The sequence below is a fragment of the Mesorhizobium neociceri genome (assembly GCF_013520985.1).
Classification (GTDB): Bacteria; Pseudomonadota; Alphaproteobacteria; order Rhizobiales; family Rhizobiaceae; genus Mesorhizobium; species Mesorhizobium neociceri.
In genome coordinates this window covers 57,672-108,140 of the sequence record NZ_JACDTY010000007.1, presented here as the reverse complement: position 1 = coordinate 108,140, position 50,469 = coordinate 57,672, and the positions used below count along the sequence as shown (strand labels likewise).

Sequence of the window (50,469 nt, the reverse complement as noted above, 5' to 3'; positions counted from 1 at the left end):
TCGTCTTGTAGATGGTGGCGGCATCGGTCAGCGAATTGTACATGACGTCGGCCACCTTGGCGGCGTCGTCGTCAGTCAGTACCTGAGCGGTGGAAAACTCCAGCGTGCGCTTGCGCCGCACCTTGATCGGCGCCCCGGTCTCGTCGGCCTGCGATGGCTCATCGCTGAATTTCTGATCCTCATCGGTGGTGCCCGCCTGGGCGCCGATGCGATACACGGCGTCGTAGCTCGGATAGGTGATGATCACCTGCTCCGGCATATCCAGTGCTGAAGGGTATTCCTCGATGATCGAGATCGGATCTGGTTCCGCATTTAGAGCGACCCCGACCTCATCAATCGACAGCGTCCGGAAAGAAGCGGTCTCGCGCGGGAAGAAGGTCTGCACGCCGTCGATCTGGGCGAAATCGATGAAATTGACCCTGGTGATGTCCTCGATGACGCCGCGCGGCGGTGTCCCTGCACGATCGCCATAGCCGTACATCATCGCCGTGACGGCAGAGACATCGGCGGTGACCCCGGCAAATCTGCATTCCGCTGCGATTGCGTCGGCGACAGGGATCGGTTCGATGGCGGCGCGCGGCAGATACCAGAGGCGCAACGTGATGCCAGCGAGACCGTCAGCAACGAACATGACCTGCCAGCGTTCATTGAAGCCGGCATAGTAATAGTCGGTAGCCGTTTTGTTGTCCCATGCCGTGGTGCTGGCGACGATGTGCTGGGCTTCGGAAAGATCGGAGACGCGGTAGATGAAGACGTCATTCTTGCCGCTGTCCGACTGTTGCTTTATCGCGATCTGGTCTGAGCTGACCTTCATGCGTTTCGACAGCATCGGATCGGAGTACGAAAGACTCAGGCTATTCACCTTCGAGCGCAGCAGCGATACCAGATCGGGCGTGTAGACGTAGACGCTGCCGTTGAAGTCTTCGATAATGACGGAATCACTTTCTTCATCGTAGAAGCATGCTCGCGCATTGGCAGAGAGCGCTGACAAAGTGACAGTAGAAAGCACCGGCGCGGCGGTGTCCCAATCGATCACCGTTATAATTTTGGAGCCGCCGGTAAATACCCAGTCGTCAACCGCGTAGAGGCGAGAAGGTGAGGCACTCAGCGTCCTGGTCGAGCGGGCGCCGGCAAGCGGCTGTTGCCAGACCGCGGAATAGCCCAGGCCTGCGTTCGACAGGCAGCTGATAGTATTGAATGCCTGGTTGTAGACGAACAGATAGTTGACGCCACCGAAGCTGATGTCGTCCATGCAGCAATTGGTATCTGGAGATGATGGCCCGACCCCAGCGATGTCAGCCTCAAAGGCGCCTGTCGCGGCATCGAATATGCGGACACCCGAGAAATTGAGATAACTCACCACCACCTTGTTGAGGTCGGTGATGTGAACGCAAAACGCGTCGTGCGGCAGCGTGTTGGTGGCGATGGGTGTCGCCGCCGGTAGCTTTTCGATGTAGAGCGTGGTGCCCGCCGCGTTCGCGTAGTATTCGCCTGAGCAGTCCGTGTTCCATGGATTGTTGCCAGCACCTGTCGGCGTCACGCTCGCCGTCGCCATATTCTGCGACTTCGTGATCTCGGCCTCGATGTTCGGCACACGGATGCCGAACTCATCAAGCGGCAGGTTCTTGATGACTGCGTAGACGATGCCGGGCCATGCCGGCACCTGGCCGGCGCCACGGTCGGCCTCGATATCGGGATCGGGCTCCTGCGTGTCGGTGCCGAGATAGAGAGTGATCGAAGCACCCTTGGCGACACCGATACCCTTGCCTCCATGGGCGATCGCATCCTGCAGCGCCTCGAATGAGACGTTGAAGATCAGCTTGTCATCGGCCCAGATGCGGGTGATGCCGCTGGCCGGACCATTCCACGCAAGGGCGACGGCGAAGGTAGCGGTATAGCTGTACGTGGTGACCTCGGGGCCAAGCGCTTTGCCCTGCCGTTCCTTCTTGACGTGCTCGTCGACCTTGTCGCCCTTGAGCCAGATCACAGCGCCGGCGGTTCGGATGGCGCCGTGCCAGCGGGTGAGCTGCTCGCCGTACCGCGAGGTCTGCGCCTTGAGGCTTTCCGCCCGTGGCCCCTTGATCTTCTGCGGGAAGAAATAGGCGATCGCCAGGTTGATGCCGACGCCGACTGCGGTCGACACGATCGAGCCGAGCAGGCCGCCGCCCACCGCGGCGCCGGCGAGTGGAGCTATGAAGGCCATTTGGGCCTCCACAGCATCAGCGGCGGGAAGTGCAGCCCGATCTCGACGACCTTGGAGCCGGGACCAAGTGCCTGGATGACCCGCTTCGGCCGCAGTTCGTCGACCTCGGTGACGATCGCCATGTGCAGCGTCTGTGTCGTCTTGAACAGCACGATGTCGCCGATCTCTGGGGCGCCGACACGGTCGCAGAACTGCTCGAGGTATCGGCGCGCCTGCCGATAGTCCTGCAGCCGGCCGTAATCGGCCGCCAGCGGGGCGTCGATGCCCGTGGCGCGCATCGCCAGCACGATGAGACCGACGCAGTCGACACCACGCTCCGTGCGGCCCTGGTGAACCCAGGAGACGTCAAGGAAGCCGCGAGCGGCGGCGACGAATTCGGCAGCGCTCATCGAATTTCGGTTTTCACCGGGGCCGTGTTGTCGGCGATCGTGCGCAGGCAGAGCAGCGCTTCGACCAGCAGACTGAAAGCGATCGCCTTTGCCTTTGCTTCATCCTGGCCCTCGATGCATTCCGTGAGCTCGCTGGCGGCTTGCAAGATTTCGTTGCGTGTCATGGGTCAGCCCTTCGGTGCGGTCGCGGTGACGTTTTCACCGGCGAGGAAATCGAAGCCGCGGTAGCGCAGCGTGCCGGTCCGCGAGTTGTTCTTGTTGTCGTGCTTGGTGATGCAGTCCTCGACGCGCCGGTGCCGGCAACCGACGAGCGCTTCGAAGGTGTCGCCGATGGCGATATCGTCATAGGCTCCGAGATGCAGGATCAGCGTTCCAGTGCCATTATCGGAGCGGACTCGGCGGGTATCGCCGGCGTTGTCGCCGGTCAGGAAGGTGATGAAGCCTTCGCCGAAATAGTCGGCCACCACCGAGATGCCCGTAGAGGTGAACGTCCTGCGATCGGTGACCGCGCTGACGGTCCCGATGATCCGGCGGGCTCGAACTGCTTTCCATGTCACGGTGCCGTCAACCACGGTGTTGCCGAGAACTGTCGGCCAAACCGGCTCGGTGAGACCGCTGGTGCCGGCGACGGTCGCTCTAAACCAAAGGATACCGGCGCTGCCGGTCAGCCGTTTTACGATGCCACGCAGCGCGTAATCGGTCTCCGCCGCCCAGGCATTGGTGCGCGTCGGGATCCCGCAATCGAGGTCGCCGTAGTTGTTCGGGCAATTCGCGCCCAGCGTAAGCCCGACCGGCTGCTCAAAGCGTTTCTCCGTGCCCATCATCTCGATGCGCGACACCAGCCCCTTGATGTCGGATTGCCCGAAATCATAGGTGCAATAGAGCCACGGGTTCGCGAGATCTGTCGGGAGCACGTAGCCGATGATCGCCATCGCGTTGTCGAGGCGGCCGCGGCGGACGTCGCTGGCAGTCAGAGAGGCACCGCCGAGAATGATCATGAGCTCGCGGTCATCGATCGGCGCGTTGATCTGGGCGGAGAAAGCGGAGAGCTGCTGGAAATCGACGGGCGAGAAGGTCTCGACGCCTTCACCATCGAGATCGGTGTCGAGCGGTTCATCCCATTCAGTTAGGCCAATCCTGGTGCCGTTGGCGAGGATGATCAGCACGATTACTGGCAGCGCGAAGGCTTCCGAGTTGATCGCGGCAAGCACGACCGCCGGCGTCGTCCTGCCGACCATCAGCGCACCTCGACGAGCGGGATCGAGGGGACGGAACCGACACGGAAGAATTCCATCACGTGACCGAGGTCGTTTGTGTCGAAGCGGACCTTTTCATTGAACCTGCCGCCCCATGTAACGGCTTTCAGGTTCGCCGGCTCATGGCCGGCTATGAACGTGAGGGCACCAGTCTCATAGTTGACGACATAGTCGACGGCTTCAGTCTTCAGGACGCCGTCTACCGCGACAAGCACCGTGCCTGACACAGGCAGGTAGATGGACCGGTCGATCGCGATGATGGAGGCATCAACCTTGGTGACCTTGTATTGCTTCTTCAATTGGAAGGCGAGATTGACGCCATCACCGACACCGACGGTGGCGTCCAGCGCCGTCGGCGTGCCGGACGGCTTGCAGGTCCTGTGATCGATGAGGTTCTGGATGGCGAAGGAATGCTCCGGTCCATTCATCACCTCGAAAAACGACAGGATGTCGTAGACGTCGTCGACGGTGCGGATGTTCTTGCCGATGTTGCAACGACGCAGCCTGCGCGAACGCCTCGATCGGCGCTGCTCGAAACCAGTCGGCCCCCTGGCGAAGTCGACCAGGCTGACCGGAGCGAACTCACTGCCTTGCGAGATCGAGCCCGGCAGAACGGCATTGTAGAACGTCATGCCGTCCTCTGCAGCTTCTCAAGGGCGCGCGCGCTCTTCGTCGCGATCTGGTTCTGGCTGGCGGGCGTCGCCGGGTTCTCACGGAAGATGAAGTTGACGGTTTGATGGATGTTCTGCGAGGGACGGCTGTCATTGGCGGCCGGGGCGCCGCCTTGGTTCCCCGCCATCTGCATCGAACGCGGATTGCTGCGGATGACGTCGCCGGCGCGCAGCTTGCGCAGTTCCGGACCGCGCTCGCCGACCCATGACCAGCCGGCTGGAGCGTTCTCGGTTCCGTCGGCGAAAAGGCCTAGTCCCAGCGCGCCGGACGCAAAGTCAGCCTGCACTCCAGGTGAGAATGAGCCAATACCGCCGCCACCGCCACCGAACAATCCGCCTAGCCAGCCAAACAGACCGCCACCTCCACCGCCGGGAGCCGCTGGCGCGGACGGGAACTGGCTCAGCGCGCTGCTGAAGGTGCCGAGGCCCTTGGTGGCGTCGTTCGCGGCGCCCCCGATCGAACTCAGCAAGGACGTCGTGCCGCTGCCAAGGCTGCCAATCGAGCTCGTCGTATGATCGGTAACGCCGCCCAGCTTCGACAGCGCGGCGTTGAACTTGTCGACATACTGCGATCCGGTGGTTCCCAGGATATCGCTGGCACCACCATTCTTTGCCAGCGGCCCACCGGTGAACCATGCCGAGGCGGCATCGTTCGAATTGCCGTATTTCGACAGCAGCTTTCCGAACTGCTGTTCAAACACTGCATCCTGTGCTGACGGATTGCCGAGAAACGCTTTAGGCGACATCGGCGATCCGAAGGCTTCGGTCGACCAGGACGGAAGATTGCTCTTCATCACCTGATAGGCGCCGAGTGCCTGGTTGCCGTTCTTGAGCATCGGGCCAAGCGCGGAATAGCCGCCGCTGCCGGCGCTCTCGATCATCTTGATGGCGCTGGCGTAGGACGACATGCTACCGGTCAGGCCGCCGCCGCCGGAGAAGCCACCGGACGGTGAGAAAATGCCACCGAGACCGCCGCCGCCGAAAGCCTGATCAATCCTGCTCTGGATGAGATCCTGTGCGGATCCGCCGGTGCCAAACGCCTGGTCGATGCGCGTCTGGATATAGTTCTGGTTCGCCGCCCCGGGACGGCCAAGCACGTCCATCAAATCCGAGTCGGCTTGGAACGGTGTCCCCGACTGACCATCCAGAAGCGAGCCGATGGCGCCGAGCCCACCGACCGGCGATCCATTGATGAAGACGCTGGCGGCTTGCACCTGCATGCTGCCGACCGATTGGCCGCCGGCGCCACCGAACAGCTTGCCGAGGAAGGATGAGGCGCCGCCGGCCGATTGCGACTGCGACTCGCTGTTGCCGGAAAGCAGATCGCCGAGCAGCCCGCCGCCTGCGGACTGTCCGCCGAACAGCGAATTGAAGATGCCGTCGAGGCCTCTGTCGATCAGCTTGTCAGCGAGCTTGGAAAGCGCATTGATGCCCGCGTCCTTGAAGCTCTCCCACAGAGATTTGCCTTCCTTGAGGCCCTGCGCCATGTCGGTGAAGAAGCCCTTGAAATTGTCCTTCGCCTCCGACAGCGCCATATTGTAGCGCATCATGCCGGCTTCCACCGAGTTGAGGTCGACCGGCAGGCCGGCGCTCTGCAGCCTGGAGGCGATCTGCTGATCCTGCTCGTTGCGCAGGATCTGTGAGCGCTCGAACAGGAGATCGGTCTGCAACGATGCCTTGGCCATCGCCTCGGCTTGGTCCGACAATGCAGCCGTGTTGGCGCGGATCTGGTTGGCTTCCTCGCCATAGAGCGGGATGCCAAGCTTGCGGATATCCTGCTCCGCTTTCAGGGCTGCCGCGGCGCGCTGACGCGCCAGTGTGTTCTCTCCAATGGTGGAGACCTCGGCGCGCTGTGTCTCGAGGTCGATCTCCTGAACGTGGATGGTGTCGCGGGCCTCTTGCAAAGCCTTTAGCTTGCCATATTCAGCGGCCTTGGCCCTGATGCGCGCGATTTCGGCTTCATCGACCTTGGTGTTGCTCTGCGCTGCGGCCTCACGCACCTCCTGTTCGAGTTGGAAGGCGAGACGCAGCCCTTCAGTTGCAGCCGTGGTCTTGCCGATGAGTTCGACGTCGAGCTTGGCCGAATCGAGCGTCTGTTCCAGTGAGCGGCGGCGCTGATCCTGCGCTTCGGTCAGCTGGTGCAGCGCCTCTTTGTAGGCCATCGCTCCAGCGCTGGCGATTTTAAACTGGCGGACGTCGGCGCTTTCGCCTTCCGCGCTCGGCTTGGCCGCCTCGGAAGCCATGGCAGCTTGCCGGCGCTCTTCCGGCGATTTGGCCCCGATACCGGCAAAAGCGGCGCTTTGCTGGCGCTCAAGCCAGGTCAATTGCGCGTCGTTCTGGTCGCGATAGTCCTGCCCTAGTCGCGCGTCGGCGAGGCTCGGAGCACGGGCGTTGATCCTTGCCAACGCGTCGGCACCTTCCTTGAAGGCCGCTGCCGCCTCATGCCCGGCCTTTGCGATATTGAGTATCTTGTCGCCGGTTTCCTGCAGGGCGGGATTCTGCGCAGTGATGTCACGCACGCCCTTGGCGAGTTCGTCATAATCGAAGTTCTTTGAGAACGCGCTGATGGGATCATTGAACGCGGAATACTGTGAGCGAGCCTGATAAAACCCGGCCTTATGGTAGCCAGGCACGACGAAGCGCGCGAGATCATCAAGGACGTCGATGTCTTCGGACCGTGCCGCCGTGCCAAGATCGGTTTGGCCTTTCCGGGCTGCCGCCCCTGCATAGATACCGCGTGATTTGTTGTAATTGTCGGCGCTTACCTTGGCCAAATCATAGGCGCTTGCGACCTCAAGGATGTCCTGTTTCTGGTCCTTCAGAGCATCGTTGAGCGATTTCGCCCTATCCCTTGTCAGGAGGTAAAAAGCACCGGCGGCCACGGCGGCGACGCCGAAGCCTGTTGCAATCAGTCCAACAGTACCGAGGGTGCCGACGAGCGCCGTTCCCGCCGCAGCCGCACTGCCCTTTATCGCACTGAGCGAGCCCGCGATGCCACCTTCGCCCATCTGCAGGGTCTGCAGGATCTGGCCACCCTGAGAGGCGGCGATCTGCCCCACCGGGGCGCCGAGCAACGCCATGGTGACGACGTCGTTTGCCTGATAGCCGAGGCCCTGGACCTGAAAGCTGGAAAGCCTGTTGCCGGCGCCGTTCTGATTGGCGGCGACACGGCTGCGCGCCAGGGTCTGCGCCGCCACCAACTCTTCGGCCGATATCGCCCCCTTGGCCGCCAGCGCCGAATACTCCGACAACTCGTCGTTGAGGCGGTTCTGTGCGGCGGCGGCGGGGTCCAGTTCGGCACGCAGCGCAGCGACACGCGACGCCATCTGATCGGATTCGCGGCCGGCGTCCTCGAAAACGGAGGCCGATGCCCGGGCAGAACCGCCACTGGAGCCAATGCCGAACGAGGCGTTGAGATCGCTCTGGAATGTCGAGCCGATCTGTTCGGCCTTTAGCTTGGCGATGGTATCGAGGCGGTCCATTTCGGCTGTGAAGACCGAGGCGGCATCGCGAGCCGATTTCGCGATGCCAGCCACTAGGCTGCTATCCAACTCGGTTCCAAAGGCCTGCCCTGCTTGTTGCGCCTTGAGACTTGCGATTTCTTCAATCTGAGCGAAATCCGCAGAAAAGACGGCCGCCGCGTCACGAGCGGATTTCGCCGTACCGGCCACAAGAGAGTTTTCAAGGTTGGTGGCGAACGCTTGGCCGGCCTGCTGCGCCTTCTGGCGAGAAACCTCTTCCATTTGGGCGAAGTCGGCTTCGAAGACCGATGCGGAGGCTCGCGCACCAGAGGTCGGTGCGGCCACACCGAGCACAGAATTGAAGCTGCCCTGATTGGCTGCCGCGACCTGCCGGCTGTTCTCGGCGGCCTGATCGGCGCGGGCGGCGGCAATAAACTGTTTGTGGGCGGTTGCGGCGGTGGCTGCTGCGGCAGCGGTCTGATCGTATTTGAGCACAAGATTATCGAGGGCGCTTGCATACCCGCCGGTGATCTGCGCGCCGCTCCGTTCGAGTTCGGCCAGTTCGGCCAGTTCGGAACTCATCCGCTGACCAGATGCATAAGTCTGGTCATATTTCTGCCGGATGGTCTCGAGGCGCTCCGCCTGCGCCGCCGCGGTCGCCGCCGCTTGCGCCAGGGAGACGGCTTGCCCATCGATTTGAGCATTCGCCATGCCGACCGCCGCCGCCAGTTGGGTCTGACCTTTCGCAGCCAGTTCCGAAGCATCGGCACTCAGACCGAGCTTCTGGTTCATGCCGACAAGAATGCGGGTCGCGCCTTCCATGTCGGTTTTGCCGCTGTCGATCTGCCGACCAAGTTGGCGCAGACCCTGCTCGAATCGCTCTTGGTTCTTGAAGCCATCGATGTACTGGCGCGACAGCTTGGCAAGGCTGTCGCCGGCCGAGCTAATCTTAGTGTCGGCTTGGCTGAACGCGGCAGCTGTCGCCTGAGACGAGGCAATCATCGCCTTGTCCGATGCAACCTTCTGTGCGGCGCCGGCGGCGTACCGTGATGCATCGAAATCGGCGCCGACGCGGAGGCTGGATAGCGCGATGTCGCTCATGGTGCAGCCTCCTTTCGTTTTTCAGCGAGATAGATCAGCCATTCGTCGTCGATGGCGGAGACAAAGGCGACGAAGCGATCAAAGGCTTCGCCCTCGATGCTGTAGCGGCGGCCGTAGGCGTCATAGGCGAGGAAGTGGATCGGGGTTTCGCCGCCGCCTTCGGTGTAGTGACGGTCGTAGCGCAAGGTCTGCCAAGCGCGACGATAGAAGTCGTGCCAGCGCTCATACCTGGCTTCGTCCGGCCTAGTCGGAAGCGATTCCTCTGGTACCTCGTCCGGGTACTCCCGGTTTAGGTCAGCCAGCCATTCGTGATGGCCTCTCCGCTCCAGGTCGTAGCGGAAGGCCGCCTTCAGTTTCCCGAGGCGGTTTCCTCAAACTCGACCTTGCGCTTGCCGACGAGACCGGCGCACCAACGCACCATATTGCGGACAACGCGATGTTCCTCCGCCATGAGAACGGAGCCGACAATTTCAGGGGAATACGGGATGTCGAGACCACGCCAGCCGAGCAAGAGATGTTCCATGGCGAGCTTGCCCTCCGCTTTTGCTTGAGCTTCGGCCGGGATGGTGCCGCTCGGGAAGGCCTGCCGCAACTTCTCCAGCTCCTGCTGATAGGCGGCGGCATAAGGCGGATAGTTGGTCGATCGCGTGAGAAATGCGAGGCCGGGCAGCGGGATTTGCTCATGCGGCTTTTCGGGGTTGAGCCCCGGCCACTCCTTCGGCTCGATCCAATCGCCTTCCCGTTCCTTCACGAGGTCGGCAGCAAGGCTGCCCAGCTTGATGGTCATGTCGGCTATCCTTTGTCGGAAGGGTGGCGACGGGCCCGACAGCCCGCCGCCTTCTGCGCAGAACCGGTCCCGCTGTCGGGCGGGGTCTGGATTAGACTTCGAAATATTCCAGGCGATCCAGCAGGGCGTGCGCGTTCGTGAGCGTGTCGAGTGACGCCATGCCGGTCAGCGGCAGCTTGGTGTCGGTGTTCTTCGCCGTCGCGTTGGTCTGTCCATCGGTGTAGGTCAGACGGGGTACCGCCCAGATCATCGCCTGGCTGTTTTTCGCGATGCGCAGGTTGATGTTTGTTGCCGTACCGGCGAACAGCTTGGCCATCAGAGCGTTGGACCCGAAGTAGGTCCCCATCGCTGCGGTGACGTCGAACGATCCCTTGCCGATGTCCTCGGCGCCGACGAGACCGTCGGAGCGGATACCGCCGATCATGCGCAGGTTGTTTTTGATGGTGAGTGTCACCGATTCGATGAAGTTGGGGCCACCGACAATGGTGCCATTCTCCGCGATGCGGCCGACATTGACCGCGGCCGCCATGATGGCATTCGTGGTGGCGGCGTCAGGCGAGGCGTCCAGGGAGGTGGTATCCTGCGTGCCCGTCAGACCAGCGAAGGTCAGCGTCCAGGTCGCGATCTGCTCTTTGACGAAGTTGAAGACGCCCTGGTCGACGGTCATGCCGCGCTGCGCGATGTACGTCGGCACGCCCTGATCCATGAAGCCACGCTCGATGGTCTGGCTGATCGTGAGGAGGCCGTTCTTCAGCGTGTCGCCGAAGAACACCTTCAGCGTCTTGCCGGTGCCGGCATCCGTGGTCCAGCCGGTGGGCAGGTTGTCGAGCGTCAGCTTGGCTGCCGCAATCGCGATGACGCGCGCCCAGCCATTGCAGGCTGCTGTGGCAAGCCTGTCGCCGCTGGCGGTGCCTCCGATCTTGATCCACTGGCCGACGGTGAGGCCGAGTGTGGTGAAGTCGAGCAACGTCGAGGTGATGCCATCGGCGACGGCGACAAGATCACCCGAGGCACCTTGGAAGCCGACGACCTTGATGCGCGCCGCGGCCGCGGGGGCGGCTTCAGTTACGAAGCCGGCGCCGAGGAACACCGGTGACGTCGCATGGCCGGTCGTGCACTTGAAGATGCCATTGTTGGCCCCCGTGGCGAACCCGGAGAACTGGGCGATCTGGCCGGCAACAAAGGCGGCGCCAGTCAGGCAGGTGACCACGTCGGTCGTGCCTGTCATCGCCGTGATGACGCTGTCGGCGACGCCGTCGTTATCACGATAGGGCGTGTTCACCCAGGTGTTGGCAAACAGCGATTCAAGCCAGTCCGAGAACGGGGAACCATGAGGCGGCCAGGAGAGCTCGCCGTTGATCGGCCCATCATTCATCTCGTTGACCTTGATGGGGTCCGAATTCATGCGGTCGTCGCGGATCTCTTCCGAGCTGACGAATACCGGCGCAAAACGAAGGGTTTCGCCCTTCAGGCGCGCCTTGCGCATCCGGGGTGTAACCGGCGTGGTGCCGAGGGTGACCTCTCGGACGTGGGACAAGCGCAACCTGTTGGAATCGCTCAAAGGAGCCTCCTATCAAAGCGGGCTTTCGGCCCCGGGGTTGAGTGTTGGATGGGACTATAGATGCGTCCAGCGGCGGCCCGATTTGATGCCGCTGATGTGCGATGCATCGACATTGAACCGCCGCGCAATGAGCGAGGCCTTCATTCCTGATGCGAGAAGCGCTCTGATCTCGCCGATGTCTGCTGCAGTCAGTTTCACGGCGTGCGCTTCCGCCGTTTTCTTCCGGTAGGCCGGCGTACGCCAAAGGCGGCGCTTGCCTACACTCTGTTTGCGACGCCACTCATCGCCCTTGCCCGCGTTCTGAGCGGCGATGATGTCGTCGCGTTTTTCTGCCCATTGCCGTGCTGATTGCGCGCCAACTCGGCTTCGTGACGCGTCCGTCTGCGCGGCGGCACGCCGCCCCGCATTGCCGTGAGACCGCTTCTCAGGATCGATGAGCGCGGCGATTGATCGCGCCTTGCCTTCTTCCGTCATCCCGGCGATTCGTCGTTGGTCGGCCCACGCCTTCCATTCGGGGTCGGCTTCCTTGATCGCCCGCGCCTTGCGAAGAGCGTCCTTGGTCTCAGCTGACATCGGGCGGCCACGATTCGGACTATCTGGTCCAGAAAAGAACTGTCGGACGCGCTCCCGCTGCTCCAAGCTCTGCCTATGCCCAGGCACACCTTCGCCGCCGATGGTCCGATTGCAGAGATCGGCGCCGACGAAGCGCCAATATCCGATCCAGAACTGCTCGGCCTCGACCCAGCATTCGCCGGCCTGGACGATTTCAAGCTCGAAGATTTCCGGGGCGCGACCAGCCAGCAACAGCCCGGCGATCCAGGCGAGGCAATGTCGCTTGTTCTTGGTTCGCTTCGCCGCGCAGATGTGGTCGACCAAACGTTGAGGCAGACGCTTGACCGTCTTGCCTACATACCGAAGTTCATTTGTCAGCGGATCGACCAGCCCATAGATGGTTGTGGGCTTGTCAACGATGCCAGTCGCGGCCACTCTGGGCTCAGCCATTCTCGCTCCTAACAGCGGGCTTTGGTCAGGGCCGACGCGGTGTTACCAGCACCAAATCGGCCCGCTCAAATTACTCCTTTTATTCAGCAGCGCGAGCGGAATCGGCCTTGGATTTGGACGGCTTCGGCGGCGCCTCGAGGAAGCCCTGCGAGGTCAGACCTTCGAGGGTGTGCGGCGACAGATCGGTGTCGGCCGGGACGTCGGCGCCGGCGGCGAACCGCTGCACGCGCGTGGTGAACGGCTTCAAAACCTTGGTCATTGGTCGCGTCTCCAATTTACGGTTGCGGTCATGCGGAAATAATTTCCATCGTTCTTGCCGGGCTCGCCGGCGCCGATCGAGGCCTCGCGGAACGTCAAGGTGCCGACATCGAGACCTTGGAACAGGCCCACAAGCTGCGTCGCATATTTCCGGGCAAGCCCTGTCCCGATGCCGTTCCTGGTCATGACATTCAGGTAGAGCTGGCCCCATTCACGGAAGAGGTTGCCGGTGCGGGGTTCGGCGCCGATCGATTCCTGATCGTAGGTATCGCCGAAGATCTCGGCGAAGACGAAATGCGCAGGATCGTCGGGCAGATCGAATGACATATTCTCATAGACGAGCGGCGTGGCTTCGAGCGACGCCGCCGCACACGCGATCGGCCACTGCGCGTTGAGATACTGCTCGATGGTGTCGTAGGTGATGAAGCTGGACATCAGAGCGCGTTGATCACAAGTGCGGGATAGGTCAGCGGCGAGCCGGCTGCGCGCCGCCGGGTGGTACGCTTGAGGTGGTATGGCGCCAGCGGGTTGATGCCGCCCGGCACATCCACGAACTTCATCTCGAACTGGAAAACGCTTCCGAAACGTCTGTTGAGTGCAGCCTTGGAGAGATCGAAATGGCGCGCACCATATCCGTTGTAGCCGGTCTCGATCTTGCGTGTGGATGGATAGGCGTTGAAAATGGTGATCTCGGCATCCGGTCGGATCCGCGAGAAATCGGTGACGACGACACGGCCGGCCACAACCACCACGAAGGATCTCGCATATCGTCCTGATCTTCGCGGCGCACGGCGCTCGAGCTCGGCCAGTGCGGCGTTGATAACAAGCGGCCAGTTCGAAAACACGTACAGGATCGAGCCAGGCGCAACGACGGCCTCCTCGGCGAGGCCAGGGACGCCGTTGACATAACGGTCGTATTGCGGCGACGCCCCGGCGGCGATCGCCTTGGCGAGCTCAGACCGCGCATACTTTGCCAGCGCTGCGTTGATCGCGGCGGGCTCCATGCCGGCTGTCGCCAGCTTGAGATCGCGTTCGAAGGTGTCGAAGCGCGCCATCAGCCGCCAACCACCAGCTCGACGCGGACGAGCGTGTTCTGCACCCTGATATGTTTCGGGAACTCGACGTTCCTAACCTTGCCGTCTTGCACGATCTTGTCGTTCTTTCGGATCGGCAGCTGGAACTGCGCCCGGTTGATATCGGTCGGGCTCAAAACGACGCGCGACCAGGTCTGATCGATGTTGCCGACGAGTTCCTCCGGCTTCAGTGGCCGGATCGAGGCGCGGACGTCGCAATCGAACGGGATCTGGATTGCGCCCGGGCCCAGTGTCAGTCTGCGCAACACCGCATCCTCGCCGGCGTCGAGCAGCGCGGCGTCGAGGTCGGCTATCAGTTCGGCTGGCGTCGTCACCGCGCGTGGATCCTCGCGGAGAGCAGCGTGTTGCCGGCATAGGTGCCGGTCGACACCAGCTTCAGGCGGAAGCGGTCACCAAGCACAATACCGGTGGCGACGGTGTCATCGGCAAGGGCGCCATCGGTGGGCGTCTGCTCGACACCATCCGGCTTTAGCCGACGCGCGCGCGTCTTGCTCGCGGTGGCGCCGGCCATGCACCAGAGATCGAACCAGGTGGTGCCCTGATCGAGGGTGGACTGCACAAAGGCCTTGATGGTGGTGCCGCCGCTGCCGTAGGCGAACCGCAGCTGAACGTCGATCTCTGAGACGCCGGCGAGGCCGGTGATCGGTTCGCTGGTGAACGTATCGGCCGCGGTGACGCCGATATCGCCGAGGCTGTAGATGCCGGGGTTGTCCATCATGCCACCGTGGGGTTGTAGAAACGGGTGAGTTTGCCGGCAACGATCTCAGGTACAGCGCTTTCGGTGGCCTGGCCCGGGATTGCGCCAACCCAGAAGTCGCGTTCGACGCGCCGGACGTCTGGGATGTCGATGACCTCGGATTTCAAGGAGGGGTCGCGACCTCTTTCAGCCAGGGTCAGGCGCATGAAATCCATCGCGGCTTCCGCAAGATCTCCGGGGACCTCGGCGAAGCCGGCCTTGTAGACCGCGACGATCTTGGTTGCGCACCACCGGATCGGCCGATCGTTCACCAGCCGCGCGACAAGGCCTGATTCCGGATCGACGACAAAATCGTCTTCGACCGCCAAGGTCTCGCCATCCTGGATAAGGCTGGTGATCTCGATATTGAAGTGCCGCGCCAACAGCAGGTCCTGCACATCGACGCCGCGGAAGGTTTCCGTCAGGGTTTCCTGCCTCAGCGTCGGTTCGGCACCGGCGCCAACGGCGACATCGCACTCCGTCATGATTGCTGCGCTGTTTCTGAGATCCAGCGCGGCGAGCTTCGTGTCCTGGCTGCCGTCTTCCACGCCGGCGGCCTCGCGGCGCTCCGCCACGGTCAGCAGCGAGCGGTCGGTCGCCGCCACCGTGACAACCAGGATCGAATGCATCGATTATGCCTGGGCGGCGATACGGGCGTCGGCGATCTTGCCGAGGACGGCGTCACGGCTGTCCGCGGCGTCGACGGTGATCTTCTCCGCCTTGATAATCCCAGCGAGCTCGTCATCGGAAAGCGCGCCGAGATCGGCAATCATTGCCTCGCGCGCCTCGTCGGCGCTCGGCTTCGTTTTCTTACCTTTCTTTCCGCTGGCGATCGCCTCGACGTAGCCGGCTTTCGCCAGGCTTTCGAACATCTCTTCCGGGATCTCGTCGTCGGTGCCCTTGATGATTTCGCGGCCGTGCACGTTGCCCTCTTGGGCGACACGCACGGAAATGAGGACGGAAACTGCCTTCATTGCGGACATCGGACTTCCTTCCATGGTTCAGCTCTTCACGAGCGGATTGGGGTGTTTCGCATGATCGTAGCGGGCCTCGATCTCGTCCGCGGTGGGCAGCGCTTCGCGCGGCGTCATCGTCACCTTGATAGGTTCGTCACCTCCGCCGTCGAAGCTGAGCGTCAAGGTGTCGTAGCCATAGATGCGCTCCTCGATCGGCGCCGCGGCATCCATCAGGGATGTGTTGCTCGGAAAACCGATCTCGATTGCTCGAGCCTTGGCGATGCCGAGATGGAACTCGACGCAGCCGCGGCCCTTCTCAGCGTCATGGGCCTTGGCATAGGTGAAGTCGCAGCCGAACAGGCTGATCTGCTTCACGCCGATGTGCACCGCGTAGGCGACCGCATAGGCCGCCGTCGAATTAAAGTAGGCGATCCCGCAGGAATTGATGACCGCCTCGAGCGGGAACGCCACGGTGCCCGGGTAGTCGGGATGTGGCCGGCTCGTATAGATCGGGCCGGGATGCCGGCGCATCCAGTCCAGCATGCGGGCAATGTTGCTTTCCGGGCGAGCCGCGGCGCGGATCTCCTGGATGCGGACGTCGTCCATATGGAAGACGCGATCGCACTGGACGACACCGGCGACGGCATTGATGCCCCAGACCTCGTCGCAAAACGCGTGACGGCCGCCCAGCCGCTTCGCCATATCGACATAGCCCTCGAGCGAGGGCCCCAGCCCAAGAATGAGGACGTGGTCGGGCACGGGTCCGGCGTGTTCTGCCGTGGCGGCCGCCGCCTTTGGGGCGATACTCTTGCGCTTCCCTTCGCGGGCCGCGGTGACAACAATAGTGCGGCCTTCGATGTCGGGTTCAACCTCCGATTCCGGGCCGGCCTGGCCGAACCAGCCGGTGATGCGCCAGCCCGCGCTTTCGAGCAGCTCGGCGAATTCCGCCCGGGTGTAGTGGCGATGATGATGCAGGATCCTGCCACGATGTGGGAACACCGCCTCATTGGGCACGCTGGCGATCAGTTTTGGCGCCACGGCATGAAGCGCCTTCAGCATCGGTAGCGGATCGGCGAGATGCTCGATGGTCTCGAAGCAGACCGCGGCTGCAAAGGCGTTGTCGGTATAACCGGCCACATCCATGACGTCGGCGGCGAGCAGCGCGACCTTCCCGCGACGGAAATGGGCCTTACCATAGTCGATGGCGGCTTGGCTGCGATCGATGCCGACGACCGAATGGCCGGCATCAGCCAGGATCGCGCAGCCGTAGCCGACTCCGCAGGCGAGATCGACGATGCTGCCGCGCTTGCTGACCTGCTTCGCCGCGAATTCGTAGCGCGCCACATGGTCTCGCCGGATGCCTTCGAGCGTCGATGCGACCTGGCGCTCACCGTTGGCGAGTTCGACCGGGGCGGTATGGATGTTCATTGTCGGATTTCCTGTTGTCGGACAGGGAAGCGCGCGCCGGTCACGCCGGCGCGCGGAGGGGGAATCAGGCAGCCGGCATACTGTGCGGCCGCTGAACCGCGTTGGCGGAAATCGGCGGGCCGGCGGTGACGGTCGACTTGATGTTGCACTGCACGTAGCGTTTCGCGCCCTTGTAGGCGATCTTCTTCGCCACGTTCTTCGAGGTGCCGGAGGTGCGGGTGCCGGTGGCGCCGATTCCAGCTAGGGCTTCTGTTCCGATCAGATCGATGTCGGCCACCGAGGTCAAGGTGCCGGTGACGTCGCCTTCCTTCACGGTCACGGTCAGCGTCGCGTTGGTGGCTGTGATGGTGCCGTAGCTGATGTCGAACAGCACGGGGCCGATGTAGCCCTTGCGGTCGATGATCTTGCCGGTCTTTCCGGTACCTGTGGTGCCGACGGCGACCGCAGCGATGGCGGTCTGCGTCTTGTAAGAGCTGTAAAGGTCGTCCATTTTTCTCTCCGTTGAGGAGGGTTAAGGGGAGGGTGGCGGGATCCGGCAAGCGGATCCCGGATGCTTCCTCAGAAGCGGCGTGCTGCCGTCAGGTCGAGCACTTCAGCTTGCGGATCGCCTCGGCGAGAACCACCTTGCCGCCGGTCCGCCGGCGGAAGATGAACCGGATGTTGCCGCTGGTCGCCTGGGTGTAGGGATCGCGCAGCATTTCCATCGAGATGCGGTCGACGATGGTGTAAGCCCGGCGGTAGTCGCCATAGGCGATCGGGTAGAGGTTGGCGCCCTCGGACGGCATGTCCGGGAACTCCGCGTAGGGGTCACCGTCGATCGAGTTCGGCTTGCCTTGCGCGATACCAGGCATCCAGATGTAGTTCTTCTGGGCGTCCTTCAGCTTGCGGACCGAACCGATGGTGGTGCGGTTCATGATCCAGGTCGCGTTGGCCGCATAGGCGGTCTTGATGGCATGCTTCAGGGTGAGCAAGCCGTTGGCCTGGCCATCGGAGTCCGCGATTGTCGCCGCGGTGCCAGAAACAGTTTCCGCAACGGAGCCGTTGGTCAGGATGCCTTCGTATTCGCCGATGCCGGTGCCGGAGACGAACTCGGCGCCTTCCTTGACGGCGAACTGTTCCGCGGATTCCTGACGGATCTCGGCTTCCATATCGAAGGCTGCGTCCTCGAGCATCTGGTTGGAGATGTCGATGAGGGCGTACATCTCGGGAGCGGTGAGCTCCTCGAGACCGTAGGTCAGACCGGTCGTCTCGGTCTTGGTGCCCTGTTCCGTGGTGCGCCGCGCCGCGAACTGGCCGGTGCGCTTCGGGATCTGGATCGCCTTGTTGGCGGTGTTACGGACGCGGACGAGACCGCGGGCCGGGCTGGAGAGCGTCACCGCCTTGATGATCTCGGCGACATATTCGGTCGGCGCGAGATAGCCGCCGGCGGTGTCGGTGCCCACATTCAGTGCCTTGGCTTCCGCCATGACATCGGCGAGCACCTTCTGCTCATCGGCGCCGAGATTGACGACGCCGACGGCATGGGCGCGAACAACGGCGCGTGCCCAGCTGTTGAACATCGCTTTGGCTTCGCCCGGATCCTTGCGGGAACGGTCGTTGGCCGGAAGACGTGCAAGCGCGACTTCGATGCGCTCCGCGGCATCCTTGGCGGCCTTGGCCTGCTGTTCAGCCATGGTCAGCTTCTGGTTGAGGCCCTCATATTGCTGAAGGGTGGTCTCGATCTTGGTGAGCTTTTCGGTCGTGATGACGTCGGCCGACCCCTTCTTCTCGATCTCCTTCAGACGGTTGTCGTTGGTGATCTTGAATTCCTCGAAGGCGGTCATGACGGGGCTGATCGCCTTCTTCAGCTCCTCAGGGTCGATCGCAGCTGCAGCAGCAGACGCAATCATCATCCCATGACCGCCGTCAGACGTCGGGTGGGTGAAGGCGAGAATGGCGGCGATGGCCTCAGGGGCGAACACCGCGGTGGCGGCAAGCGCGAGCCCGCACGCCACCATGAACATGGTGGAGATCTTCATTTTGATATCCTCGGTTGAATGAGAGGGCTAGAGAGCCCGGATGCGGTTTGCGGCCTCGGAAATGATGGCCGTGACGACGCTTTCCCTGTCCTCATCCCGAGGGTCCAGTTGAGCCTTGAAGCCGCTGGCGGCGATCGCCTTGGCGGCAGCATGCGAGTAACTCCCTTGTTCACGCCCTGGTTCTTGGCATCCTCAAGAATCGTTTTTTGATCGTCGTCGACGTCCTTTTGGATGGCACGTTTCTTAGCTTTGAACTCGGCGTCGAGAACGCGAAGTCGCTCCTCGCGGCCCTGCTCAAGGCGATCAAATTCGTCGACGAATGAACTGGCCTCAGACGGTGTCGCCATGTTCGGGCGCTGATGCACTTTCGTCATGCTGGTTTCCTTTGCTGGTGTCAGACGCCTTTAGGGACGCTCAATCGATAGGTCGGTGGCGCATATGAAAGCTGGCGGTGCGCATCGCAGTAGGAGCGCTCCGGCTCCTTCGCGGCACCGCAGGCGAGAAGGCCGATGCCGTTCACGCCATCGACTGGCCACCGGCATCCCGGGGAACCGAAAGCCACGGGGGGGGTGTCGGGGATCGGATCGAAGGCGTTCTCGCGCTTGACGATGATGCCCGGCGATGCCGCGCGCTGCAGGGCGCGGGCTTTGAAGTCAACTGCGACGGGGTTGTTTGGCCCGCGCCATGAACTGGTCTGCTGGACGAGCTTCGTAGGTCGGTGCGCTGGTTTGGCCTTCGCGGCCGGCGTCTTGGTTGTCGCGGCCTTTCCAATGTGGCGCTGACTTCCACGCCTAGATGGCGGGTTCTGACCGGTAACCTTCATCCGGTTGACGGCGCCAGCGATGTGACAGCGACCGCAATTCAGAAACCGGGATGCGATCCTACCGTTGCTTTCCCCCGCCGCCAGATGGGGGAGGATCGCTTCGGCCTTCTCGCGACTTGTCAGCTTCGTCCAGTCTGGGAGCTCGCTCATCCGGCGTCTCCCGAGGTCTCTTCCCCCTCTCGGCCAGCCACAAAATCAGCCAGCCTAACCAGCGCCGGATGGGCATTAGTTGCCTTCCTTTTTTCCTCGTACGCGGTTTCCGCCTTGGCACCAAACTCAGCCCAGTACACCATGAATACAGACATCCACCGAGAGACTTTCATCTCCCTGGCCGGCCTGTTCCAGCACTGGATTATAACAGAGGCATCGACATGGTGCCGGATATGAAGCCGGTTCGCCGCCGCCTCGATGGTGTCACCGGGCCCGCGATGCTCCTTCCGCAGGATCTCCTTGGACATCCGCTTTGCTTCCTGGCCGAGCCAGATCGGATCGTCGATACGCGCTACATGCATCTTGCTACCCACGACACAACTCTTGTCACGCATGACATGCTTCCTTCGCTATCTCTGCTGCCGGGTACTGCAGCGGAGCTCGAAAAGAGCGACTTGAACGCGGAGCTCCCGGCGCACTGCAATGCGCCGGCGGAGCGAGGAGTTTGGAAAGATGAACGGACGATCGAAAAAAAGTGGTGGCCCATGTCAAACAGGACAGACAGGGCCACCACGCCGGCGCAGGGCCGCCGACGATCGCGCGGGGTTGGGGTGGCGCGCGAAACCGAGAATAGGGATCTGAAAAAATGAACACCGATGGTCACGACGCGGAACCGATACTGACCGAGCCCGAGCCGCTTCCCAGTCTCTTCGTGACCGGCTACGCCGTGCAGGTAGTCGAGGAAAGTATCGTGCGACTGCTCTTCTGGACCGAGCTGCCGCCTATAGCCGGCCAAGAGCACCAGGTCCGCCTTCAGGCCCGTCTTGCAATGCCGGAGAAGACGTTTCGACGGCTCGTCTCTGAGGGCAGAAAGATCGGTCGTAATAAAAATTGAAAGGCGTTGGAAACCATTTCTGTGGAAAGCAGTGGAAACGGCCTTTCGTATTATTTCGAACAGTTGCCTTCCGTGATGAATTGGTGACGCGCCCTTTTGGCGTTCTGCCGGGAGGGCATTTCCATGACGCAGCCAACGCTGTTCGTCGACGAAGTTCGTGTGGTCGTCGACAAGAATTTTGTGCACCTCGTCGGGTTGACGACAGCAGACGGTGGCAGCCAGTCCGAGCAGAGCCACGTCGTGATGAGCAACGAGGCGTTCCGAAAGCTGCTCGCCGACGGACGCAGTCGTCTGGCCAGGGGTGGGCACTGAGGCCGCGTTCATTCCGCCGCTTCCTTAACGGGGCGGACCACGTCGGCCGGCCATTCGGCGCCCTCCGGCCAGTTCTCCGAAAACCAGCCGACGACCAGGTCGTACTTGCGTGCGGTCAGCGTCTTTCCTTCGCGAAGGCGTGAAAAGAACGCACCATCGGCGGCGCAGTGTCGCCCGATAGTCGATTCCTCGCGGTCCCGGTGGGCCCGGAACCGATCGAGAAGTGTCAACAGATGGCGGATGAGTTCGGCTTCCATGTCCAGAACGATAGTAGGAACAATCCCACTTCGTCAATAGGAAACTTCCCCCTCGCGTGTCAGGAGCGTGGGTTGGATAATTCCTACATGCAAAATGACCTGCAAAAAATCGTTGTGCGACGGCTAGATGAGCTGGGTCTCGGGCCCGTTGAGGCGGCCACAAAAGCTGGCCTCGAGCGCACCTACATCCGCGATATCGTCCAGGGTAAGAAGCTGTCGGTGCGGACCGACAAGCTCGAATCGCTGGCGCGAGCGCTGCAGCTCGACCCTGGTGACCTCAGCTTATCGAAGGCGACGGCGTCGCCGTTGACTGCGCTGCGAAATGTGCCTGTCACCGGGTTCGTACAGGCAGGACACTGGGCAGAGACCTGGGAGTGGAGCGACGACGACGTCTACACCGAAGGCGTTCCTGATGACCCGGCCTGGCGGTCGTTTACCCTTCACGCCGCCGAGGTGCGTGGCCCGTCAATGAACCGGCGGTATCCGGAAAATACTGTTCTGGTATTCACCGATTTGATCGAGACCGGCGCTGCGCTCGAGCCCGGCCGGCGCTACATCGTGGAACGAGAGCGCGCCGACGGCTTGCGTGAGGCAACCGTCAAGAAGCTATGGCGGGATGACGCCGGCAAGATCTGGCTGCTTCCCGAATCGGATGACCCTCGCTTCCAGGAGCCGATCCCGATCGACGGCGGCGAGGATGACACCGTCCGCATCGTCGGCCGAGTGGTTTACGCGGTGAGCAGGGAGTAGGCGACGATGAGGCGCGTCATCACCATCGTTTTGGCAGCAGCCCCAAGCCTTTGCGGGCCGGCGATGGCGGACTGGCAATTCACGAAATGGGGACAATCTCCTGCCGAAGTGATGAGCTTGAGCAAGATCGCACTGAAGCAGTCCACCGCCCAAGAGCAAGCCGATTATGCGCTGCCGGCGATCCGCGGTGTCCCGATGTTGAACGGCATCTACACGACCGAGGAATTCAAGGCGCCGGTCTGGCTCTACTTCGATCACGACAAGCTGAGCGGCGTTTATCTCCGGATCCCCGACGGGGAAACCGCAAATCTGATCGGTGGCCGTCTGTCCAACCAGTATGGCGCGCCGACCGACAAGGAGCACCGCGCCGCCGATGGATGCGAGCGTGATGCGAAGTCCTGGAACGATTCGAAGCGCGGGAATCGGGTGCGCTTCTACTGGCAGGTTTGCGATACCGGCTTTCAGAATTACGTGTTGCTCTACGTTCCGCTCGAGCAGTCTGGCGTCGACAGCGGCCTTTAATTTTTCACAGGGCGTTGACCAGGCGAAGCGCGCGGTCTAACCGCGCGCGCCTTCGCGCTCGGTTGGAGATTAACTCTAACCTTAGATCATAGAACTCTACGATTCACCGTTGAAGGTAGAGCTCGACGATTCTGTGTCCTGCAACCTTTCAACGATCCCGTGTCCCGCTGCGATTCTGTGTGATTGCTTGGCGCAATCACTGTGTCGGCGCCTTACGAATCAGGACTTGACGCTGCGCGCGCGAGATCCGCCCGGTCTCCACAAAAGTAGGAACTATCCTATTTTTCCCCTTGACGAGTGGGATTAAACCCACTTATCGTTGAAGGCAGTAGGAGAGAACCAATGCCTTCGAGGCCTTTTCACGATCCCGACATCGACCAGTTGCGAGCTGATATCCGCCGCAGCCACGCCCGCCTCAACACTGCCCTGAGCGCCGTCCTGGTGATTGCCATCCTGGTCGTCGTCGTCACTTTCGCGGCTTGGGGGCTCTGATGTCGGAACTCCCAGCCCCACCAATCGCGCCATCGCTCGATGACCTCCGCAGCGCGCTGAGCCGCGCTGAACGCGACCTCGTCTGCGCCGACATGATCGACAACGGGCAGCGCCGGCAGATCGAGATGGGCGCCGCTCAACGGCGCGTCGATGACCTCAAGGCGCAGATCTCGCGGCTGGAAGAATCGTTCTGATGACCGACATCAAGGATACCCCAGAGAACATGCTGCGCGCCTGGGCCGATGCTGGCGTCATTTCGTCGGCGCGGTTCGTCGAGGAGATGGATCGGCGCGCCGGCCGCATCACGATTGTGGCACCGCCGCTCGATTACGCGCTCGACGACGAGCTTTCCATCCAGGGCGTCAAGCTCACGATGGCCGACTTCGCCGAAGACGACGCCGCGCCCATGCCACCCCCAGCGGTGAAGTGGATCGCGTTGATCGCTGCCGTGCTGATCATCGTCTGCCTCGCGATGGTGCTTCCATGGAAAGGCTGACCGACGCCCAGCTTGCCGATCTCGCCGACACCGCGTTCCAGACGATCAACTGGGCGAAGCGCGAAGGCATGCGGAAACCGCAGCAGGTCGAGCAGGTCGTCAGGGCCTTCGAGATCGCGCTCGGCTATCGCGAGGCCAAGATCATCTATGGAGCAGCTTCAAAGGGTACGAACCTGTCGGCACTCGAAATGGCCCAGCGGGTTGCGAAAGGTGAACAGCTATGACCGGCGATTTCATCGGCGTTCCCGACAAGAGCCTTGTCTACGTCGGCATGGCCGATCGTGAGGCTTTCGACAGGATCGGCGTCGCCTGCGACGACAGCACAAACAAGAGAGTGCTGACCAAGACGGTCGGGAACTTCAGATCCGATGAGGTCACCGTCGTATTCCAGTTTTGGCTCGCAGCATCGGAGCCGAAGCCGTGATCGTCGTCACAATCCTGGCTCTGACCATGCCGCCGGAGCCGATGTTCCGCCGTGAATTCGCGCGACCAGTCGATGCCGACGACTACATCGCGTTCTGGAAGCGGCTTGGCTGCTGCCATATCCGGAGGACACGGAGATGACGAACAAAATCGTGGCCTGGGTGTGCTTCGCAGGCTGGGCGGTCAATGCGTGGAAAGCATTTGAAATTATATGGCCGACCAACGGCTTTGTGGCCGCATCCGCCAGCGGGGCCTGCCTCTTCTTCGGCATCTGGCTTGCAATCGAATGGTTGGAGGGGCGTGTTTTATGATCGACCTCCCTCCCGAAAACGAGACAGAGGCGAAGAATCGCGATCTGGCGATCGCCGCCGCCTCTCAGGCTACCGAGGCCTGCGCCGAACTTCTGCGGTTCGCTCGCGAAGGCGACGGCGTGATGACGGGTCCATTCGCCACCGAAGTTGTAGAGCAGTTGCTCGACGCCGCCAAGATGGCGATGGAAGTCGAGGGCTGTCAGACCGAAGAGCGCACCCAGGTCTACGGCGCGATCGAGAAATACCTTGAGGGGTGGGCGTAATGGACAGCCCGTTCAGCTGCTTCACCGACAGGGAAGTCCGCGACATGCTGCATGGCGCCGGGCTGCCGGCCATCCTCGACGACGCCAATGTTGCCAAGCTTGGCCTCGCCCGCATCATGACGCAGCGCCAGCGCGTGCTGGCGGCATACCGCGACAATCCGGACGTCGACGCGATCTTCGTCGTGCTCGGTCGTCAAGTGCCGAAGTCCAGCATCCGGTCCTATCTCTGCCGCGCCGTCCCAGATGGCGAATGGCGCCAGCGCAACAAGCGCGGGTCGGGGAGGGCAGCATGACGATCCAGATCATCAGACCAGCCGACCGGCAAGCCTGGCTCGCCGCGCGCCAGCAAGACGTCACCGCCTCAGTCGCGGCGGCTGTCATCGGCGCGCATCCCTACACGACGCCCTACGCGCTCTTCATGGAGAAGACCGGCCGTCTTTCACCCGACGACGAGGAAACCGAAGCGATGGAGCGCGGCAACCTGATGGAGCCGGTCGTCGTCGCATTGATCCGCAAGCGATTCCCGGAATGGACCGTCATCTACGAGAACGACCGCGCCTATTATCGCGATCCCGCCCGCCGCATCGGCGCCACCCCCGACGCCTTCGTCGACAGGCCTGATCGCGCAGGCACCGGCAACTGCCAGATCAAGACGGCCTCCGAAGACGCCTTCAAGGAATTTTGGCTCGACCCGGACACCGGCGAGGTGGTGCCACCAACCTGGATCGCCGTCCAGGCGATCACCGAGGCGCAGCTTACGGGCTGCGCATGGGCATGCGTCGCGCTGGTGGTGATCACCTGGCGCGGCACCTTCCAGCTGCACATCGTCGATATCCCGATCCACCTTCGCCTCTGGAACCGACTGATCGCGAAGGTCGGCGACTTCTGGACCATGGTGGCGAGCGGCGAAGAGCCCGAGCCGGATTGGCAGCGTGATGGCGAAGTCGTCATGGACGTCTACCGCGACAGCATGCCGGGGAGGCGGGATCTCACTGGCGACGACTTCGTTGACGCGACTGTGGCCGACTACCGCGCCTGTAAGGAAGCCGCCGGCGCGGCGACGAAACGAGCCGACATCCTTCGACCAATCATCATCCGCGCCCTCGGCAACGCCGAGATCGGCCTGACCGCCAACTGGGAGGTCTCGGCCAGAACGACGCACCGGTCGGGATCACAATCGCGCGTGCTGCGCATCAAACCACGGAGAGACCTCGATGCAGCAAGTTTCTGACGCCCCATCCGTTGTTGGGCCCGGCCACAACCTTGCGACGACCGCCGACATCCTGCGTGACCGCTTCAAGCCGGAACTCGATGAAGTCGAGGATCTCGCGAAGCGCGCCACAGCCGCCAAGAATGCGCTAACCGACGGCGCGATCGCCAACGACAACGAGCGCGACACCTTTGTTTCGCTTGGCATCGAGGCGCGGAAGCTTGCGAAGCGGCTCGGCGAAACCAAGCTGGCGACGACAAAGCCGCTGCGCGATGAAGTCACGGAAACAAACCGATTCTTCGATACCGTTACGGTACGGCCGGAGACGATCCAGAGCGCGTTCGAGACCATCGTCGGAAAGTACGACATCAAGAAGCGCGAGGACGCCCGCATCGCTGCAGCCGCCGAGGCGCAGCGCGCCCAGGAAGAGGCGAAGCGCAAGCTCGATGAGGCGGCGTCATCAAGCCACAGCGTGCTTGGCGACGTCCTGATGCGCGAAGCCGCTGACGCCGAGCATCGCGCCCAGGTCCTCGTCAACGAGGCGATCACCGCGGGCAGCGGGCCGACGCGCACCGAGGTCGGCACCGTGTCGTCGCGGGTAACATGGACGCACCGCATCACCGAGCCCGGCAAGATCCCGCTGGAGAAGCTGCGGCCGTACATGTCGATCGACGACATCGACAAATTCGTCCGCGCCTATGTCCGCGCCAACAAGAACACGGCGCCGCTGCCTGGCGTCGAAATCTTCCACGACCAGAAGACCTCATTCCGCGGCTGATCGCCGGCGGCCAACAGGACTTTGCGATGAATGTTGAATGGCGCCCCATACCTTTCGCCCAACACTACGAGGTTTCCAGCCTCGGCAGTGTGCGGCGGCGCACGACGGGCACCAGCACGTTCCCTGGCCGGGAACTTCAGCCCTGGCTGGAATCGAACGGTTACTTGCGCGTGACGCTTCGCATCAACGGCGAGAGCGTCAAGCACTGGGTTCAACGGCTCGTCGCCTTCGCCTTCCGCGGCGATCCGCCGACCCCTGAGCATGAGGCGGCGCATGGCGACGGCGTCAAGACGAACAATCGGTCTGACAACATCGAGTGGAAGACGCCGACCGAGAACAGCGCCGACATGGATGCCCATGGAACTCGTACTCGCGGAGATCGGCATCCCGGCTCTAAGCTGACGGCGGAGGCCGTCGCCGATATCCGCGCCCGCTACACCGGCCGATACGGCGAGCAGACTGCGCTCGCCCGTGAATATGGCGTGACCCAGCCGGTCATCTTCGCAGTGGTCAATCGAAAAACTTGGGTCGACGCGGATGGACCGCGCTCGACAGCACCGGAGACATGCTCATGAACGACCAATCCACCAAAGGCACCAGCGAGATCATGGTTGTTCGCAACCAGATCGACGACATGGCGACGCAGTTCCAGGCCGCACTGCCGGCACATATCCCGGTGGAGCGCTTCGCCCGAGTGGTGATGACGGCGATCCAGAACAACGGCGATCTGCTCAAGTGCTCCCGCCGCTCGCTGTTTAACGCCGCGATGAAGGCGGCCCAGGATGGCCTTCTTCCTGATGGTCGCGAAGGCGCGATGGTGCCCTACAAGGGCGAGGTCACATGGATGCCGATGGTTGGCGGTATCCGCAAGAAGGCGCGAAACTCCGGCGAGATAGCGACCTGGGATGTTCACGCCGTCTTCGAGAATGACGCCTTCGAATACGAGCTCGGCGACAATCCGTTCATCCGCCACAAACCGACCCTGGCTAACCGCGGCGCCCTGATCGCGGTTTATTCCGTGGCGACACTGAAGACCGGCGAGAAGTCCCGGGACGTCATGTCGGTCGAGGACGTCGAGAAGATCAGGTCTAAGTCGCGCGCCCAGAACGGGCCATGGAAGGATCCGGTCTTCTATCCAGAAATGGCGAAGAAGACCGTGGCGCGCCGTCATTCCAAGGTGTTGCCGATGTCGAGCGACCTCGACGACCTCATCAGGCGCGACGACGATCTCTACAACCTGAAGGGCGCCCAGGAAGAAGCCGCGGCCGCGAAACCGAAGTCGCTCGCCGGCCGGCTCGATCAGCTAGCCGACTTCAGCGACGAGAAGGATATCGTCGACAACGAGACCGGCGAGGTCATCGAAGAAGGCAAGAACAAGAAATCCACTGCCGACAAGGCGGCCCCGAAATCGGATGCCGGCACCACCCCCGCCGGCGCCGAGCAGTCCGGCAAGCAGGCCTCGCCCAAGGCAGCGGCTACCGGAAACCAGCCGTCGTCCGGCAACCCCAAGCCCTCCCAAGCCAAGCCGGACGACGGCGATCCCATCGCAAAGGCGACCCGCATGGGCCGCGCCGCCTACCGGAACGGCATGTCCAAGAAGGCGGTGCCGCCGGATTTCAAAACCGAGGGCAGGGAAGTGGAGCGCGACGCCTGGCTGGCGGGCTTCGCCGACGAGGAAGACCAGGATCAGCCGGAACCCGGTTCGCAAGAGGAGGAGTGAGATGATCTTTTTCCGGTCGATCAAGTCTTCGCCGTCAATCGATCTCAACGTCGACGAGATCGTTCCCGAAAGTGGATCGCTGATCGAGCGCAGCTCGACATCGGTCGCCAATATGCTGGACCGGTTTCGCGCCGATGAGGTCGCGCTGTTGCGGGATATCGACGAGATGACCGAGCGGCTCCGGCAGACCCGAATCGCGATCACCGCGTTCGAGGCCGCCAGCGGCATTCTGATCGGTGGGCAAGCCGATGAGGCGCCGCTGAGGAGGATCGGCCGCCTCGTCCCTCGCGCGGTGCCAGCGGCGGAGCCCATGGCATGACCGTTGAGATCCACGCCGCCGATGTCGCCGTCTTCGCCAACGGCCGCAAGGTCGTCTCGGTCACCAAGCCAGGCAAGATGAAGGTGCCGAGCAAGGCCGGGCCGGTTGATGCATCCTTCAACGCCGGCGACGTCATGCTCGTCGATGCCTCCGGCCGCGCCATCGTGGCGCCGCTGAGCTTCGCCGGCGCGACGGAGATCGCGCGCGCCGTCATTGAGGGCGACCCGCATGCGGTCACCGACAGCCATTCGCTGCGCGCGCTGGCGACCGCCGTGATCGGTTTCGCCGCCCAGGTCGTCGCACCGGAGCCGATCCGGGAGCCACCACCACCGCCGCCAGACCAGACGGCGATGAAGAATGGCGCAATGCCTGCCTGACACCAAACTGGAGAACTGACCAATGACCACCGCCGACCGCGTAAAGACGATCATCGCCAAGCACCTCAGCGTCGAGATCGAGAAGGTGATCGAGAACGCCAGCATCATGGAGGACCTCGGCGCCGACAGTCTCGATGGCGTCGAAATAGTCATGGACCTCGAAGGCGAGTTCGGGATCGAGATCGACGATTTGGAAGCCGAGACTTGGGTGACCGTTGGTGACGCCATAAAGGCGGTCGAGAAGAGGCTCGGCTGATGGCCGCCATCGAGATCACGCCAGCCGAGGTGCTCGCGCTGAAGAAGCTCGCCTTGATCAACGGCGCGCTGGCGGAAACTCTGAAGGACCCCGGTGCCAAGCGAGAGCAAACCGCCCTGCTGCGCGTACTGATGGATGTCGCGGCGCGCGCTGATCTCGCCAACCAGGTCGGAGGCACGCGTGGTTGAGCCACTCACCTTCATCAGGGTCGCAGACTGTGAAACAACCGGTTTTCCTCCGGACGCCGAGATCGTCGAAATTGGCTGGACAGATATTCGATACTTCCCGAGCGGATGGGACATCGAAGCCGACGGGCAATCGAAGTTCGTCAACCCGGGCCGCCCCATCCCGGAAGCGGTCACCAAGATACATGGCATCACCGACGCGATGGTCCAGGGGGGGGTAACCCCGGACGAAGCCCGCGCTTTTATCGCGCGTGGTCCTGACATGCTCGCCGCTCATAACGTCGATTTCGACAGCAAATTCCTGCGTGGCCACGATCTCCCCTGGCTCTGCACGCTGCAGTGCAGCCGGCAGGCTTGGCGCGGCTTTCCGAACTACAAGAACGAGACGATCCGGCAGCAGCTCGGCATCACGGTTGGCGGCGACGCCCATCGCGCCGGCTACGATTCTGCGGTGACCGCCCGTATCCTGATCAAGCTGCTTGATGTCATGACGATCGAGCAAATGGTGAAGGTATCGAAGCCGTCATTTCAGCCGATCCGGATGCCGTTCGGCGAGCACGCCGGCAAGCTCTTCGACGAGATCCCGGCATCGTATCTGCAATGGATCGGGAGATCGAAGCTTGCCGAGGGCATCAAGACCGCCGCGCGCGCCTCGCTTGCGCGCACCGCCGCTGCCCCGAAGCCGGCGGCCGCCACGGTCGTCGAGGAAGATCCTGACGCATGGCGCAGCCAGATTGGACGTTCCTGATGGCCGGCGATTGGACCATCAACCGCGTCGTCTTCGCGCCGCAGGCCGCCGTCGATCTTCTCAACGATCTCGACGCCAGGATCGCAAGGCACAACAGCCGCATCACCGAGCTCCTCGAGGCGAACAATCGCTATCTGCAGGATGCCCGCAACTGGCACATCGTCGAGCAGCTGCGCGTCGGAGAAGGCAGCTCGGTAGAGATCCTTTGCGACAACGCCGATTTCAACGGACAACCCAACAATGCCGTGGTCTGCAACGGTGAGTGGACCGACTGGCAGAACGCCAGGTTCACCGGCGACACCATCGCGGCCGCCCTTGGCGCCGCCTTGGTCGCCTTTACTCAATGGAGCAGGACCTGATGGCCTACCAGCGTGCAGCAAATAGACAGGAAGTCCTCGCCGCTCTCAGCGACCATGAGGTCACCACAGCGCCTAAGCTGGCTGCTCGCCTAAACGTCTGCGAGCGGACGATCCACCGGTACATCAAAGAGCTGCGCGCCGCCGGCGCACCGATCCGAGGCGAAGCCGGCATGGGCTTCCAGCTGCGCCGCAAGCCGGAGGGCGTCGCCAATGGCTGACGGCACCAAGATCGAATGGACCGACGCGACCTGGAACCCGATCACCGGCTGTCAGGTCAAGTCGCCGGGCTGCAAGTTCTGCTACGCGATGAAGCTCGCCGGCACCCGCCTGAAGCATCACCCGAGCCGCAAAGGCCTCACTGTCGACAGCAAGAATGGCCCGGTCTGGACTGGCGAAGTCCGCTTAAACGAAGCATGGCTGACCCAGCCGCTACATTGGACCAAGCCGCGCATGATCTTCGTCTGCGCGCATGCGGACCTGTTCTATGAGGCGGTGCCGGATGAATGGATTGACCGCGTTTTCGCCGTGATGACACAGGCGCCGCAGCACGTCTTCCAGCTGCTGACCAAGCGGCCGGATCGCATGCTGGACTATCTCCAGCGTGTCGAGAACGAGCCGCACCACGAAACCGTCAGGCGCTTCGCCAAAGCCTTGCCCCGACCGTTGACAAGCATCAAAGCGATGACACTGCCATCGCCGAACATCTGGCTTGGAACCTCAGTCGAGGATCAGGCTCACGCCGACGAGCGCCGCAACAGCATGCGACAGCTCTCAGGGGCGGGTTGGAAGACCTGGGCCAGCTACGAGCCGACCCTCGGCGTCATACACTGGGGCGGCTGGGAGTTTCTCGACTGGATCGTATCCGGCGGCGAGAGCGACAACGACGGCCGTAGCGCCCGGCCGTCATGCTCAAATTGGCATCGGGTCACTCGCGATTTTTGCGCGATAAACGACATCGCTTACCTGTTCAAGCAGTGGGGCGCGTTCCGACCATGCACCCCCACCGAACTGAACAACGCCTGCGGGGCGACACTCGTCGGCAACGTCTACACCGGCGAATACATGCTGCGTGTCGGCAAAAAGCAGGCCGGACGCTGTCTCGACGGCGTCGAGCACAACGCAATGCCTGCAACCTGAAATCCCGACCGGCATCCCGCCGGCGGCGAGCATGAGGAGCATTGAAATGGCAGCTGCAAAGAAGGTCCTGGACTGGCGCGCGAAGCGGGCCAGCAACGCCATTACGATCGACGGCTTCAGCCCCAAGGGTGAGGCCGTCAAGATCACCGGCGTCCCCGTCATCGAAGCCGGCAAGAAGGGCAAGGGGCCCATCGTCACCGACAAGGCGGGCAATCGCTTCGAACTGGTTTCGATCTGAAAGGACCCACCATGAGCATCCCTGCCGCCGCCCTCGAGCGGCATATCGGCATCCTCGGCAAGACAGGCTCCGGCAAATCGAATGCCGCGAAGACGATTGCCGAACGGATCATGTTCGAGGGCGGCCGGGTATGCGTGATCGATCCAACCGGAACCTGGTGGGGCATCCGCCTGCGGCCGGATGGCGCCAAGAAGTCGAGATTCGAACCGGTGATCTTCGGCGGCAACCACGCCGACATCCCGATCGCCGGCGAGCACGGCGCCGCGGTAGGCGAAGCCATCGCGACGGCGTCGAGCTCCGCGATCATCGACACCAGGTTGATGACCGTCGGTGCACGAACACGGTTCTTCACCGCGTTTGCCGAAGCATTGTTGCGGACGAACAGCGGTACGTTGCATCTGATCATCGATGAGGCGCATCTGTTCGCGCCTCAGGGCCGCGTCAACGACCCGCAATCCGGGGCCATGGTCGGCGCCGCCAACAACCTGGTGAGCCTGGGCCGCGGCATAGGGCTGCGTATCATCCTGATCAGCCAGCGGCCGGCGAAGCTGCACAAGGACAGTCTCACCCAGGTCGAAACGCTTGTGGCGATGCGCCTCATCGCACCGCAGGACCGCAAAGCGATCGAGGACTGGATCGGCGAATGGGCGGACCCCGGCAAGGGGAAGGAGGTCACCGCCTCGTTGCCGTCACTGGCGACTGGTTCGGCCTGGGTGTGGTCACCTGAGATCGATCTGCTCGAAAAGGTGAAATTTCCGCTGGCGGCGACGTTCGACAGCGGTAAGCCGTCGGCGCAACAGCAGGCGCTCGATCCTATCGACGTGAAATCGATGGGCGACAGGCTGGATACCATCCGGCAGGAGGTCCTCGCCAACGATCCGGCCAGGCTACGGCGCGAGATCGCTGCGCTGCAGGCGAAGCTTGCGGTGGCACCGAAGGCGGGGGTCGATCCGAAGGCGATCGAGCAGGCAGATGCGCGCGGTTACGAGCGCGGCAAGATGGATGGCACGAAGGAGGGCATGATCTTGGCTAGCCAGCGCGCCGCTGAGTATGTCTCCGCCGCGCTGAAGCACATCCAGGAGACGCCGGCGCGCAGCTTCCTTTCGCTGCAGGAAGCCACACCGCAGGCGATGCCTGTGATTGTTCAACCGGCAACGAGACCGCGCCCGGTAAACCAGATTCCCGAAAAGCCGGTTTCAGGTCAACTGGCTTCCGGATCGATCGAACTCGGAGCCGAACGGAAGCCGCTGGCACTGCTCGCCGCCGCCTATCCGGCCGGCTACACCGAAGCGCAATGGGCGAGCCTTGCCGGGTTCAAGCGCACCGGCGGCACCTGGTCGACCTATAAGAGCAGGCTCCGGACCAAGGGCGCCGTGGAACAGCGCGGCGATTTGTGGTTCGCAACAGAAGACGGCGTTGATGCCCTCGGCGGCGACATCCCGGCCATGCCGCGCACTCCGGAAGAACGGCTGGCGATGTGGAAGAGCAAAGTCGCCGGCATTGGGCCGATGCTGGACGCGCTGAGGAACCGCTATCCGGATCAGACCGGCCGTGCAGACCTCGCCTTCCAATTGGGCCTCGCACCTGGTGGCGGGACATTCGGCACTTACCTTTCGCGCGCTCGCAGCAACGGCCTCATCGACGAGCCGGAGCGCGGCTTCTATCGAATTTCATCTGCAATCATGGGAGATATCTGATGGCCGGCTCGCTCAATAAGGTCCAACTCATCGGCAACCTGGGAGCCGACCCAGAGATCCGCAGGCTGAACTCCGGCGACCCGGTCGTCAACATCCGCATCGCCACCTCGGAGTCCTGGCGCGACAAGAATTCCGGCGAGCGCAAGGAGAAGACGGAGTGGCACAACGTCGTCATCTTCAACGAAAACATCGCCAAGGTCGCCGAGCAATACCTCAAGAAAGGGATGAAGGTCTACGTCGAGGGCCAGCTACAGACCCGCAAGTGGCAGGATCAGTCCGGAGCGGACCGCTACACCACCGAGATCATCCTGCAGAAGTTCCGGGGTGAACTCCAGATGCTGGAATCGCGCGGGCAAGGGGACGGCGATCGCGGTGACGATCGCGGCACCAGCAACAATCGATCGAGCGGTGGTGGCGGTCGATCGAGCGACTTCGGTGGCGGCGGTGGGTTCGGCGGAGGGCAGGGTGGAAGCAGCCGCCAGTCAAGCCGAGAACTTGACGACGAAATTCCATTTTAGCCGAAAAGTGAAACCGCTATGTCGAACAAATCGCAGGCAGAAGCCGTCAACCATCCTGCACATTACGGTGGCGCCGACAATCCCTATGAGGCGATCAAGGTCATTGAGGCTTGGGGTCTCGGCTTCTGCCTCGGCAACACCGTCAAATACATCTCGCGCGCCGGCAAGAAGGACGCCGTCGTCCAGGACCTGAAAAAGGCGCGCTGGTACCTCGATCGAGAAATTTCCAACCTGGAGAAAAGCAGTGGATAAGATCGACGTCCTCGATCACGGCTTCGTTCGCCTTGTCGACCACATGGGCGGCGACCTCTCCGTCACCCGCGCGGCGCGCGTCAGCTATGATGCCGCATGGCGCGCCGGCGACGATGAAGGCAGCGACGCCAGGCTGATCCGCTACCTCTGGAAAAACAAGCACACCTCGCCGTTCGAGGCCGTCGAATTCCAGTTCGAAGTCAAGGCGCCGATTTTCGTCTTCCGGCAATGGCACCGCCACCGCACATGGTCGTTCAATGAGCTATCGGCGCGGTACCGGGAGTTGCCGGAGGTCTTCTATGTGCCGGACCCCGCCCAGATCGGCGTCCAGTCTACCTCGAGCAAGCAGGCCCGCGACATCGATGAGACCGACGGCAAGGCTCTTGTCGATCGCCGCGTCGAGGCCTCCATGTTGCGCCAGCACTGCGAGCAGGCCTTCGCGCTATACCGCGAACTGCTCGACAAAGGCTGGCCGCGCGAGCTGGCTCGATCGGTACTGCCGGTCAACACCTACAGCCACATGTTTGCGAAGATCGACCTTCGGAACCTCCTCGGCTTCCTCGATCTACGGCTGGACCCCCACGCCCAGTTTGAGATCCGCGTCTACGCCGAGGCGATGCGAGATCTCGCGCGCGCCGTAGCGCCGGTCTGCATCGGGGCATGGGAGTCCGGGCGTGGCTGATCGCTCATCCTCTCCCGAGGTTCGCAACCCACTCCTGGCGCTGCCAGCGATGCAGCGCCTTTGTCGGCGTGCGCCCGAGGAGCGGACAGTTCTCGCTGACCTCCTCCGCGAGTTGTCGATCGACGCGCGCGGGCGGGCGGAGGAAAGCTGGCGCCGGCACAAGGCGCCGATGGCGGCATACTGGAAGGCCGTCAGCGTCTACGCCGGTCACCTCGCTCGGGCGGTGCGGCCATGACTTACTTCTATCGATGGGATCGCCATGGCCGCAAAGGCCAGCGGTGCAAGGTGACGGCGCGCTCTGGCGTCGCTCTCTGCGGCCTTGGCCCCCCACTGGTTGTGTTCGGTGAGCCCGGCATCAAGCGCTTCAACTCGATCCGCGTCACCTTCGCCGATGGTTTCACCATGGTCACCAGCGGCAACGCCATTCGGAGGGCCTCATGACCGACGCCGTCCTCACCCGCCTCCGCGCCGGCGAGCGTCTCCACCAGCAGATCGTCGACGGCCGCCGGCAGTGGTGGTTCGACGAACCGTTCCAGGACGTCCCCGACGCCGTCGTGGTGGCGATCCGCGCAAGCGGTGAGTTCGCGCTGAAGGAGGCCGGCGACAGCCTATTCGGCCTGCCCGACAATTCGCAGACGTGGGGGGGGGGTAGCCGTGTCTGAGCGCGTTCCCTGCATCAATCCGCGCTGCCGGCGCACGTTCAAGCCAGACCAAGGTGGCGGTGAGATCATCTGCGGGAAATGCTTCCGATTGCTGCCGGAGACGACCCGCAAGGAACATCGCGGCTTCTGGCGCCAGATCAGAAAGTGGGACCGGCGCATCGCTCGCACCTCTGACGAACTGAAGATCTTTCGGATGCGGGCGATCCGCGAGCGAGTCTCCATCAAGCTCAGTACGCATTGGGATGCCTACATCAAGGCGCCCTTGCTGGCGCCGGATAAGCCGGCCGGGCTGGAAACCTTTCTTGAGGAGGTCGGGCTGTGAGCAAACGCAAGACCGACTTCCGGTCTCTGAAGGCGCGTCGTGAGGGCGCCATGGCCCGTCCTGAGCTGCGCGGTGCCAACCAGACGACGGTCCTTGTCGACGACGCTGCGATCGAGGAAGCGATCAAGGCGGGCCGATATACCAAATTGCCGGCGCAGAAGCGGGGACGCAAATGAACCCAACGTTGATCCACCGCTTCACCATCCCACTCCACCAGGCGATCGAACAGCTGGTCGGCAAGGAGGCCACCGACGGTGAAGGCTACATTGTCGACATCGATGGCGACGAGCTGATCATCGATATCCTTGGGCCAGCCAATACCACCTTCCGCATCGGCGCCTATGAATACACCATCGAAGGCCGCGGCGAGGCCGCTTCTGATGAGGTCGCGGAAATTAACACGCCAGCCGAAACGCCGGCGGAACCACCACCACGGAAGGGCGGTCCGCTGGCGCAGCGCGCCGCGATCGCCTGTGGTGAAAAGGGCTTCTGGACCTTCATCCTGAAGCGGTATCACGTGGGTGTTGGGTCAGCCGACGAGGCAGCCGCCTGGCTTAAGACGCAATGTGGCATCAGCAGCCGTGTCGACCTCGACCATGAAGAGGTTGCAGCCGGGATCTACCGCGAGATCGACAAGCTCTACCGGCTTTGGCTGGAAGGCTTCGACGTCTAATGGGCAAGCGGCAGCACGTCCTCCCACCATCGCTGGCGCCACGCGGTTTGTCGCGGCTCGAAGCCGCGGAATATGTCGGGGTGGGCCCGACATTGTTTGACGAAATGGTCCAAGATGGACGGATGCCACGGCCGAAGGCTATAAATAGCAGGACCGTATGGGATCTCCGCGCCGTCGATCGAGCCTTCGATCTGCTGCCAGGTGGGGGCAACGACAGCGGCGGGGAGTGGGACGTCGAGACCTGATGCCGAGGAAGTTCGCACAGAAATATATCGTAGAGGACCACACCGATGGCGTCCTCCGGTTCTATTTCCGACGTGGCAAGGCGAAGAAAATCCCGTTGCCCGGTGTTCCCGGCACCGACGAGTTCAACACGGTCTATTACCAGGCGCTGCGCGGCGAGATCAAAATTGAGGCCACCGGGCCGAAGCTCGCCGGCAAGGGAACATTCCGCTGGCTCTGCGAGCAATATTATGCGTCAGCCGAGTTCAAGCACCTCGATCCGAAGACACGGCAGGTCCGCCGGTTGATTCTCGAATCCTGCTGGGCGGAGCCGACGAAGCCGGGTGGCTCAAAACTGTTCGAGGATATGCCGCTGCCGGTCTTCACTGCAAAAGCGGTGCGCGCGCTTCGCGACCGCAAGGCTGATCTGAAGGAAGCCGCCAACGGCCGCATCAAGGCGTTGCGCCAAGTCTTCAAATGGGCATGCCTGCCCGAGGTCGATCTGGTCACCGTCAACCCCGCGCGTGATATCGCCTACTTCAAGTCCGGGTCCGAAGGCTTCCATTCATGGACGATCGAGGAAGTCGAGCAGTTCGAGAAGCGCCATCCTGTCGGCACCAAGGCGCGCTTGGCACTCGACCTGCTGCTCTACACTCTGCAGCGCCGCAGCGATGTCGTGCTGTTCGGGAAACAGCACGTCCGCAAGGGCGTGCTGCATTTCACACAGTACAAGGGCCGGAACAGAAAACCGATCTCGCTTGAGATTCCGATCCATCCCAATCTACAGTTCACCATCGACAACAGCCCGTGCGGGGATCTGACGTTTCTTGTCACGGAGTTCGGCCGGGGCTTCACAGGAAACGGTTTTGGCAACTGGTTCCGGAAGAGGTGCGATGAGGCCGATCTGCCGCAATGTAGCGCGCACGGTCTCAGGAAGGCGGCGTCGAGCCGTATGGCGGACCGCGGCGCCACCGAACACCAGATCATGTCGATGACAGGCCATCAGACATCGAAAGAGGTGACGCGCTACACCAAGGCGGCGCGGCAAAAGGTCATCGCGAAAAGCGCGGTGAACCTGCTCGCTGACCCCGATATCGGCGAGGAAAACGAGAACAAAAGTGTCCAGAAAAACGGGGTGGTGTGAGACGGCTGGACAAAACGAGGGGAAAAACCTCGTAGAATCAACGGGCCTGAAAGGTGCTGGTGCCCAGAGGCGGATTCGAACCACCGACACGCGGATTTTCAGTCCGCTGCTCTACCAACTGAGCTATCTGGGCCTCGCCGGCAAACGAGATATCGCTGACCGGATTTCAGGAAAGCGCCGTGGGCACCCCTTGAAAGCGCGTGGGTTATAGCACGGGAATCCGGCCTGTCCAGCGCCTAAGCGCCGATTTTCCGGGGCAATTGTCGCGGACACGTGACGGGGTTCGATCGGCGTCGGCAAAGCAGCAATTGCACTGGTCGGCAAAGTGAATTGTCCCGGCCTGCGCCGCCCCTCATCCGCCTGCCGGCACCTTCTCCCCGTGAACGGGGCGAAGGGGGAATGGCTGCAATGCTGCCGCCCAAACTCTACTTCGGCTCGTCTGCCTCATCCTCATCATCGCGCGCGGTGATGACATAGGCGCCTTTCAGCCAGCGGTTGAGGTCGATGTCCTTGCAGCGCTTCGAACAGAAGGGATAGGTGTCGCGCGCCGATGGCTTGCCGCATTCGGGGCAAGGGCGCTTCGGGCGCAGCGGCGTGACCTTGTCGTCCAGGCTCATGGCCGCGCGGTGTGCCAGCTGGTGTGGATCTTGAAGCCTTCGCCCGAAAGCAACGCCACCGTCTCGTAGAGCGGCAGGCCGACGATGTTGGTGTAGGAACCGACCAGCTTGACGACGAAGGAACCGGCCAGGCCCTGCACAGCATAGCCGCCGGCCTTGCCGCGCCATTCGCCCGACGCAACATAGGCGTCGATCTCCTCGCGCGGCAGCCGCTTGAAGCGAACCCTCGATTCAACCAGCCTTTGGCGCAGTTTGCCGCCCGGCGTGATCAGGCAGATGCCGGAATAGACCCGGTGCGAACGGCCGGACAACAGCCCGAGGCAATTGGCGGCGTCATCCAGCGTCTCGGCCTTGGGCAGGATGCGGCGTCCCACAGCGACCACCGTATCGGCGGCCAGCACGAAGCCCGGCGCATAGTCTTCCTCGCCTTTCAGCGAGGCCAGCGCCTTCTCGGCCTTTTCCTTCGACAGCCGCTTGGCCAGCGAGCGCGGATGTTCAGCGCGCAGCGGCGTTTCGTCGACATCGGCCGGCAGCACGCGGTCCGGCTCGATGCCGGCCTGCTGCAACAGTTCGATCCGACGCGGTGAACCAGAAGCAAGCACCAGCTTTTGCAAAATGCTCATTCTGGTTACAGCCGGCTGTTACTTGAAACGGTAGGTGATGCGGCCCTTGGTCAGGTCATAGGGCGTCATCTCGACCAGGACCTTGTCGCCGGTCAGCACGCGGATGCGGTTCTTGCGCATGCGGCCGGCCGTATGGGCGATGATTTCGTGTTCGTTTTCGAGCTTCACCCGGAACATCGCGTTCGGCAACAATTCCGTCACGACACCCGGAAACTCGAGGACTTCTTCCTTCGGCATTCGATACCTTTGCTTGGATGGCAGTTCCGGCGTCCTGGAGCGCCCAGGCCGGAATTTCGGCGGAACCTATATGATAATCGTTCGCTTGTGAACACGCTTAATCCGCCGCGTTTTTTGCCTTTGGAAGCAGAAAACGTCTAGATATCCGCGCTTTCAGCCGTTCGCGCACGTCGCGATAGGCGGCCATGATCTGCTCGCGCCTGCCGCCGGCATCGGTCGGGTCTGGCATCGGCCAGTATTCGACGTCGACGGCGAGCGAGCGGGTGAGTTCGAGCGCGGCATGGTGCGCCTCCGGCGCCAGCGTGACGATCAGGTCGAAATAGTCGTCCTCGAGATCGTCCATTGCTCTCGGCTGGCGCTCGCCCAGCGTCAGGCCTTCTTCGGCCAGCACCGCATCGACAAACGGATCGCGCTCGCCCCTGTGCAAGCCGGCAGAGGCAACGAAAGTGGCCGGCGGCAGCATGCGCCGCGCCAGCTGCTCGGCCATCGGCGAGCGCACGGCGTTCATGCCGCACAAAAACAGGATAGAGCGGGGCGCCGCAGCCACTAGAGCATGATCCCGAAAAGTGGGAACCGGTTTTCTCGGACAAAACGGAAACCGTTTTGTCCAGAGATCATGCTCCAGCAAAGAGTTAGATCAGGATGGCGATTCAACGAAACGTCATCCTGATCACCCCCGCCAGTGCAGCACGCAGACCAGCGTGAAAAGCCGTCGCGCCGTGTCGAAGTCGATGTCGATCTTGCCGGCAAGCCGGTCCATCAGCGTCTGCGAGCCCTCATTGTGCAGACCGCGCCGGCCCATGTCGATCGCCTCGATATGGCTCGGCGTGGAGGAGCGGATGGCGTCGTAATAGCTTTCGCAGATCAAATAGTAGTCCTTGACGATGCGCCTGAGCGGCGTCAGCGACAGGATGTGGGTGACGACGGCCGCACCATCCTCGCGGGCGACCGCAAACACCAGCCGGGATTCGGCCAGCGACAGTTTTAGCCGATAGGGACCGGCGCCGTCATCATTGACCGGCTGAAAGCTGTTTTCCTCGATCAGGTCGAAGATCGCGACCGCGCGCTCATGTTCGACATCGGGCGTCGAACGGCCGATCGATTCGTCGAGTTCGACGTCGATCAGTCTTGCGCGGATTGGATCGCCGTCCGCCATCGCCGCCTACATGTTCAGCCGGATGGCGACGGAGCGGCCATGCGCGTCGAGGCCTTCCGCCTTGGCCAGCGCAATCGCCGCCGGCGCCAGCGCCCTCAGCTGCTCCGGCCCGAGCTTCAGGATCGAGGTGCGCTTGACGAAATCGAGCACCGACAGGCCCGACGAGAACCGCGCCGAACGCGCCGTCGGCAGCACATGGTTGGAGCCGCCGACATAGTCGCCGATGACTTCGGGCGTATGGCGGCCAAGAAACACTGCGCCTGCATTGCGCATTTTCGCCAGGAAACCCTCGGCATCGTCGATGGCAAGCTCGACATGCTCGGCGGCGATGCGGTCGACCAGTGGCAGCGACGCCTCGATGGTCTTCACCAGGATCACGGCGCCGAAATCGCGCCAGCTGGCGGCTGCCGTCTCGGCGCGCGGCAGGCTCTGCAGCTGGCGCTCGACCGCCTGTTCGACGGCCTTGCCAAACGCGGGATCGTCGGTGATCAGGATCGACTGTGCCGACACGTCATGCTCGGCCTGGGCCAGAAGATCGGCGGCGATCCAGTCGGGATCGTTGCTGCCGTCGGCGACGACCAGCACTTCCGACGGGCCGGCGATCATGTCGATGCCGACCGTGCCGAACACCTGGCGCTTGGCGGCCGCGACATAGGCATTGCCGGGCCCGACGATCTTGGCGACCGGCTGTATTGTTTCGGTGCCATAGGCAAGGGCCGCGATCGCCTGCGCGCCGCCGACGCGATAAATCTCTGAAACGCCAGCCATGTCGGCCGCCACCAGCACCAGCGGATTGATGACGCCGCCCGGCGCCGGCACGACGATGACGATGCGCTCGACGCCGGCCACCTTGGCCGGCACGGCATTCATCAGCACCGAGCTCGGATAGCTCGCCGTGCCGCCGGGCACATAGAGCCCGACCGCCTCGATCGCCGTCCAGCGCGATCCCAGCTCGACGCCGGCGGCATCGGTATAGCGATCGTCCTTGGGCATTTGTCGTTCGTGATGGGATCGGATGCGGTCACGGGCAAACTTCAGCGCCTCGACCGTGTGCGGATCAGCTTCTTTGTAGGCCTGAGCGATATCGTCCCTGGAGACGGCAATGCCGAGCCTGTCGAGGTCGGCACGGTCGAATTTCCTGGAATAGTCGATCAGCGCCGCATCGCCCTCGGCGCGCACGCGCGCAATAATGGCGCGCACGGTGGTGTCGACGTCCTCCGACACTTCCCGCTTGGTGGTCAGGAAGGCGGCGAAACGCTGTTCGAAACCGGCGTCGGACTGGCGGAGCGTGATGGCCATCGGCTGCGCTCTAGATCATGGTGAGATTTCGTTGAAATCTCACCATGATCTAACCTTTTGTTGGAGCATGATCTTTTCCAAAAACCGGTACCCACTTTTTGGGATCATACTCTAGCCCCTGTGCAGCGGACGTGAGGTGGCTTCCCACGCGCCGCCTATATCGGCAAGCCGCGCCTCGATGCATTCGACGTCGAGCATGATCGCGCCGCCGCCGGAAAAGACCAGCTCGACAATGCCTGCCGGCTTGCTGATCTCGACAAAGCTGATTGCCAAGAGCGACAGCACCTCGGCCGGCCGGTCGCGGGCAATGCCGCTGGTTTTGGCGCCGAGCACGCGGTCGAAATGCAGCACCGCCTGGCGCCGCTCATTGTGCTGGCTGAACAGCCCGGACTTGGCCTCCCAGACGAAGCGGTTCATGGTCAGCAGGAAACGCTTGGCCGAAGGCAGGTATTCGAGGTCTGAGACCTTCATCACGGCGTCCTGGACGTGGGCCGAGACGATGCTCAGATCCTGATCGTCGAGCGCAATGAGTTTGAGGGCTGCCATTCCGGATGCACACCTGAAAGTTGGTTTCAGCCTTCTGTTAGGCGGTCTTGGCGATCCGTGCAACCGCGCCAATGGCTGCAGGTTTGCGCTGCCCCTCATCGCCCTGCTGGGCACTTCTCCCCGTATAGTGACGGGGAGAAGGACGCCTTCACCAAGGATTTCGCTAACATCTGGTGTTGCAGAAAGAGAGCCGACACTGCGGGCAGCCCCTTCTCCCCGTCACTATACGGGGAGAAGATGTCGGCAGGCAGATGAGGGGCGGCGCCGCCCTTGCGAAATCTACGCCGAAATCCGCTCGATCACCGCGCCGCAGTTGGAGAGCTTTTCTTCCAGCCGCTCAAAACCGCGGTCGAGGTGGTAGACGCGGTTGACCGTCGTCTCGCCTTCGGCCGCGAGACCGGCAATGACCAGCGACACCGAAGCGCGCAGGTCGGTCGCCATGACCGGTGCGCCCTTCAGCTTCGACACACCGTCGACGATCGCCGTCTGGCCCGACAGCGTGATGTGGGCGCCGAGACGGGCCAGCTCCTGCACGTGCATGAAGCGGTTTTCGAAGATGGTCTCGGTGATGCGCGACTTGCCCTTGGCCATGGTCATCAGGCCCATGAACTGCGCCTGCAGATCGGTCGGGAAGGCCGGGAAGGGCGCCGTCATCACGTCGACCGGCGAAATGCCGGCGCCGTTGTGCCGCACGCGGATGCCGGAATTGGTCGGCGTGATTTCGGTGCCGGTCTGCGCAATCACGTCCAGCGCGGTCTGCAGCAGCTCGGGGCGGGCACCTTCCAGCACCACGTCGCCGCCAGTCATGGCCACCGCCATGGCATAGGTGCCGGTCTCGATGCGGTCGGGGATGACGCGAACGCGCGCGCCCGACAGCGATTCGACGCCGTCGATGGTGATGGTCGGCGTGCCGGCGCCGGAGATCCTGGCGCCCATGGCGTTGAGGCATTCTGCGAGGTTGACGATCTCGGGCTCGCAGGCGGCGTTTTCCAGCACCGTTTCGCCCTTGGCGAGCGCCGCCGCCATCATCAGCACATGGGTGGCGCCGACCGAGACTTTCGGGAAGATATAACGGTTGCCGACAAGGCGGCCATTCCTGGTCTTGGCCAGCACATAGCCGGTGTCGACATCGATGTCGGCGCCCAGCGCCTGCAGGCCTTCGAGGAACAGATCGACCGGCCGCGTGCCGATGGCGCAACCGCCGGGCAGCGACACTTTCGCCTCGCCCATGCGGGCCAGCAGCGGGCCGATCACCCAGAACGACGCCCGCATCTTCGACACCAGCTCGTAAGGCGCGGTGGTGTCGACGATGTTGCGGGCCGAGAAATTGATGGTGCGCGAATAGCCTTCATTCTGCTTTTCGCGGCGGCCGTTGACCGAATAGTCAACGCCATGATTGCCGAGGATGCGGATCAGCTGCTCGACATCGGCCAGATGCGGCACGTTTTCCAGCGTCAGCGTGTCGTCGGTGAGCAGCGACGCGATCATCAGCGGTAGGGCTGCGTTTTTCGCGCCCGAAATCGGAATGCTTCCGGCGAGCTTGTTGCCGCCGACAATTCTGATGCGATCCATGAGAGAATGTCCCCTCGGCCCGAAAGGCCGGTTTTCGTCAGTTTGAGTATCGGCCCGTCTAGACCATTGGCCGGCTTGGTTCAAGAAATAGGATTTCTTGGCCCCTTTGGCCAAGGTGGCGGCCCAGTGTGGCCGATATCGGTCAGTCCTTGTGCATTTTTTCAGCAGTCGGCAGGCCTTCTGGCCGCTTGTCGGGCTCACCGGTGCGCCGCGAACGCGCCTGCGTCTTGCGCTTCATGAGATTGGCGCGCAACTGCTCTGCCAGCCGATCCTTGCGGCTGGTCCCGCCTTTTTTCGGTGGAATTGCCGTGTCGTTCATTATTTTGTCCCATCCGGCGGCCAGGCGGCCCGCCGTTCAGGGATAGCTAGCATTGTGGCGCCGGCTTGTCAGCGAAACTTGTCTGGCAAAGCCTTTCACAGATGCCTTGCGCTTGCCGGTTCGATATGGCAGAAGCCCCGCCATCAGCGGCTGCGGTAGCTCAGTGGTAGAGCACTCCCTTGGTAAGGGAGAGGTCGAGAGTTCAATCCTCTCTCGCAGCACCAGCCTATCTCCCTGAAATCATTGAAGCCCTTGATTTGCAAGGCATTGCATCCATTGTCTTGTTACAAAATTCGTAACAAATGGTTGCAAGCGTCATGGCCGGAGCCAATCGGTATTTCTTATTCCGCGACGGCCGCTACTACGCTCGGCCGGTCATTCCGAAGGACCTTCGTCCTGCCATGGCAGGAAAGACGTAACTTCGAACGCCCCTCCGAGCTGACCGCCGCGCCGCGCTGAAGAAACTTCCCGGGGGCAGTCGCGACCATCCAACGGCGATCATGGCCTTCCTTGCCCAAGTGGTTCGCGCACCTGACTCGTGTTATCGTATTTCCGGGAGACGGCGGACGCGCCGTGAGTGCCCGCCCGCTCCCACCATGGGAGGAACAAATGGCTTATTACGTATTGCTGTCAAATTTCACAGATCAAGGCATCAAGAGCATAAAGGATACTCAGAAACGTGCTGAGGCCTTCAAGGCGATGGCCAGCAAGAACGGCATCAAGGTTCACACCCTGTTGTGGACGCTTGGTCAACATGATGTTGTGGCGATTGCCGAAGCCGACGACGACATTGCTGCGACCGCACTTGCCTTATCGATCGCATCGCTAGGCAACATCAGAACCCAGACATTGAGAGCGTTCGACGCGGCGGATATGGCCAAGATAATGGCAAAGATGGCCTGACCGCCGCTGTGCTGCCTTGCGCAGACGATTGAAGCCGACCGCTGAGCCGAACGGCGGCAGGCCTGTCTGTTTTCCATGAAGCGAAACCCCGGCAGAGCCGGGGTTTCTTGAGGGACGTTCTACTCTCTACGCATGGGGCCTCACACTCTCCGACCGGATCTACGAGGTCATGACCTCGTGATCTACTTGCCTAGGCCAAGCTGTTTCGTCAGGTCCTGGTTGTCCCAGAACAGCCATTCGTGATCCATGGTGCCGTTCTTCCAGTGGCCGATGGTCACCATGCCGAGCGCGTAGCGTTTGCCCGTGGGCTGGATGGCGCCGCCATCAGCCGTCGGCATCGGCTTTGTGAATGTACCCGACATCACGCCTTGCGCGGTGGTCCACGTTCCCGAACCGAAGCGGATCGGATGCTCCTTGATCGCGGTATCGGGAGCCCACACGAACAGGGTCTTGAGGTCCGCTATGTGCTTTTCGATCCCCTTGGTCTCATGGCCATCGGGCCAGGTCACCACGATATCCTTGGAATGGCTTTCGCCCAGGCGATCCCATTTCTGGTTCGAGAACACGTCGAAGTCGAGCGTATCGAATATCTTGAGGTTGTTCTCGACCTCGGGTGCCTGGACTTCCGGGGCTGGCGCCGGCGTGGCCGGGTTTTCCCAAAGCGTATCGGCGCCTGCACTTGTGGCGAGAAGGCCGGTCACGGCAAGGGCGAGAGCGGATTTGGCGATGAAGTTGTTCATGGCAGTTGTCCTTGTTGGTTCACGGTGAGGGTCAGGCGGCAGCGACGAAGGTCGGCGAAATCGCCGTGCCGAGGCCCGCGCCGTAGGCCAGGTAGATGTTGAGACCGGCCAGCGGCTCAAGATAACGGGCGTTTTTCAACGGGCCGGCATCGACAACCGAGAAGCCCATGGATGCCGTAAGCTTGGTGACGGTGGCCTTGGCGTCCCGTCGTCCGAGGCCAGGAAAACGGTAGCCTTGCCGCCGCCCGGAAGAGCCGCTCCGGCATCGAGCAACTGCGCAAAGATGGTGTTGAAGCCCTTCACCAGCCGTACGCCGGGAACTGCTGTGGCGATTTCTTCGGCGCTCGACGTCGAATAACCGATGGTCAGGCCCATATAGTCCGGGGTCAGCGGGTTGGTGATGTCGACGACGATCTTGCCGTCGAGCTTGCCGGCGGCCTTGAGGGCGGGAACGGCATCGCCGGCTCCTGTCGCCAGGATGATGATTTCGGCTTCACCGAGTTTGGCAGGGTCGATCACAACCGCGCCATGGGTCTTCGCGACAGCTTCGGCGGAGGCTGCATTGCGGCTGGAAACAGTGACGGAATGACCAGCCTTGGAGAGCTGCTTGACGAAGGACGAGCCCATATTGCCCGATCCGATAACCGCGACTTTCATGATGGCATCTTTCGATTTGAGGGTTGAACCGGCGCCACCAGCGGCGCCTTGGTGGAGTGGTATTCAACTTGATAATCGAGATAAATGGCGATAAAGGAAGATTGTTACGGAAAATGGAATAATGATGCGATGGATCTGATCAGGGCGATGCAGGTGTATGTGGCCGTGGTGGAGGCACGCAGCCTGGTCGCCGCCGCCGCCAAGCTGGACACCTCCAACGCCGCCGTCTCACGCCATGTCGCCGCCCTGGAAGACCATCTCAGCACAAGGCTGCTCAACCGCACGACGCGCCGCCTGTCCATGACCGATGCCGGTCAGCAGTTCTTCGGCCGGGCGCAGCAGATCCTGAGCGACGTCGCCGAAGCCGAAGCGATCGCCGGCGAAAGTGCCACGTCACCGTCCGGCCTGTTGCGGATCAGCGCGCCGCTTTCCTTCGGCATCATCAGGCTGTCGAAATGGCTGCCGGGGTTCATTGTCCGCCACCCGGATCTGCGCCTCGACGTCGACCTGACCGACCGAATGGTCGATCTCGCCACCGAGGGCGTCGACGTTGCCCTGCGCATCGGGCTGCAACCGGCAACGACCAACGTCATCTCCCGACGGCTGGCACCCGTGGCCATGGTGATTTGTGCTTCCCCGGACTATCTCAAGCGGCACGGCTGCCCCGCTGTGCCTTCCGATCTCACGCACCACCAGACGCTTAGCTACTCCTACCTATCGACAGGTGAGAGCTGGAACCTGGTTGACCGGCAAGGCCAAGCAACATCGGTGCGCGTCAGTCCAATCGTTCGCGCCAACAACGGCGATGTCCTGCGCGAGCTCGCCGTTCAAGGCCTCGCCATCGTCCTGGGCCCGTCATTCATCGTCGATGATGATATTGCCACCGGCAGACTGGTGCCGATCCTGGAGGGCTGGAGCATGACGGGCTTCAGTCTCTACGCAATCTATCTCAGCCGGAAATTCCTGCCTGCGAAAGTCCGGGTCTTTATCAATTACCTGGAAGAGGTTTCGCGCGTCCAATCTCAGGAATCCTTGAAATCATAGCCGGCGACATGCCGGCCTATGGCCGATCTCCGGCATCTAGGCGACGAAACCGGCTGAGGCTCGCGTAATTCTTCCGCGGACCCTTGACCCGCCACGCCTCGGCCCATTCGTCGGGGCCGCGAAACAAGAAGCGCCCGGCATAGACATCGGCGCCGCAATGATGCTGGACGTTCTGTGTTGCCTTCGGCTCGAGCTCGATGAATTCGCTGCCGTCGGCACGAAGTATCACGATTAAGTGGCCGCGCCGCTCGAGCTTGTAGGCTCTACTCGCCGGCATCGCATGAGCGCCGATTTGCATGACGCCGCGCTCGGTGAATGCATTAGCGGTCACGACGGCGTTGCCGGTGAATTTGTACGACGTACGGGCAAGGAAATCGATCATCGTGCGGCGGACCGTCCAGGCGCAGGCAAGGCTGTCGGCAATGCTCTGCCATGGCTTGGCGCCGCCTGCACCTTCGGTCAAATAGATGCGATCCACATTATGCCCGTAACAATACAGCGCTTCGCTTCGTGTCATGGATAGCATTAAAGGCCCGGACAGCGTCGGGCAAAGCCATTCGACCATGACGCCTATCAGCGTCGTGAGAATGGCGGCTGGCTTCGTTTCAGAACGGCCGTTTGATAATGGGCTTCAGCCTTGCACGGCGGCATGCGGGACGTGCCGCATCCGAGCTCATGGCACGGTGTTCGACGATCGCAAGTCGTTCCTGGCCACTCGTGTCTTCGCTTCAGCCCGCGTTCAGCGGAAAAGTTCCTGGTCTGGAGTGAACAAACTCACAGTCTGGAAGCAACATTTCTCTGTAGCAATCGAGATCGGCAACACATCATTGTCGATGCACTCGAATTTATTGATGTATTGCGCAACGATCTTAACAGGGCAGGGAGGGCGAAATGGCTAAGAATTGGGAGTTGAGAATTACGCGGACCGGCGAGCAGACAAGGAGCCCGAAGCGCAGAACAGTCGGGAAGTACGAAGTCTTTCACGACGGCGTCAAAGTAGCCGGTCTTTCCGGCGTGACTGCCGAAACGAAGGGGCCAGGCGATACGGAACTGCCGGCAACAATCGTTGTGTCGAGGCCGGCACCTACAATCTGTTCACGCAAGCCGGTGCCAAATATGTGACGATCGGTTACACCTCGAACGTCAATCCGGCCGCGCTCAAGCGCCCCGGCCTGCTGCTGTCGCCGACCGGCAAACGGGTCGGGATCCTGATGCATCCGGGTCGCGGCTTCCTGTCGTCGATCGGCTGCATCAATCCGGCGACGAAGCTTGCAATCGCTACCGACGACATCAACTTTGTCGACAGCCGCAAGCGCGTCATTGCCATCATCGACGACATGAAGGCGTTTCTTGGCGCGTCCTTCCCGGGCAGCAACGGCGTCAAGATCCCGAACGCGACGATCGTGATCAAATAAGCAATTCCAGGCACGGCCGGCGATTCACGCCACCGACCAGCCGCCATCGACAAGGATGTTGGCGCCGGTGATCAGCGAGGCCGCCGGCGACGCCAGGAACACCACGGTTCCCGCGACGTCGATCGGGTCGCCGATGCGGCCGAGCGGGATGTGGCCCAGCACATGCGCGTGGAAATCCGCCTCGGCCAGCGAGGGCCGCGTGCCGTCGGTCCAGATGAAGGTCGGCGCCACGCTGTTGACGGCTATTCTGTGCTGCGCCCATTCCGCCGCCAAGCAGCGGGTCAAATGATTGATCGCCGCCTTGCTCATGCAGTAAATCGCTTCGCCCTTCAGCGTCACCGTGCCGGCCTGCGAGCTGATGTTGATGATGCGCCCGGATTTTTGCGCGATCATCAGCTTTGCCACCGCCTGGGTGGTGAAGAACGTGCCCTTGAGGTTGACGTTCACCGTCAGGTCGAAATCTTCCTCGGTGACATTCTCGGCTAGGTTTTCCGGCCCGAGCCCGACATTGTTGACCAGAACGTCGATGCGGCTGAAGGCGGCGTGCGCCTCGGCGACGGCCTTTCGCACCGTGGCGAGATCGGTCAAGTCCATCTCCACCGCCAGCGCCCGCCGGCCGATGCGCTCGATCTCGGAGACGAGGTCCGCCCCGTCGGCCTTGCTGCGAACGCCGACGATCATGTCGGCGCCGGAGCCGGCGCAGGCGAGCGCACAGGCGCGGCCGATACCACGCGAGGCGCCGGTAACCAGCACCACCTTGCCGGCCAGATCGAATTTCGGCGTGTAATCCGTTGTCATCGCAAACCTCCCGTGAATGCCCGTCAGGCCGGAACTGTCGTACCCGGCGGCCATGCTGAACACTACCGGCTCGCAAGCTGAAAGCCAGTGGGCGCCGCGCCTATCATCGTGCTGCTCGACGCCTGCCGCAACGATCCGTTTCCGCCCGGCACGCTGCTGAAGCTGGCACCAGGTGACAAGGGCAAGCCGATCAGCGCCGGCGGTCTCGGCGAAATGCGCGGTGTGGTTTCCCTGAAGGCCGGCGGCGAGGCCAAGGGGTCGGCCGATGACAGCCTTGGCCAGGTCATCAGCTTTGCCGCCGAACCCGGCAAGGTGGCGCTGGACGGTCCGACCGACGGCAACAGCCCCTATGCAGCGGCGATCTGCGCCATATCGGCGGTGAGGAATTCGGCACCGTTTTGCGCATGATCGGCGAGGAGGTCTATCTCA

At 62.4% G+C, this 50,469-nt stretch carries 79 protein-coding genes and 2 tRNA genes (2 of these 81 running past the window's edge); 43 read left to right on the top strand and 38 right to left on the bottom strand.

Annotated elements, in window-relative coordinates; all coding sequences use genetic code 11:
• The 23 genes from H0241_RS16050 to H0241_RS15940 form a co-directional block, all read right to left on the bottom strand.
• A protein-coding gene (locus H0241_RS16050; protein WP_181058642.1) for a GTA baseplate fiber-binding domain-containing protein crosses the window boundary here: on the bottom strand, positions 1–2,203 show its 5' portion. The gene continues 1,160 nt to the left of window position 1, outside the view; 2,203 of the gene's 3,363 nt are visible here — the first part of the coding sequence; its start codon is at positions 2,201–2,203; its stop codon lies off the left edge, out of view.
• Positions 2,191–2,592, bottom strand: coding sequence for an NlpC/P60 family protein (locus tag H0241_RS16045; protein WP_181058641.1), 402 nt, complete (start codon positions 2,590–2,592; stop codon positions 2,191–2,193). The genes H0241_RS16050 and H0241_RS16045 overlap by 13 nt, the downstream gene beginning before the upstream one ends.
• Positions 2,589–2,756 (bottom strand): hypothetical protein, encoded by a 168-nt coding sequence (locus H0241_RS16040; RefSeq protein WP_181058640.1) that lies wholly within the window; start codon positions 2,754–2,756, stop codon positions 2,589–2,591. Before H0241_RS16040 ends, H0241_RS16045 begins: the two co-directional genes overlap by 4 nt.
• Before the next feature lie 3 nt (positions 2,757–2,759).
• Positions 2,760–3,830, bottom strand: coding sequence for a baseplate hub domain-containing protein (locus tag H0241_RS16035; protein WP_181058639.1), 1,071 nt, complete (start codon positions 3,828–3,830; stop codon positions 2,760–2,762).
• Positions 3,830–4,480, bottom strand: a complete 651-nt coding sequence (locus H0241_RS16030; RefSeq protein WP_181058638.1) for a DUF2460 domain-containing protein — start codon at positions 4,478–4,480, stop codon at positions 3,830–3,832. Before H0241_RS16030 ends, H0241_RS16035 begins: the two co-directional genes overlap by 1 nt.
• Entirely contained in the window at positions 4,477–9,081 is a 4,605-nt protein-coding gene (locus H0241_RS16025; RefSeq protein ID WP_181058637.1) for a phage tail length tape measure family protein, read from the bottom strand. The genes H0241_RS16030 and H0241_RS16025 overlap by 4 nt, the downstream gene beginning before the upstream one ends.
• A complete protein-coding gene (locus H0241_RS16020) occupies positions 9,078–9,266 on the bottom strand; it encodes a hypothetical protein (protein WP_181058636.1) in 189 nt (62 codons plus the stop codon). Before H0241_RS16020 ends, H0241_RS16025 begins: the two co-directional genes overlap by 4 nt.
• Positions 9,267–9,430: 164 nt before the next feature.
• Positions 9,431–9,868: a hypothetical protein gene (locus H0241_RS16015; RefSeq protein WP_181058635.1), complete on the bottom strand. Its 438-nt coding sequence runs from the start codon at positions 9,866–9,868 to the stop codon at positions 9,431–9,433.
• 91 nt (positions 9,869–9,959) lie between these two features.
• A complete protein-coding gene (locus tag H0241_RS16010; protein ID WP_181058634.1) occupies positions 9,960–11,429 on the bottom strand; it encodes a phage tail tube protein in 1,470 nt (489 codons plus the stop codon).
• Positions 11,430–11,483: 54 nt separating this feature from the next.
• Complete coding sequence (locus tag H0241_RS16005) at positions 11,484–12,431, bottom strand: hypothetical protein (RefSeq protein WP_181058633.1); 948 nt, start codon at positions 12,429–12,431, stop codon at positions 11,484–11,486.
• Positions 12,432–12,510: 79 nt separating this feature from the next.
• Positions 12,511–12,690: a hypothetical protein gene (locus H0241_RS16000; RefSeq protein WP_181058632.1), complete on the bottom strand. Its 180-nt coding sequence runs from the start codon at positions 12,688–12,690 to the stop codon at positions 12,511–12,513.
• Positions 12,687–13,124, bottom strand: a complete 438-nt coding sequence (locus H0241_RS15995) for a phage tail terminator-like protein (protein WP_181058631.1) — start codon at positions 13,122–13,124, stop codon at positions 12,687–12,689. Before H0241_RS15995 ends, H0241_RS16000 begins: the two co-directional genes overlap by 4 nt.
• Positions 13,124–13,744, bottom strand: a complete 621-nt coding sequence (locus H0241_RS15990; protein WP_181058630.1) for a hypothetical protein — start codon at positions 13,742–13,744, stop codon at positions 13,124–13,126. Before H0241_RS15990 ends, H0241_RS15995 begins: the two co-directional genes overlap by 1 nt.
• Entirely contained in the window at positions 13,744–14,097 is a 354-nt protein-coding gene (locus H0241_RS15985) for a hypothetical protein (protein WP_181058629.1), read from the bottom strand. The genes H0241_RS15990 and H0241_RS15985 overlap by 1 nt, the downstream gene beginning before the upstream one ends.
• Positions 14,094–14,498, bottom strand: coding sequence for a hypothetical protein (locus H0241_RS15980; RefSeq protein ID WP_210284947.1), 405 nt, complete (start codon positions 14,496–14,498; stop codon positions 14,094–14,096). The genes H0241_RS15985 and H0241_RS15980 overlap by 4 nt, the downstream gene beginning before the upstream one ends.
• A complete protein-coding gene (locus H0241_RS15975; RefSeq protein WP_181058627.1) occupies positions 14,498–15,148 on the bottom strand; it encodes a hypothetical protein in 651 nt (216 codons plus the stop codon). The genes H0241_RS15980 and H0241_RS15975 overlap by 1 nt, the downstream gene beginning before the upstream one ends.
• Before the next feature lie 3 nt (positions 15,149–15,151).
• Entirely contained in the window at positions 15,152–15,502 is a 351-nt protein-coding gene (locus H0241_RS15970; protein ID WP_181058626.1) for a hypothetical protein, read from the bottom strand.
• A gap of 18 nt (positions 15,503–15,520) precedes the next feature.
• Positions 15,521–16,903, bottom strand: coding sequence for a class I SAM-dependent methyltransferase (locus H0241_RS15965; RefSeq protein ID WP_181058625.1), 1,383 nt, complete (start codon positions 16,901–16,903; stop codon positions 15,521–15,523).
• Between the two features lie 64 nt (positions 16,904–16,967).
• A complete protein-coding gene (locus H0241_RS15960; protein WP_181058624.1) occupies positions 16,968–17,393 on the bottom strand; it encodes a hypothetical protein in 426 nt (141 codons plus the stop codon).
• 88 nt (positions 17,394–17,481) lie between these two features.
• Positions 17,482–18,921 (bottom strand): phage major capsid protein, encoded by a 1,440-nt coding sequence (locus H0241_RS15955; protein WP_235984303.1) that lies wholly within the window; start codon positions 18,919–18,921, stop codon positions 17,482–17,484.
• Complete coding sequence (locus tag H0241_RS15950) at positions 18,918–19,295, bottom strand: hypothetical protein (RefSeq protein ID WP_181058623.1); 378 nt, start codon at positions 19,293–19,295, stop codon at positions 18,918–18,920. The genes H0241_RS15955 and H0241_RS15950 overlap by 4 nt, the downstream gene beginning before the upstream one ends.
• A 20-nt stretch (positions 19,296–19,315) precedes the next feature.
• Positions 19,316–19,894 (bottom strand): GcrA family cell cycle regulator, encoded by a 579-nt coding sequence (locus tag H0241_RS15945; RefSeq protein ID WP_181058622.1) that lies wholly within the window; start codon positions 19,892–19,894, stop codon positions 19,316–19,318.
• On the bottom strand, positions 19,891–20,289 hold the full coding sequence (locus tag H0241_RS15940) for a hypothetical protein (RefSeq protein WP_181058621.1): 399 nt from the start codon (positions 20,287–20,289) through the stop codon (positions 19,891–19,893). The genes H0241_RS15945 and H0241_RS15940 overlap by 4 nt, the downstream gene beginning before the upstream one ends.
• Before the next feature lie 251 nt (positions 20,290–20,540).
• Between H0241_RS15940 and H0241_RS15935 the strand changes: the two genes are divergently transcribed.
• Both H0241_RS15935 and H0241_RS15930 read left to right on the top strand, forming a co-directional pair.
• The gene (locus H0241_RS15935) at positions 20,541–20,789 is read left to right on the top strand and encodes a hypothetical protein (protein WP_181058620.1); all 249 of its coding nucleotides are present in this window, start codon (positions 20,541–20,543) and stop codon (positions 20,787–20,789) included.
• Positions 20,790–20,912: 123 nt separating this feature from the next.
• Complete coding sequence (locus H0241_RS15930) at positions 20,913–21,101, top strand: hypothetical protein (protein ID WP_181058619.1); 189 nt, start codon at positions 20,913–20,915, stop codon at positions 21,099–21,101.
• 8 nt (positions 21,102–21,109) lie between these two features.
• On the opposite strand, the gene H0241_RS15925 is transcribed toward H0241_RS15930, so the two are convergent.
• Positions 21,110–21,358 (bottom strand): hypothetical protein, encoded by a 249-nt coding sequence (locus H0241_RS15925; protein WP_181058618.1) that lies wholly within the window; start codon positions 21,356–21,358, stop codon positions 21,110–21,112.
• Between the two features lie 72 nt (positions 21,359–21,430).
• Here H0241_RS15925 and H0241_RS15920 point away from each other — a divergent pair, with 72 nt between their 5' ends.
• The 35 genes from H0241_RS15920 to H0241_RS15755 all read left to right on the top strand — a co-directional run bounded on the left by H0241_RS15920 (position 21,431) and on the right by H0241_RS15755 (position 38,114).
• A complete protein-coding gene (locus H0241_RS15920; protein WP_181058617.1) occupies positions 21,431–22,108 on the top strand; it encodes a LexA family transcriptional regulator in 678 nt (225 codons plus the stop codon).
• A gap of 6 nt (positions 22,109–22,114) precedes the next feature.
• On the top strand, positions 22,115–22,630 hold the full coding sequence (locus tag H0241_RS15915) for a hypothetical protein (protein WP_181058616.1): 516 nt from the start codon (positions 22,115–22,117) through the stop codon (positions 22,628–22,630).
• Positions 22,631–22,972: 342 nt separating this feature from the next.
• The gene (locus H0241_RS15910; RefSeq protein WP_181058615.1) at positions 22,973–23,122 is read left to right on the top strand and encodes a hypothetical protein; all 150 of its coding nucleotides are present in this window, start codon (positions 22,973–22,975) and stop codon (positions 23,120–23,122) included.
• Positions 23,122–23,316: a hypothetical protein gene (locus H0241_RS15905; protein ID WP_181058614.1), complete on the top strand. Its 195-nt coding sequence runs from the start codon at positions 23,122–23,124 to the stop codon at positions 23,314–23,316. Before H0241_RS15910 ends, H0241_RS15905 begins: the two co-directional genes overlap by 1 nt.
• The gene (locus tag H0241_RS15900) at positions 23,316–23,618 is read left to right on the top strand and encodes a hypothetical protein (protein WP_181058613.1); all 303 of its coding nucleotides are present in this window, start codon (positions 23,316–23,318) and stop codon (positions 23,616–23,618) included. Before H0241_RS15905 ends, H0241_RS15900 begins: the two co-directional genes overlap by 1 nt.
• A complete protein-coding gene (locus H0241_RS15895) occupies positions 23,606–23,842 on the top strand; it encodes a hypothetical protein (protein WP_181058612.1) in 237 nt (78 codons plus the stop codon). Before H0241_RS15900 ends, H0241_RS15895 begins: the two co-directional genes overlap by 13 nt.
• A complete protein-coding gene (locus H0241_RS15890; protein WP_181058611.1) occupies positions 23,839–24,042 on the top strand; it encodes a hypothetical protein in 204 nt (67 codons plus the stop codon). The genes H0241_RS15895 and H0241_RS15890 overlap by 4 nt, the downstream gene beginning before the upstream one ends.
• On the top strand, positions 24,039–24,182 hold the full coding sequence (locus H0241_RS15885; RefSeq protein WP_181058610.1) for a hypothetical protein: 144 nt from the start codon (positions 24,039–24,041) through the stop codon (positions 24,180–24,182). The genes H0241_RS15890 and H0241_RS15885 overlap by 4 nt, the downstream gene beginning before the upstream one ends.
• A complete protein-coding gene (locus H0241_RS15880) occupies positions 24,179–24,352 on the top strand; it encodes a hypothetical protein (RefSeq protein ID WP_181058609.1) in 174 nt (57 codons plus the stop codon). Before H0241_RS15885 ends, H0241_RS15880 begins: the two co-directional genes overlap by 4 nt.
• Complete coding sequence (locus tag H0241_RS15875; RefSeq protein ID WP_181058608.1) at positions 24,349–24,615, top strand: hypothetical protein; 267 nt, start codon at positions 24,349–24,351, stop codon at positions 24,613–24,615. The genes H0241_RS15880 and H0241_RS15875 overlap by 4 nt, the downstream gene beginning before the upstream one ends.
• Positions 24,615–24,908 carry a hypothetical protein gene (locus H0241_RS15870; protein WP_181058607.1) on the top strand — a complete coding sequence of 98 codons (294 nt, stop codon included), beginning with the start codon at positions 24,615–24,617 and terminating at the stop codon, positions 24,906–24,908. Before H0241_RS15875 ends, H0241_RS15870 begins: the two co-directional genes overlap by 1 nt.
• Complete coding sequence (locus H0241_RS15865) at positions 24,905–25,846, top strand: YqaJ viral recombinase family nuclease (protein WP_181058606.1); 942 nt, start codon at positions 24,905–24,907, stop codon at positions 25,844–25,846. The genes H0241_RS15870 and H0241_RS15865 overlap by 4 nt, the downstream gene beginning before the upstream one ends.
• Complete coding sequence (locus tag H0241_RS15860) at positions 25,830–26,603, top strand: hypothetical protein (protein ID WP_181058605.1); 774 nt, start codon at positions 25,830–25,832, stop codon at positions 26,601–26,603. Before H0241_RS15865 ends, H0241_RS15860 begins: the two co-directional genes overlap by 17 nt.
• Positions 26,604–26,629: 26 nt before the next feature.
• A complete protein-coding gene (locus H0241_RS15855) occupies positions 26,630–27,178 on the top strand; it encodes an NUMOD4 domain-containing protein (protein ID WP_181058604.1) in 549 nt (182 codons plus the stop codon).
• Entirely contained in the window at positions 27,175–28,323 is a 1,149-nt protein-coding gene (locus tag H0241_RS15850; RefSeq protein WP_235984302.1) for a recombinase RecT, read from the top strand. The genes H0241_RS15855 and H0241_RS15850 overlap by 4 nt, the downstream gene beginning before the upstream one ends.
• Before the next feature lies 1 nt (position 28,324).
• Entirely contained in the window at positions 28,325–28,642 is a 318-nt protein-coding gene (locus H0241_RS15845) for a hypothetical protein (protein ID WP_181058602.1), read from the top strand.
• Positions 28,639–29,019, top strand: coding sequence for a hypothetical protein (locus H0241_RS15840; RefSeq protein ID WP_181058601.1), 381 nt, complete (start codon positions 28,639–28,641; stop codon positions 29,017–29,019). The genes H0241_RS15845 and H0241_RS15840 overlap by 4 nt, the downstream gene beginning before the upstream one ends.
• Positions 29,020–29,041: 22 nt before the next feature.
• Positions 29,042–29,275, top strand: coding sequence for an acyl carrier protein (locus H0241_RS15835; RefSeq protein ID WP_181058600.1), 234 nt, complete (start codon positions 29,042–29,044; stop codon positions 29,273–29,275).
• The gene (locus H0241_RS15830) at positions 29,275–29,463 is read left to right on the top strand and encodes a hypothetical protein (protein ID WP_181058599.1); all 189 of its coding nucleotides are present in this window, start codon (positions 29,275–29,277) and stop codon (positions 29,461–29,463) included. Before H0241_RS15835 ends, H0241_RS15830 begins: the two co-directional genes overlap by 1 nt.
• Positions 29,411–30,208: a 3'-5' exonuclease gene (locus H0241_RS15825; protein WP_181058598.1), complete on the top strand. Its 798-nt coding sequence runs from the start codon at positions 29,411–29,413 to the stop codon at positions 30,206–30,208. Before H0241_RS15830 ends, H0241_RS15825 begins: the two co-directional genes overlap by 53 nt.
• On the top strand, positions 30,181–30,567 hold the full coding sequence (locus H0241_RS15820) for a hypothetical protein (protein WP_181058597.1): 387 nt from the start codon (positions 30,181–30,183) through the stop codon (positions 30,565–30,567). Before H0241_RS15825 ends, H0241_RS15820 begins: the two co-directional genes overlap by 28 nt.
• The gene (locus H0241_RS15815) at positions 30,567–30,785 is read left to right on the top strand and encodes an HTH domain-containing protein (protein ID WP_181058596.1); all 219 of its coding nucleotides are present in this window, start codon (positions 30,567–30,569) and stop codon (positions 30,783–30,785) included. The genes H0241_RS15820 and H0241_RS15815 overlap by 1 nt, the downstream gene beginning before the upstream one ends.
• Positions 30,778–31,704 (top strand): phage Gp37/Gp68 family protein, encoded by a 927-nt coding sequence (locus H0241_RS15810; protein WP_181058595.1) that lies wholly within the window; start codon positions 30,778–30,780, stop codon positions 31,702–31,704. Before H0241_RS15815 ends, H0241_RS15810 begins: the two co-directional genes overlap by 8 nt.
• 46 nt (positions 31,705–31,750) lie before the next feature.
• The gene (locus tag H0241_RS15805) at positions 31,751–31,942 is read left to right on the top strand and encodes a hypothetical protein (protein ID WP_181058594.1); all 192 of its coding nucleotides are present in this window, start codon (positions 31,751–31,753) and stop codon (positions 31,940–31,942) included.
• 11 nt (positions 31,943–31,953) lie between these two features.
• On the top strand, positions 31,954–33,639 hold the full coding sequence (locus tag H0241_RS15800; protein WP_181058593.1) for an ATP-binding protein: 1,686 nt from the start codon (positions 31,954–31,956) through the stop codon (positions 33,637–33,639).
• Positions 33,639–34,157, top strand: a complete 519-nt coding sequence (gene ssb, locus H0241_RS15795) for a single-stranded DNA-binding protein (protein WP_181058592.1) — start codon at positions 33,639–33,641, stop codon at positions 34,155–34,157. Before H0241_RS15800 ends, ssb begins: the two co-directional genes overlap by 1 nt.
• Before the next feature lie 18 nt (positions 34,158–34,175).
• Entirely contained in the window at positions 34,176–34,409 is a 234-nt protein-coding gene (locus H0241_RS15790) for a DUF3310 domain-containing protein (protein ID WP_181058591.1), read from the top strand.
• Complete coding sequence (gene thyX / locus H0241_RS15785) at positions 34,402–35,091, top strand: FAD-dependent thymidylate synthase (RefSeq protein ID WP_328824701.1); 690 nt, start codon at positions 34,402–34,404, stop codon at positions 35,089–35,091. The genes H0241_RS15790 and thyX overlap by 8 nt, the downstream gene beginning before the upstream one ends.
• Before the next feature lie 231 nt (positions 35,092–35,322).
• Positions 35,323–35,532: a hypothetical protein gene (locus H0241_RS15780; RefSeq protein WP_181058590.1), complete on the top strand. Its 210-nt coding sequence runs from the start codon at positions 35,323–35,325 to the stop codon at positions 35,530–35,532.
• Positions 35,529–35,753: a hypothetical protein gene (locus tag H0241_RS15775; protein ID WP_181058589.1), complete on the top strand. Its 225-nt coding sequence runs from the start codon at positions 35,529–35,531 to the stop codon at positions 35,751–35,753. The genes H0241_RS15780 and H0241_RS15775 overlap by 4 nt, the downstream gene beginning before the upstream one ends.
• A gap of 88 nt (positions 35,754–35,841) precedes the next feature.
• Positions 35,842–36,075, top strand: coding sequence for a hypothetical protein (locus tag H0241_RS15770; RefSeq protein ID WP_210284946.1), 234 nt, complete (start codon positions 35,842–35,844; stop codon positions 36,073–36,075).
• Positions 36,072–36,251: a hypothetical protein gene (locus H0241_RS15765; protein ID WP_181058587.1), complete on the top strand. Its 180-nt coding sequence runs from the start codon at positions 36,072–36,074 to the stop codon at positions 36,249–36,251. Before H0241_RS15770 ends, H0241_RS15765 begins: the two co-directional genes overlap by 4 nt.
• Positions 36,248–36,748, top strand: coding sequence for a hypothetical protein (locus tag H0241_RS15760; protein ID WP_181058586.1), 501 nt, complete (start codon positions 36,248–36,250; stop codon positions 36,746–36,748). Before H0241_RS15765 ends, H0241_RS15760 begins: the two co-directional genes overlap by 4 nt.
• Complete coding sequence (locus H0241_RS35640; RefSeq protein ID WP_235984301.1) at positions 36,748–36,993, top strand: helix-turn-helix transcriptional regulator; 246 nt, start codon at positions 36,748–36,750, stop codon at positions 36,991–36,993. The genes H0241_RS15760 and H0241_RS35640 overlap by 1 nt, the downstream gene beginning before the upstream one ends.
• On the top strand, positions 36,993–38,114 hold the full coding sequence (locus tag H0241_RS15755) for a tyrosine-type recombinase/integrase (protein ID WP_181058585.1): 1,122 nt from the start codon (positions 36,993–36,995) through the stop codon (positions 38,112–38,114). Before H0241_RS35640 ends, H0241_RS15755 begins: the two co-directional genes overlap by 1 nt.
• A 57-nt stretch (positions 38,115–38,171) precedes the next feature.
• Here H0241_RS15755 and H0241_RS15750 read toward each other — a convergent pair.
• The 10 genes from H0241_RS15750 to H0241_RS15705 form a co-directional block, all read right to left on the bottom strand.
• Positions 38,172–38,247 (bottom strand) — tRNA-Phe (locus tag H0241_RS15750).
• Positions 38,248–38,539: 292 nt separating this feature from the next.
• Complete coding sequence (gene yacG / locus H0241_RS15745) at positions 38,540–38,731, bottom strand: DNA gyrase inhibitor YacG (protein ID WP_181058584.1); 192 nt, start codon at positions 38,729–38,731, stop codon at positions 38,540–38,542.
• Positions 38,728–39,354, bottom strand: a complete 627-nt coding sequence (locus H0241_RS15740; RefSeq protein ID WP_181058583.1) for a Maf-like protein — start codon at positions 39,352–39,354, stop codon at positions 38,728–38,730. The genes yacG and H0241_RS15740 overlap by 4 nt, the downstream gene beginning before the upstream one ends.
• 18 nt (positions 39,355–39,372) lie before the next feature.
• Positions 39,373–39,591: a translation initiation factor IF-1 gene (gene infA / locus H0241_RS15735; RefSeq protein WP_006200926.1), complete on the bottom strand. Its 219-nt coding sequence runs from the start codon at positions 39,589–39,591 to the stop codon at positions 39,373–39,375.
• Positions 39,592–39,688: 97 nt separating this feature from the next.
• Positions 39,689–40,138, bottom strand: coding sequence for an arsenate-mycothiol transferase ArsC (locus H0241_RS15730; RefSeq protein WP_181058582.1), 450 nt, complete (start codon positions 40,136–40,138; stop codon positions 39,689–39,691).
• Between the two features lie 123 nt (positions 40,139–40,261).
• Positions 40,262–40,747, bottom strand: a complete 486-nt coding sequence (locus H0241_RS15725) for a UPF0262 family protein (protein ID WP_181058581.1) — start codon at positions 40,745–40,747, stop codon at positions 40,262–40,264.
• Positions 40,748–40,753: 6 nt separating this feature from the next.
• On the bottom strand, positions 40,754–42,046 hold the full coding sequence (gene hisD / locus H0241_RS15720) for a histidinol dehydrogenase (RefSeq protein ID WP_181058580.1): 1,293 nt from the start codon (positions 42,044–42,046) through the stop codon (positions 40,754–40,756).
• 111 nt (positions 42,047–42,157) lie between these two features.
• Entirely contained in the window at positions 42,158–42,592 is a 435-nt protein-coding gene (locus H0241_RS15715; RefSeq protein WP_181058579.1) for a DUF2948 family protein, read from the bottom strand.
• Between the two features lie 279 nt (positions 42,593–42,871).
• On the bottom strand, positions 42,872–44,164 hold the full coding sequence (murA, locus tag H0241_RS15710; RefSeq protein WP_181058578.1) for a UDP-N-acetylglucosamine 1-carboxyvinyltransferase: 1,293 nt from the start codon (positions 44,162–44,164) through the stop codon (positions 42,872–42,874).
• Positions 44,165–44,306: 142 nt separating this feature from the next.
• Complete coding sequence (locus H0241_RS15705; protein WP_181058577.1) at positions 44,307–44,483, bottom strand: hypothetical protein; 177 nt, start codon at positions 44,481–44,483, stop codon at positions 44,307–44,309.
• A 149-nt stretch (positions 44,484–44,632) separates the two neighbouring features.
• Here H0241_RS15705 and H0241_RS15700 point away from each other — a divergent pair.
• Both H0241_RS15700 and H0241_RS15695 read left to right on the top strand, forming a co-directional pair.
• Positions 44,633–44,707, top strand: a tRNA-Thr gene (locus H0241_RS15700).
• 385 nt (positions 44,708–45,092) lie between these two features.
• A complete protein-coding gene (locus H0241_RS15695; protein ID WP_142869763.1) occupies positions 45,093–45,386 on the top strand; it encodes a GYD domain-containing protein in 294 nt (97 codons plus the stop codon).
• 182 nt (positions 45,387–45,568) lie between these two features.
• Here the strand turns inward: H0241_RS15695 and H0241_RS15690 are convergent, their stop codons facing one another.
• Complete coding sequence (locus tag H0241_RS15690; protein WP_181058576.1) at positions 45,569–46,126, bottom strand: ester cyclase; 558 nt, start codon at positions 46,124–46,126, stop codon at positions 45,569–45,571.
• Positions 46,127–46,261: 135 nt separating this feature from the next.
• Entirely contained in the window at positions 46,262–46,783 is a 522-nt protein-coding gene (locus H0241_RS15685; protein WP_210284945.1) for an NADPH-dependent F420 reductase, read from the bottom strand.
• An 84-nt stretch (positions 46,784–46,867) separates the two neighbouring features.
• Here H0241_RS15685 and H0241_RS15680 point away from each other — a divergent pair, with 84 nt between their 5' ends.
• Positions 46,868–47,827 (top strand): LysR family transcriptional regulator, encoded by a 960-nt coding sequence (locus H0241_RS15680; protein ID WP_181058575.1) that lies wholly within the window; start codon positions 46,868–46,870, stop codon positions 47,825–47,827.
• A 16-nt stretch (positions 47,828–47,843) separates the two neighbouring features.
• On the opposite strand, the gene H0241_RS15675 is transcribed toward H0241_RS15680, so the two are convergent.
• The gene (locus H0241_RS15675; protein ID WP_181058574.1) at positions 47,844–48,392 is read right to left on the bottom strand and encodes a DUF6314 family protein; all 549 of its coding nucleotides are present in this window, start codon (positions 48,390–48,392) and stop codon (positions 47,844–47,846) included.
• Between the two features lie 553 nt (positions 48,393–48,945).
• Between H0241_RS15675 and H0241_RS35410 the strand changes: the two genes are divergently transcribed.
• Entirely contained in the window at positions 48,946–49,242 is a 297-nt protein-coding gene (locus H0241_RS35410; RefSeq protein WP_210284944.1) for a hypothetical protein, read from the top strand.
• A gap of 24 nt (positions 49,243–49,266) precedes the next feature.
• On the opposite strand, the gene H0241_RS15665 is transcribed toward H0241_RS35410, so the two are convergent.
• Positions 49,267–50,040 carry an SDR family NAD(P)-dependent oxidoreductase gene (locus H0241_RS15665; RefSeq protein WP_181058573.1) on the bottom strand — a complete coding sequence of 258 codons (774 nt, stop codon included), beginning with the start codon at positions 50,038–50,040 and terminating at the stop codon, positions 49,267–49,269.
• A gap of 87 nt (positions 50,041–50,127) precedes the next feature.
• Between H0241_RS15665 and H0241_RS15660 the strand changes: the two genes are divergently transcribed.
• Together H0241_RS15660 and H0241_RS15655 are read left to right on the top strand one after the other, a co-directional pair.
• The gene (locus tag H0241_RS15660; RefSeq protein WP_181058572.1) at positions 50,128–50,448 is read left to right on the top strand and encodes a caspase family protein; all 321 of its coding nucleotides are present in this window, start codon (positions 50,128–50,130) and stop codon (positions 50,446–50,448) included.
• Positions 50,439–50,469: the 5' end (the start) of a hypothetical protein gene (locus H0241_RS15655; RefSeq protein WP_181058571.1), read on the top strand. 338 nt of this gene lie beyond the right edge of the window; 31 of the gene's 369 nt are visible here — the first part of the coding sequence; its start codon is at positions 50,439–50,441; its stop codon lies off the right edge, out of view. The genes H0241_RS15660 and H0241_RS15655 overlap by 10 nt, the downstream gene beginning before the upstream one ends.

What these genes read in the sequence shown, in the direction of transcription:
- H0241_RS16045 (WP_181058641.1), bottom strand. Translation starts at nt 2,592, where the DNA reads ATGAGCGCTGCCGAATTCGTCGCCGCCGCTCGCGGCTTCCTTGACGTC.
- H0241_RS16040 (WP_181058640.1), bottom strand. Translation starts at nt 2,756, where the DNA reads ATGACACGCAACGAAATCTTGCAAGCCGCCAGCGAGCTCACGGAATGC.
- H0241_RS16035 (WP_181058639.1), bottom strand. Translation starts at nt 3,830, where the DNA reads ATGGTCGGCAGGACGACGCCGGCGGTCGTGCTTGCCGCGATCAACTCG.
- H0241_RS16030 (WP_181058638.1), bottom strand. Translation starts at nt 4,480, where the DNA reads ATGACGTTCTACAATGCCGTTCTGCCGGGCTCGATCTCGCAAGGCAGT.
- H0241_RS16025 (WP_181058637.1), bottom strand. Translation starts at nt 9,081, where the DNA reads ATGAGCGACATCGCGCTATCCAGCCTCCGCGTCGGCGCCGATTTCGAT.
- H0241_RS16015 (WP_181058635.1), bottom strand. Translation starts at nt 9,868, where the DNA reads ATGACCATCAAGCTGGGCAGCCTTGCTGCCGACCTCGTGAAGGAACGG.
- H0241_RS16005 (WP_181058633.1), bottom strand. Translation starts at nt 12,431, where the DNA reads ATGGCTGAGCCCAGAGTGGCCGCGACTGGCATCGTTGACAAGCCCACA.
- H0241_RS16000 (WP_181058632.1), bottom strand. Translation starts at nt 12,690, where the DNA reads ATGACCAAGGTTTTGAAGCCGTTCACCACGCGCGTGCAGCGGTTCGCC.
- H0241_RS15995 (WP_181058631.1), bottom strand. Translation starts at nt 13,124, where the DNA reads ATGTCCAGCTTCATCACCTACGACACCATCGAGCAGTATCTCAACGCG.
- H0241_RS15990 (WP_181058630.1), bottom strand. Translation starts at nt 13,744, where the DNA reads ATGGCGCGCTTCGACACCTTCGAACGCGATCTCAAGCTGGCGACAGCC.
- H0241_RS15980 (WP_210284947.1), bottom strand. Translation starts at nt 14,498, where the DNA reads ATGGACAACCCCGGCATCTACAGCCTCGGCGATATCGGCGTCACCGCG.
- H0241_RS15975 (WP_181058627.1), bottom strand. Translation starts at nt 15,148, where the DNA reads ATGCATTCGATCCTGGTTGTCACGGTGGCGGCGACCGACCGCTCGCTG.
- H0241_RS15970 (WP_181058626.1), bottom strand. Translation starts at nt 15,502, where the DNA reads ATGTCCGCAATGAAGGCAGTTTCCGTCCTCATTTCCGTGCGTGTCGCC.
- H0241_RS15965 (WP_181058625.1), bottom strand. Translation starts at nt 16,903, where the DNA reads ATGAACATCCATACCGCCCCGGTCGAACTCGCCAACGGTGAGCGCCAG.
- H0241_RS15960 (WP_181058624.1), bottom strand. Translation starts at nt 17,393, where the DNA reads ATGGACGACCTTTACAGCTCTTACAAGACGCAGACCGCCATCGCTGCG.
- H0241_RS15955 (WP_235984303.1), bottom strand. Translation starts at nt 18,921, where the DNA reads ATGAAGATCTCCACCATGTTCATGGTGGCGTGCGGGCTCGCGCTTGCC.
- H0241_RS15950 (WP_181058623.1), bottom strand. Translation starts at nt 19,295, where the DNA reads ATGACGAAAGTGCATCAGCGCCCGAACATGGCGACACCGTCTGAGGCC.
- H0241_RS15945 (WP_181058622.1), bottom strand. Translation starts at nt 19,894, where the DNA reads ATGAGCGAGCTCCCAGACTGGACGAAGCTGACAAGTCGCGAGAAGGCC.
- H0241_RS15940 (WP_181058621.1), bottom strand. Translation starts at nt 20,289, where the DNA reads ATGCGTGACAAGAGTTGTGTCGTGGGTAGCAAGATGCATGTAGCGCGT.
- H0241_RS15935 (WP_181058620.1), top strand. Translation starts at nt 20,541, where the DNA reads ATGAACACCGATGGTCACGACGCGGAACCGATACTGACCGAGCCCGAG.
- H0241_RS15930 (WP_181058619.1), top strand. Translation starts at nt 20,913, where the DNA reads ATGACGCAGCCAACGCTGTTCGTCGACGAAGTTCGTGTGGTCGTCGAC.
- H0241_RS15925 (WP_181058618.1), bottom strand. Translation starts at nt 21,358, where the DNA reads ATGGAAGCCGAACTCATCCGCCATCTGTTGACACTTCTCGATCGGTTC.
- H0241_RS15915 (WP_181058616.1), top strand. Translation starts at nt 22,115, where the DNA reads ATGAGGCGCGTCATCACCATCGTTTTGGCAGCAGCCCCAAGCCTTTGC.
- H0241_RS15910 (WP_181058615.1), top strand. Translation starts at nt 22,973, where the DNA reads ATGCCTTCGAGGCCTTTTCACGATCCCGACATCGACCAGTTGCGAGCT.
- H0241_RS15905 (WP_181058614.1), top strand. Translation starts at nt 23,122, where the DNA reads ATGTCGGAACTCCCAGCCCCACCAATCGCGCCATCGCTCGATGACCTC.
- H0241_RS15900 (WP_181058613.1), top strand. Translation starts at nt 23,316, where the DNA reads ATGACCGACATCAAGGATACCCCAGAGAACATGCTGCGCGCCTGGGCC.
- H0241_RS15895 (WP_181058612.1), top strand. Translation starts at nt 23,606, where the DNA reads ATGGAAAGGCTGACCGACGCCCAGCTTGCCGATCTCGCCGACACCGCG.
- H0241_RS15890 (WP_181058611.1), top strand. Translation starts at nt 23,839, where the DNA reads ATGACCGGCGATTTCATCGGCGTTCCCGACAAGAGCCTTGTCTACGTC.
- H0241_RS15880 (WP_181058609.1), top strand. Translation starts at nt 24,179, where the DNA reads ATGACGAACAAAATCGTGGCCTGGGTGTGCTTCGCAGGCTGGGCGGTC.
- H0241_RS15875 (WP_181058608.1), top strand. Translation starts at nt 24,349, where the DNA reads ATGATCGACCTCCCTCCCGAAAACGAGACAGAGGCGAAGAATCGCGAT.
- H0241_RS15870 (WP_181058607.1), top strand. Translation starts at nt 24,615, where the DNA reads ATGGACAGCCCGTTCAGCTGCTTCACCGACAGGGAAGTCCGCGACATG.
- H0241_RS15865 (WP_181058606.1), top strand. Translation starts at nt 24,905, where the DNA reads ATGACGATCCAGATCATCAGACCAGCCGACCGGCAAGCCTGGCTCGCC.
- H0241_RS15860 (WP_181058605.1), top strand. Translation starts at nt 25,830, where the DNA reads ATGCAGCAAGTTTCTGACGCCCCATCCGTTGTTGGGCCCGGCCACAAC.
- H0241_RS15855 (WP_181058604.1), top strand. Translation starts at nt 26,630, where the DNA reads ATGAATGTTGAATGGCGCCCCATACCTTTCGCCCAACACTACGAGGTT.
- H0241_RS15850 (WP_235984302.1), top strand. Translation starts at nt 27,175, where the DNA reads ATGAACGACCAATCCACCAAAGGCACCAGCGAGATCATGGTTGTTCGC.
- H0241_RS15845 (WP_181058602.1), top strand. Translation starts at nt 28,325, where the DNA reads ATGATCTTTTTCCGGTCGATCAAGTCTTCGCCGTCAATCGATCTCAAC.
- H0241_RS15840 (WP_181058601.1), top strand. Translation starts at nt 28,639, where the DNA reads ATGACCGTTGAGATCCACGCCGCCGATGTCGCCGTCTTCGCCAACGGC.
- H0241_RS15835 (WP_181058600.1), top strand. Translation starts at nt 29,042, where the DNA reads ATGACCACCGCCGACCGCGTAAAGACGATCATCGCCAAGCACCTCAGC.
- H0241_RS15830 (WP_181058599.1), top strand. Translation starts at nt 29,275, where the DNA reads ATGGCCGCCATCGAGATCACGCCAGCCGAGGTGCTCGCGCTGAAGAAG.
- H0241_RS15825 (WP_181058598.1), top strand. Translation starts at nt 29,411, where the DNA reads ATGTCGCGGCGCGCGCTGATCTCGCCAACCAGGTCGGAGGCACGCGTG.
- H0241_RS15820 (WP_181058597.1), top strand. Translation starts at nt 30,181, where the DNA reads ATGGCGCAGCCAGATTGGACGTTCCTGATGGCCGGCGATTGGACCATC.
- H0241_RS15815 (WP_181058596.1), top strand. Translation starts at nt 30,567, where the DNA reads ATGGCCTACCAGCGTGCAGCAAATAGACAGGAAGTCCTCGCCGCTCTC.
- H0241_RS15810 (WP_181058595.1), top strand. Translation starts at nt 30,778, where the DNA reads ATGGCTGACGGCACCAAGATCGAATGGACCGACGCGACCTGGAACCCG.
- H0241_RS15805 (WP_181058594.1), top strand. Translation starts at nt 31,751, where the DNA reads ATGGCAGCTGCAAAGAAGGTCCTGGACTGGCGCGCGAAGCGGGCCAGC.
- H0241_RS15800 (WP_181058593.1), top strand. Translation starts at nt 31,954, where the DNA reads ATGAGCATCCCTGCCGCCGCCCTCGAGCGGCATATCGGCATCCTCGGC.
- ssb (WP_181058592.1), top strand. Translation starts at nt 33,639, where the DNA reads ATGGCCGGCTCGCTCAATAAGGTCCAACTCATCGGCAACCTGGGAGCC.
- H0241_RS15790 (WP_181058591.1), top strand. Translation starts at nt 34,176, where the DNA reads ATGTCGAACAAATCGCAGGCAGAAGCCGTCAACCATCCTGCACATTAC.
- H0241_RS15780 (WP_181058590.1), top strand. Translation starts at nt 35,323, where the DNA reads ATGACTTACTTCTATCGATGGGATCGCCATGGCCGCAAAGGCCAGCGG.
- H0241_RS15775 (WP_181058589.1), top strand. Translation starts at nt 35,529, where the DNA reads ATGACCGACGCCGTCCTCACCCGCCTCCGCGCCGGCGAGCGTCTCCAC.
- H0241_RS15760 (WP_181058586.1), top strand. Translation starts at nt 36,248, where the DNA reads ATGAACCCAACGTTGATCCACCGCTTCACCATCCCACTCCACCAGGCG.
- H0241_RS35640 (WP_235984301.1), top strand. Translation starts at nt 36,748, where the DNA reads ATGGGCAAGCGGCAGCACGTCCTCCCACCATCGCTGGCGCCACGCGGT.
- H0241_RS15755 (WP_181058585.1), top strand. Translation starts at nt 36,993, where the DNA reads ATGCCGAGGAAGTTCGCACAGAAATATATCGTAGAGGACCACACCGAT.
- yacG (WP_181058584.1), bottom strand. Translation starts at nt 38,731, where the DNA reads ATGAGCCTGGACGACAAGGTCACGCCGCTGCGCCCGAAGCGCCCTTGC.
- H0241_RS15740 (WP_181058583.1), bottom strand. Translation starts at nt 39,354, where the DNA reads ATGAGCATTTTGCAAAAGCTGGTGCTTGCTTCTGGTTCACCGCGTCGG.
- infA (WP_006200926.1), bottom strand. Translation starts at nt 39,591, where the DNA reads ATGCCGAAGGAAGAAGTCCTCGAGTTTCCGGGTGTCGTGACGGAATTG.
- H0241_RS15725 (WP_181058581.1), bottom strand. Translation starts at nt 40,747, where the DNA reads ATGGCGGACGGCGATCCAATCCGCGCAAGACTGATCGACGTCGAACTC.
- hisD (WP_181058580.1), bottom strand. Translation starts at nt 42,046, where the DNA reads ATGGCCATCACGCTCCGCCAGTCCGACGCCGGTTTCGAACAGCGTTTC.
- H0241_RS15715 (WP_181058579.1), bottom strand. Translation starts at nt 42,592, where the DNA reads ATGGCAGCCCTCAAACTCATTGCGCTCGACGATCAGGATCTGAGCATC.
- murA (WP_181058578.1), bottom strand. Translation starts at nt 44,164, where the DNA reads ATGGATCGCATCAGAATTGTCGGCGGCAACAAGCTCGCCGGAAGCATT.
- H0241_RS15705 (WP_181058577.1), bottom strand. Translation starts at nt 44,483, where the DNA reads ATGAACGACACGGCAATTCCACCGAAAAAAGGCGGGACCAGCCGCAAG.
- H0241_RS15695 (WP_142869763.1), top strand. Translation starts at nt 45,093, where the DNA reads ATGGCTTATTACGTATTGCTGTCAAATTTCACAGATCAAGGCATCAAG.
- H0241_RS15690 (WP_181058576.1), bottom strand. Translation starts at nt 46,126, where the DNA reads ATGAACAACTTCATCGCCAAATCCGCTCTCGCCCTTGCCGTGACCGGC.
- H0241_RS15685 (WP_210284945.1), bottom strand. Translation starts at nt 46,783, where the DNA reads ATGAAAGTCGCGGTTATCGGATCGGGCAATATGGGCTCGTCCTTCGTC.
- H0241_RS15680 (WP_181058575.1), top strand. Translation starts at nt 46,868, where the DNA reads ATGGCGATAAAGGAAGATTGTTACGGAAAATGGAATAATGATGCGATG.
- H0241_RS15675 (WP_181058574.1), bottom strand. Translation starts at nt 48,392, where the DNA reads ATGGTCGAATGGCTTTGCCCGACGCTGTCCGGGCCTTTAATGCTATCC.
- H0241_RS15665 (WP_181058573.1), bottom strand. Translation starts at nt 50,040, where the DNA reads ATGACAACGGATTACACGCCGAAATTCGATCTGGCCGGCAAGGTGGTG.